Origin of the sequence: Kitasatospora sp. NPDC058243 (genome assembly GCF_042882025.1) — a bacterium.
In the GTDB taxonomy this organism is placed as follows: Bacteria; Actinomycetota; Actinomycetes; order Streptomycetales; family Streptomycetaceae; genus Kitasatospora.
On record NZ_JBHVWW010000069.1, the window covers coordinates 1 to 53,257 of the forward strand.

A 53,257-nucleotide genomic window follows, 5' to 3' on the forward strand; every position below is an offset into this window, starting at 1 on the left:
GGCCTGGAGCTGATCGACCCGCGCTACTACCACCTGGACACCGCGCTGGCCGTGCTGGACGGCGACGAGATCATGTACAACCCGGAGGCCTTCTCGGCCGGCAGCCGTGCCGTCCTGCGCCGGCTGTTCCCCGACGCCCTGCTGGTGGACGGCGCCGACGCGGCGGTGTTCGGCCTCAACGCCGTGAGCGACGGCCTGCACGTGGTGCTGCCGGAGGCGGCCGTCGGCCTGGCCGCGCGGCTGCGCGAGCGCGGATTCCGGCCGATCGGGATGGACCTCAGCGAGCTGCTCAAGGGCGGTGGCAGCGTGAAGTGCTGCACCCTGGAGATCCGCGCGGCGGCCTGAACGGCAGCCTCGACGGGCGGCCTGAGCGGGCGGCAGTGATCACCGGTGCTCGGTTGTAGATCCGCCGTTGAACGCCCCCGGCCAGACTGGTGCCACACCACGACGGAAGCCCTTCCCCACCAGGGAAGCGAGCCAAGGGAGCACCAGAGATGACGCAGCGTCCGGCCACCGCCCCCATCCGCCTCCGCCTGTTCACGGTCGGTCTCGGGGTGGCCGTCGCCCTGGGTGCCGGTCTCTCCGCCACGGCCGCCGTGGCGGAGACGGCCGGCACCGGGACGGCGACGGTGGTGAGCGGCGGCGCAACGCCGACGCCCACCCCCGCCCAGCCCAGCCCCACCGGCACCGTCCACGGCAGCACCGGCGACTGGAACAGCACCGGTTCCTGACTACACCGGTTCCAGACCGCACTGGCTCCAGACCGCACCGGTTCCAGACCGCACCGGTTCCAGACCGCACCGGCTCCTGGCCTCACTGGCTCCAGACCGCACCGGAACAGCGGCAGGATCGATTCTTCAGTAGCTGGTCATCAGCTCGTCAGCGGCCCGGCCCGCAGCTCGTCACCGGAGCGCCCGCCGCCCCCCGGCCACCGCCCCGACGCCCATCCGAGACGGACGGAGCCGCCGGCGTCGACGGAGCCGAAGCGGCAGAAGAGGCCGAAGAGCCCGAAGCAGCCGTAGCGGCCGAAGGGTTCGAACCCTCCCCCTGGGGCAGCAGCCCCGCCACCTCCTCCGCCTCCGGCAGCCCCAGCCGGACGAAGATCCGGTGCGCCTCCCGCAGCCGGCCCCACGCCGCGGCCTCCCGCCCGAGGTCCGCCAGCGTCCGGCCCAGCACCACCAGCGCGTGGCCCTGGTCCCGCTCGGCCCCCAGTTCCTCGCACAGCGTCAGCGCCTGCCCGGCGTGCTCCAGCGCCTCGTCCGTCCGGCCCAGCGAGCGCAGACTGTCCGCCATCCGGTAGCGGGCGTGCGCGGCCCGGGCCCGCAGCCCGGCCGCCGAGGCCACCGCCAGGCACTCGCCGAACCAGGTGACCGCCTCCTCGTGCTGCCCCAGCCCGTGCAGTGCCAGCCCCAGTACGTACAGCGTGTACGCCCGGCCGGGATCGTCGTGCCGGGTCCGCAGCTCGGCGAGCGCCTCGTGGCAGATCGGTACGGCCTCGGCGGCCCGCCCGCTGCGCACCCGGGCCAGCGCGGCGTTCACCGTCGTCACCAGCGCCCCGGAGCGGTGGCCGAGTTCGCGGGCCAGCAGCAGTGCCTCGTCGTAGTGCCCGACGGCCTCGTCGTAGCGGCTGAGGAACTGGCAGACCAGGCCGAGATCGTTCAGCGCCTGGCGCAGGATCACCGTGTCGCCCGCCGAGCGGGAGGCGGCCACCGCCAGCCGGGAGGCCGCCTCGGCCTCCTCCAGGCGGGTGGCGGCCAGGGCGACGTTGCCGCGGAGGAAGTGCGCCCGACCAGCTGCCCGGTGGTCGGTGTGGTGGTCCGCGGCGGTGGCCAGGGCCTCCGCCGTACTGGCGAGCTGGCGGCTGGGCGGGGCGAGGACGAACGGCGTGAGCGCGATCAGCAGGTCGATCGCGGCGCGCAACGCATCCGGTGCCGCGCCGCCGTCGGCCGGGGCCGGCGCGGTGTCGTCCGCGACGGTCCAGCACGCCACCTGGGCGGCGAGCGCGATCGCCCCGGAACCCTCCGCCTCGGCCCAGGCCCGGGCGCCGTCCGGGCCGCCGAGGTCCACGCCCGCGCTGCGGGCCGGCCCGAGCGCACCGGCGGCCGGATCTCCCGGGACGGCGTGCTGGAAGGCCGCGCACGCGGTGGCCAGCAGGTGGTCCAGCAGCCGGTCACGGGCCTCCACGGCCGCGCCCGGGTGGTCCGGGCGCCGCCGGGCGAAGGCGCGCAGCAGGTCGTGGTAGCGGTAGCGGCCGGGGAACGGCGACTCCATCATCGCCACGTCCACCAGGGACTCCAGCAGGTCCTCGGCGTCGTACTCGTCCAGGTCCAGCAGGGCGGCCGCAGCGGGCAGCCCGATGTCGGGGCCGTCCACCGAGGCGGCCAGCCGGAACGCCCGGGCCTGGGCGGGCGTCAACTGGCGGTAGCTCAGTTCGAAGGCGGCCTCCACCGCCAGGTCGCCGATGCGCAGCTCGTCGATCCGCCGCCGTTCGACCGCCAGCCGGCGGCCCAGCGTCTGGACCGTCCAGCTCGGCCGGGCGGCCAGCCGGGCCGCCACGATCCGCACCGCGAGCGGCAGGTGGCCGCAGACGAGCAGCAGCTCCCGGGCGGCCTCCGGCTCGGCGGCCAGCCGCTCGGCGCCGATCGTGCGGCCCAGCAGTTCGAGTGCCTCCGCCGGCTCGAACACGCCGAGGTCGGCCTGGACGGACGAGGGCAGGCCCGAGAGGCGGGTACGGCTGGTGGTGAGCACGGCGCAGCCGACCGCGCCCGGCAGCAGGGGCCTGATCTGCGCGGTGTCGTGGACGTTGTCGAGCACCAGCAGCAGCCGCCGGCCGTCGACCACCGAGCGGAACAGCGCCGAGCGGGCGTCCAGCCCCTCGGGCACCCCGTCGGCCGGCACACCGAGCGCCACCAGGAAGCTGCTGAGCACCGCCTCCGGGTCGGCCGGGGTGGTGTCGGCGCCCCGCAGGTCGACGTAGAGCTGCCCGTCGGGGTAGGAGTCCCGGGCCCGGTGGGCGACGTGCAGGGCCAGCGCGGTCTTGCCGACCCCTCCCATGCCGACCACGGTCGCGATCACCAGCGCCTGCTGGCCCGGGGCGCCGAGGGCCTCGCCCAGCCGCTCGACCTGGACGGTGCGGCCGGTGAAGTCCGCCGCGTCGGGCGGCAGCTGGGCCGGTCTGGGCGCCGTCGTGCTGGTGCCGGCGGGCGCGGCGGGCGCACCCGCCGCCGTGGGGCCGTCCGGCGGATCCTGCGCCTCGGGCCCGGGCCCGGCCGGCTTCACCGGGCCGGGGAGCAGCGCCGCGGCCGGCGCCGGGGCGGCGAGCGACAGGTCGCCCTCCAGGATCCGCCGGTGCAGCTGGTCCAGCTCCGCCCCGGGCTCCACCCCCAGCTCGTCCAGGAACAACTGGCGCACGCCCCGGTACACCGCCAGCGCGTCCGCCTGCCGCCCGGCCTGGTACAGCGCGCGCATCAGCAGCCCGTACGCCCGCTCGTGCAGCGGGTGCTCGGTGGTCAGCGCGGTCAGCTCCGGGATGCACCGGGAGAAGCGGCCCAGCGTCAGATCGAGGGCGATCCGCTCCTCCAGCAGGGTCAGCCGGAGCTCCTGCAACCGTTGGCGCTGCCGCTGCGCGAACGGGCCGGGGATGCCGGCCAGCGGCTCGCCCTGCCACAGCTCCAGCGCCTGGTTCAGCAGGTCACGCGCCTGCTGCGGCTGTCCGGCGGCCGCCGTGCGCTCGGCCTGCGCCGCCAGCTCCTCGCCCTGCGCCGCGTCCACCGAGTGCTTGGGCAGCACCAGCCGGTAGCCGTCCCCGACCGAGGTCAGCACGGTCGGCGCGTCCGGCTCGTCGCCGTGCAGGATCTTGCGCCACCGCCAGGCGTACGTCCGCACCGTCGTCACCGCGGTGCTCGGCGGCTCCTCGCCCCACAGGGCGTCGATCAGGTCCGTGGCGCTCGCGCCGTGCCCCGGCCGGAGCAGCAGCACCGCCAGCATCGCCTGTTGCTGGGGACTGCCGACCTTCAGCACGGTCGTGCCGCGCTGCGCTCTCATCAACCCCAGCACCGAGAACCGGAAATCACTCATTCGTGCACCTGCCCGCTTCATGTGCCCGCCCCCGCCCACGCACGCGTCCGCCCCCCGATTGATGAGTCCCTATCAACCCACGCCAGCCGGTGGGCTGTCGAGAGATCGTCGACCCCGTAGTGATCCGGTGTTGATCGCCCACCGTCACAATCACTGGTGTGGCCCCCCAGCCGTCGGCCCGGTACGACCCGCCGGGCCCGCCACACCCCCCGGGTGCCGCCGCCCGGGCGACCACCACGTTTCTCGGAGGCCGACGCCAGTGAACACCGACCTGCTCTACCGGTTGCTCGACGTCGACCCGGTCGCCGGACCGGTCGAACTGCTCCACCGCGCCCGCGGCGCCCGCGACCTCCCCTACCTGGTGCTCGCCGCGCTCGTCCGGGAGGACGTCCGGATGGGCGAGCACGCCCGCGCCGAACTGCAGCGCGCCCGCGACCGGGCCGACTGTTACGCCCGGCTCGCCCGCGACCTCGCCGACGTTACCGGGGTGCGCCCGATCCGCGACCTCCCGCTGGCCGGCTACTACCCGTCCGACCTGCCCCGGCCGCTGAGCGAGCTCACCCTCGTCAGCCCCACCGAGGCCGCGCTCTGGCAGGCCGTCAGCCGGCTGGTCACCGAGCACCCGGTGGAGTCCGTGGAGGTCACCCTGCTCGGCGAGCGCCCCCGGCACACCTCCGTCACCCTGCGCTGGCCGGCCGAGGACCCGCTGCTCGACCCGTGGTACCAGGTCCGGCTCGGAACCGCCGCGCTCACCGGCGACCTCGCCACCGTCCCGGTCCGGCCCTACCTGGCCGCCGACGACCACGTCGAATGCCTGATCGCCCTCGCGGAGGAGGGGCTCGGCCGCGCCTTCCGGGCAGGTGACGTGATCGACGTGGCCCGCCTGGCCCGGCAGTCCTTCGAAGCCGTCGAGACCGCCGCCGTGGTCGCCGCCTACCGGCTCGCCCCGGAGGCCGTCGCGCTCCTCGACCTCGCCGCCGAACACGTGCCGCTGGGCTCCCTGGGCGGCGTGCGCACCGTCCTGGAAGCCGAGGTCGCCCCCGAACTCCACCGCCGCGAAGCCCTCACCCGCCCGCTCCGACCGCGGCACGGCACCCTGCTGCGCCGCACCGTCATCCGGCACCAGTGGGACGAGGCCCGCCTCCTCCCGGCCGGACCCGCCACCCTGCTGCTCACCCCCGTCGCCGACTTCCTCCTCGCCCCGGAGGGCGTCCGCCCGACGGCCCCCGCCCGCGCCGCCGCCCTCACGGCCCTACGAGCCTGGGACACCACCGCCCCCGCCACCCCGGACGGCACCCCCCGCGCCCGCCTCCCGGAGTCCAAACACGGGTGAACACGACCGCCCTCCGGGCCGCCCGCCTCGACGACGGGTCAGCTCCTCGGGACGAGGGTGTTCTCGTTGGTGCGGCCGTTGGAGTAGTCGTCGACGTTGCGGTCGGTGAAGAAGTCGCCGGTTTCTTCTTCGTAGACGTCGAGGCCGACGCCGGACAGCCGCCCGGCGTGCAGGGTCTCGACGAGGGCGGCGCTGTCGATGAGGCCGCCTGCGGCTGGAGTTGACGAGGATGGCGTCTTCCTTCATCCGGGCCAGGGCGGCGCCGTTGATGAGGTGGTGGGTAGCGGGGAGCAGGGGGGACGTGGAGGCTGATCAGGTCGGGAGCAGCGATGCGCTGCGGCTGTCCGCGTGTGTGGAGTGGAATTCCTCGATCAGGCGCACGAGCTCCATCGGCCGTGGCTCACCTCGGCGTGAGCGGGCATCGGCATCAGAATCCGTCCCTTCGGCGAGCTGACCGGCACGTCACCGCCAATGGTGGCGGTTCCTCCCTCCTTCAAGCCGGTGGCGCGGGGATTGCTCCAAACCCGCGCGATGTCGGGAGCCCCCCAGGGCTGGTACCACCGGGTAGGCCTGCGCCGGGCCGGCAGTTCGAACTGTTGTGAGCCCTCCAGGGCTGATGATCACGCCACCCCGAGGCGGCCTACATCCAGCCACGCATCGCGTTGCTAGCCCTCCAGGGCTGATGACCACGATCCTGCGCGTGCTGTACCTCGAATCCCTCTACCGGTTGCAAGCCCTTCAGGGCTGATGACCACAGGACCCCGCGCCGAAGTCCCGCCGAGTCCTCCTTGTTGCAAGCCCTTCAGGGCTGATGACCACCAGGTAGCCAGCTCCAGCCGTTGCCGGCCGGTCACGTTGCAAGCCCTTCAGGGCTGATGACCACCCGAGGGTAAAGCACCAGGTCGCCAGCTGTACCGAGTGGCCGGGTGGTAACTGTTCTGCAGCGACTGGTCGGTAGTGCATCGTCGCAGGTCAGAGCGTTTTTCCGTGGGCTTGTCTGTGATTGCAGACTGTTCTTGGTCTCGGCCTGGTGTCGCAGGGTGTTGGTACAGCTCCATGGCCCGTGCTGGCTGAACCGCGATGACAGCAGCGAATCTCGAACTTGTAGCACATATAGACGATTATCGGTGCAACTAGTGGAAAACCAGAGGATTTCTTTCCGTGGCCAACTACGCTTCGCCATCGATGCGTTGAGCGAACGCGGTGATCATTTTGGGCTCCTGGAGGGTGCGGTGCGGGTGAGGGTGGATGTCACGCCGGATACGTCGAGTGTGCGATGGGAGGACCTGCACGGGGCGGCGCGTGGTGTGGTGTATCAGTTGCTCGGCGGCCAGGACGAGGTTTTCGCTCAGGCGTTGCACGACGGTGGGTGGCAGGGGAAGTCGTTGAAGCCAGTGGGGGTGGCGGGGCCGCTGTTCGTGGGCGCGCCGCACCGCAAGGGCGTCTACACCACATCGCGTGAGGGGTCGGTGTGGTTCGGGTCGCCGGTGCCGGAGATCGCGTCGGTGCTGGTGCGCGCGCTGGCTTCGTGCGATGAACTCTCCTGGGGGAAAACACGGTTGAGGGTGAGGGGGCTGGCGATGGACATGGACACTGTGTCGCCGGCGGGGGAGGGGCTGGTGGAGCTGGAGACTGTGACGCCGGTGGTGCTGAAGCACGAGAGCCGGAACCTGTTGCCGGGTGACGATCACTACCTTGACCGTCTGCAGCACAACCTGGCGCACAAGGCGGATCTGTTGGGTCTGCCGGCGCCGCGTGGTGTGCGGGTCCTGGAGGCCGGTCCGCGGCGGCGGTTCACCGTTCGAGGGGCGCCGCGGATCGGCGCGCGGGTGCGGGTGGCGATGGAGGCCGACGGCCGGTTCGTGAACGCGGTCCGCTCCTGGGGCCTGGGCCTGGACACGATCCAGGGGTTCGGGTGGGTGAGGTGACCACGCTCATCGCAACCGGCCATCCGTTGCAGCGGGCCGGCGCGTGGGCCGCGGCGGTCATCGCCGGCCGCGACGACCCGGGCCGGGTGAGCGAGGCAGACCTGGAGGCCGTGTCAGCCGCCGTGGTGGCGGACGTGGTTGCGGCGGCAACCACACCCAAGGACACCAGCCGCTACGACTGGTGGAAGGTGCTCTTCGCGCTGTACCCGAACTCGAAGGCCACGCACAGCAAGCGGCCCTCCGACCCGAACGTGCTGAGGCCGGACATCGAAAGGCTCTTCGCCCCGGACGTCCCGGAGGCCGGCCCGACGCGGCCCTGCACGTTCTGCAACACCGGCACGACGGCCGTCTGGGCGAAGTCGAATCTCCCGCTGTTCGACACCAGCAAGTCCCTGAACACCCTGCCGCCCGGCGTCCCCGGCTGGCCGGTCTGCCGGGGGTGCCGGATCGCGATGTGGGCCCTGCCCTACGGCGCCTGGGTCACCGCCGGCTCCGCGACCGTGCTGTCCTGTGAGAACGAGACCGCGCAGCGGGACTTCGCCCGGCGCAACGTGCGGCGCGCCCGCCGCGTGATGCACGCCGGCTTCACCGGCGTGCCGGCGACGGCCCGGCCTGAGACGGTGGTCCTTGCGGCCTTGCGGGACGCGACCGAGGGCCTGTGCGCGACCACGCTGTGGAGCTTCAAGAACGACAACCAGGACCCCTGGTTGCGGGTCACCCGCACCCGCCGCGCCGTACCCGCGTTCCTGGCCACCGTGGACGGCAACGCACCGCTGCGCCGCGGCTGGCATCTGCTGCGCCGTTCCCTGACCCGCTACGACGCCCAGGGCCGGATCGTCGCCGGTGGGGAAGGTGAGGCGGCGCGGCTGTTGTTCGAGGCCGAGGACGGCCGGAGCAGGCCGCTGCTGGGACAGCTGCACCGTCTCCTCGCGGACACCGACGGAGCCTGGAGTGCCGGTGACCGTGAGGCGCTGGTTGGGCTCGCTTTCACCTATGCCGAGGAGGTCTTCGGAATGGAAACGGATCTGGATCCGGTGGCGACGCTGATCGCCGACTGGATCGAGCAGGGCAGCAGCCCGCGCGGGCGGCTGGCGGAGTACCGCAATGCCGCGCTCAACGACTACAAGCTCGGCACGCTCCTGGTCCAGGCCTACACACGTCTTCAACTGGAAGGCAGCAAGACGACGTTGGCCGGACCAGAGCTGTGGAGGCCGCTGATCAGGCGCCAGCCGCGCGCGTGGGAGCAGCGGATGCTGCTGTTCGCGCAGGTGTCGGTGCTGCTGCAGCAGCGCGGTGTCGCGATCGGCGCCAAGGAGGCGGACCCGCGGCAGGAACGCGAGATCGAGGCGCTCGCAGAGCGGCCGGCGTTCGCCGCTGACGGCGAGGACGAGGACGAGTACGACGGCTTTCACGACTACGAGATGGGACAGGCGTAAATGGCTTTCCTGGCAGGCATGATGGTGCTCTCGGTGAACGCGGGCGCACCGAACAACGGGCGGGGCGAGGAGACCATGTCCCGCGTGAAGTTCGCGCGGATCAGGGGCCGCAAGCACCCGTACGTGTCCGCGCAGGCGGCGCGCCGCTGGATCCGGGAGACGATGGTCGAGCGAGGCTCGGTGCCGTCCCCGGTCACCCGGGTCGGCAAGGCCCAGGGCAAGGCCCAGAAGGCGAACACGCAGGCCGACCCCGTCCGATTCGCCGACGACGACCTGTTCGGCTACATGCGGACCGGCGCGAAGAAGGACGACGCGGCGACGACACTGCGCGACAGCCCGTTCATGCTCGGCACCCTGATGTCCGTGGAACCGGTGTTCCCGACCGAGGACTTCGGCGTCATGTCCCGCGGTGACCGAGCCCGTCCTGCACGGACACGAGTTCTACACCGCCGACCTGGCGGCCCCCTTGCTGCTGGACGTCCCGAGGATCGGCACCTTCACCCTGCCGGGGGCCGACGGAGTGGGCCGGCCGAACTACCTCACCCCGGAACAGGCCCTTCAGGTGGCCGAGGCCGCGGCCCTCGGGGCTTCCACCGTCCAGTTCCGCGACCAGCCGGCCGTGCGGCTGCCGCTGGAGGAGCGGCGCAGGCGTGCGGCGCTGCTGCCGGAGGCACTCGCGCACCTGAGCGGCGGCGCGAAGCAGGCCCTGCACTACGGAGACCGGGTTCCCTCGCTGATGGTCCTGGCCCCGTTCAAGGGCGGCATCAACCCGCTGGGCAACGTCATCGACGCCGACCCCGACAACGGGGTGCGGGTGCGCGGGGACGTGCTCCTCAAGGAACTCCAGGCCTGGGCCGGCGAATGGCAGGCTCCGGTGCGCATTGGATGGCGTCCCGGATTCCGCGACCAGGCCCGCGAGGACTTCGAGAAGCAGTGCGCGCGCGAGCTGGCGGACGGCACCATCGTCATCGACCACCCCCGCACGATCCTGCTCGACCTGGCGGCCGACCTGCGCGAGGGAGGCTGGACGGCTGGTTCGATGACCCGGCGCAGGCATGACGCCGGTGCAGAACACGGCCTCACCGGCCACGAGGGGGCCGGTCGAGGCCCTGCGGGTCACGCTCTACGCCCCCGTCGCCTCGTTCAGGGACCCGCTGTTCCCCGGGATCACCCGCATCCTGCCGGTGCCTCCGCCCTCCACCGTCCGCGGCATGCTCGCCGCCGCCACCGGTGCCCCCGCAGAACCGCTCGCTCTGGGAATGGCCGCGTGGGCGGACGGCCACGGTGTCGACACGGAGACCTACCACCCGATCGCCGCCGACGGCAGCAACCCTGCCGCCGGCGGCAGGGTCCGGTCCGGGAAAGGAGGAACGACCGCCAAGGACCGGCCCTTCCTCGCCGGCGTCCACCTGACCGTGTGGATCCCCGCACCGGACGCCACCCGCCTCGCCCAGGCGCTGCGCCGACCGCGCCACGGCCTGCGCCTGGGCCGCTCCCAGGACCTCGTCCACCTGACCGCGACCGACCGCGTGCTCCTCGAGCCCGCCGGTATGGCGATCGTCGGCCACGCGCTCGCCCCGCTCGACGGGCACGACCTGCCCTCCGCCCACACCCACCACCTCGCCGACACCGTCTCCACCGACCGCCTCACCACCACCTGGTCCGACTACCTGTGGTGCGACGATCCCGCCACCACCGCGGCCCCCGTACGCCACGCCTACCGCGAAGCACCCACCGACCCGGCCCTGCACGAGGACACCCAAGCCGTATGGCTCCTGACCCCCTGACCCCACCACGACGGCGCGCCCTCACCGACCTGCGCGCCAAGTCCCTGCCCCGCGAGGACCCGGAACGCCTCACCGCCCACCTGCGCACCGTCCACGACGCCGTGGCCCAACTTGAGGCCCGCATCGCCACCGCCGGCGTCATCGCCACCGAGCCCCTGTTCTGGGCCCAGGTACGTGCCGCGGCCCTCCTGCACGACGCGGGAAAGATCGCAGAGAGCTTCCAGCGACAGCTCGAACCCGGCGGCGAACCGTGGGGAGAACGTCACGAAGTCCTCTCCCTCGCCTACGTCGACCTCCTCACCCCAGCAGCGGCATGGAGCACCCAGGAACGGCTGCTGATCGCCACCCTCGTCGCCGCCCACCACCGCCCACTCCACGCCGCGTCCTCCCTCGGCGGCGGCAAGCCCGCCCTGGCCCGCCTCTACAACGCCGGCACCCGCTGGGACCAGGCGTTCGGCCGCCCGCCCGGCCCCGGCAGCCGGCCGCAGGTGCCGCGCGGCCTGCACCAGGAACTCCTCGCCTGGCTGGCCGGCTTCCTCCGGACCGAACCGGTGCCGCCAGCGCCCGGCGACCCGACGACCGCCGACCGGGCCCGCCTCCTCCTCGACGAAATCCTCACCGCCTGGAGAGAACCCGTCAAAGCCCACACGGGCCTGCTCGCCGTCCTAGCCCAAGGCGCGCTCACCCTCGCCGACCACGCGGGCTCCGCCCACGTGGACCTGCAGACCCACATACCCCTACCCCTCGACTACCTCGCCCGCCTCCCGTACACCCCGCACCGCCACCAGCAGCAGGCCGCCGACACCACCGGGCACCTGGTCCTCATCGCCCCCACCGGCAGCGGCAAGACCGAAGCCGGACTCGCCTGGGCCGCCCGCCAGCTGGCCACCATGCCCGGCCTGCCCCGCCTCGTATGGACCCTGCCCTACCGGGCCTCCCTCAACGCCGCCCGCAACCGCTTCGAACGCACCCTCCAACCGGCCGCCGGCCAGGAGCGGCCCGACATCGGACTCCTCCACGGAGCCCTCGCCCGCACCCTCCTCACCGAAGCCCTCGAAGACGACTGCTGCGGCCCGACAAAGGCAGACGCCCGCAAAGCCCGCGCCCGCGCCAACGCCATGCGCCTGTTCACCCAACGCCTGCGCGTCGCCACCCCCCACCAACTCCTCGGCGCCGCCATCGCCGGACCCACCCACTCCTCTGTCCTCCTCGAACAGGCCAACTCCCTCTTCGTCCTCGACGAACTCCACGCCTACGACCCCGAGACCTTCGGCCGCCTGTGCGCGGCCATGCGCCTGTGGGAACAACTCGGCAGCAGCATCGCCGTCCTGTCCGCCACCCTCGCACCACCCCTGCTCGCCATCGTCGACGAGAGCCTCCACCAGCCCGTCACCTGCCACCGCGCCGCACCCGGAACCGCCCCCATCCGCCACCACCTCGTCGTCGACGACCTGCCCATCACCGACCCCGACAGCCTCGAACGCCTCGAAACATGGCTCGGCGAGGGCCACAGCGTCCTGGTCGTCACCAACACCGTCGCCGCCGCCCAGAACCTGTTCACCGCGCTCGCCGACCACGCCCGCCACACACGGCCCGACGACCCCGATGCGGCACTGCTGCTCCACTCCCGCTTCAAGAACCGGGACCGCGACACCATCGAGACCCGCCTCCTGGCCCGCCACCCCGAACGCCGGCCCGGCGAACCGCGCCACCGCGGCGGCCTCGTCGTCGCCACCCAGACGGTCGAAGTCTCCCTGCAGCTCGACTTCGACAACGCCCCCGTCGAGGCCGTCGCCCAGCGCGCCGGCCGCGTCAACCGCCGAGGCCTGCACCCCGACGGCGCCGTCGAGTTCCGCGTCCACCGCACCGACAGCCACCGCCCCTACGACCCCGGAGCCGTCGACGCCGCCTGGTCGGCCCTCACCACCCTGACCGCCGAAGGCATCACCACCCTCAGCGAACACGACATCGACCGCCTCCTCCAGCTCGCCTACGACACCGACTGGGGCCACGACTGGGAAACGAGGGCCCGGCAGGCCCGCGACGGCTTCACCACCGAGTTCCTCACCTTCACCGACCCCTTCCACGACCGCACCGAACACGCCAAGACCCTCGGCGAACGCTTCGACACCGTCGAAGTCCTCCACCGCGACGACAAAGACGAATACCGCCGCCTCGCCGTCGGCAAGAACGCCGACCCCCTCCTCGCCGCCGGCCTGCTCATCCCCCTGCGCTACGGCCAACTGAAGACCTACAACGCCACCTTCGACCGCGCCCTCGGCATCCACCTCATCGACGGCCAGTACGACCCCGTTCTGGGCCTTCGCCCACCCGCCGAGCCGGAGACCATCCTGTGAAACCCATCCCCGCGAGCCCACTCGACGACGATCAGGGTCTCGGCGGCGTCCACATCAAGTACCTCCGCCACTGCCCGCGCCAACTCTGGCTCTACACCCGCGGTTACCGCCCCGAGGGCCGCAGCGACCTCGTCGCCTTCGGCGAGGTCGTCAACGAGACCACCTTCGCCCGCCGCCGGGACGTCGACCTCGGCGAGGCCCGCATCGACTGGGTCACCGCGGGCGCCGTCGTCCACGAAACCAAGTCCTCCCGCAGGCCCTCACCCGCCCACGACGCCCAAGTCCGCCACTACTGCCTGCTCCTCGAACGCCGAGGCGTCAACGTGCGCGGCGGCATCGTCCACTACCCCCTCATCCGCCGCACCACCGACATCCCCTGGAACGAGGAGGCGCGAGACCAGGCCGAGACCGCCGAGGACGAAGCCCGCGCGGTCATCGCCTCCACCACACCCCCCGACCGCCAGACCCGTGCCGCCTGCCGCGGCTGCTCCTACCTCGACTACTGCTGGGGAACCTGATGCCCGCCGCCGGCCGCACCTACTGGCTCACCGAACCCTGCCGCATCCGCCGCGAAGACAACAGCATCCGCATCGAACGCCCCGACGGCAGCCCCGTCCACATCCCCATCACCGACATCCGCGACCTCGTCACCTTCGACCACGTCGACCTCAATACCTCCGCCCTCTCCCTCCTCAGCCGCCACGGCGTCACCATCCACGTCCTTGACCACTACGGCAACCATGTCGGACACTTCGCACCCGCCGAAGCCATGTCCTCCGCCACTGTCGTCCGCCGACAAGTCGAGATCACCGGCGACCCCGCAGAACGCCTCTCCATCGCACGCGCACTCCTCCTCGCCACCGCCGAGAACCTTCACTGGGCCCTCGACACCGACCAGCTCGACCCAGCACTCAAGACTCTGCGCACCGCCCTGCCCGACTGCCACGACACCGACGAACTCATGGGACAGGAAGGCAACTTCCGCCGTACCGCCTGGGCCGTCCTCGACACCCGCCTCCCCACCTGGCTCCGCCTCAACGGACGCACCCGCCAGCCACCCACCAACGCCGGCAACGCCTTCATCAGCTACCTCAACTCCCTCGTCTACGCCCGAGTCCTCACCGCCCTGCGTAGCACCCCGCTCCACCCCGCCATCGGATTCCTCCACGCCGACACCGACCGCCGCCGCAACACCCTCGCCCTCGACCTCGCCGAACCCTTCAAACCCCTGTTCGCCGAACGGCTACTGCGACGAGCCGCCAGCCAGAAATATCTCAAGCCCAGCGACTTCGAGACCGAGGTCGGCCGCGCCGCACTCAGCACCGACGGCCGCAAGAAGATCGCCGCCCTCGTCCGCGACGAACTCGCGACGACGGTGTACCACCGCACGCTCAAGCGGCAGGTCAGCTACGAGGAGCTCATCCACCTCGAAGCCCTCAAACTCGTCCGGCTCTGCCTGGAGAACACCCCCTACAAGCCCTTCCGGCCCTGGTGGTAGCAGCTGATGTTCGTCATCCTGGTCTACGACACCGCCGCCGAACGCAACCCGAAAGTCCTCAAAACCTGCCGCAAATACCTCGACTGGACCCAGCGCAGCGTCTTCCACGGAGAACTCACCGCAGCCCAGTACCGCGCCCTCACCACCACCCTCAACAGCGTGATCGACCCCACCTACGACAGCATCGTGACCTACACCGCCCGCTCCCCGGACATGATCGACACCGCCACCCTCGGCGCCACCCTGGGCGGCCCCGGCGACATCCTGTGACCAGCACCGCTGCAGTACCGCACAGTCGCCGCACCACCGCCGCCCATGGCAGCACCCATGGATACCCTGACCTGGGGCTTTACCCTCGGGTCGTGATCAGCCCTGGAGGGCTCGCAACCGCTACCGACCGGACCGAGGGGAGGGAACGGACCCCGTCGTGATCAGCCCTGGAGGGCTCGCAACCGCAGCGTCTGCCACAGGATGTCCAGCGCCTGCAGGTCGTGATCAGCCCTGGAGGGCTCGCAACATGTTCTGCACCAGCGTTTGCTCTGCCCCATCAAGGTCGTGATCAGCCCTGGAGGGCTCGCAACGTCGGCGGGAGGAGCACGGTGGTCCCGATTACGGCGCGTCGTGATCAGCCCTGGAGGGCTCGCAACCGGAAGGATGCGGCTCGCTGCTCGGCCTGTTCGGCGGTCGTGATCAGCCCTGGAGGGCTTGCAACAGGATTAGTTGGCCACTGTCCGGGTGCAGTGCGCTCTCGATGGCTTCATGGCAGGTGGACCCAGTTCGGGGACCATGCTTCGAGGCAAGGGGGCGCAGGTTCAAGCTCTCGGCCAGGGTCGGGTGGCGGTTGCCCTCGTGGGCGGCTGGGGATCTTTACTGAGCCTGACCACAACGGCGACCGTGGGTGGCGGTCCCCTGGTGCCCGAGGACCGCAGTAGCTCTTGAGATTGGTTCGGATCAGCAGCTGGGAGAGATCTCACCAGAGGGTAGGAGGAGATTTGGGGACTTGTCGGGGACCACGCGTGGTTCACTATGGCCTCTGAGGGGCCTTTCGGTGAACGAATAGCGCGGGCTGTCTACCGCCTGACGTGCAGCGATGTGTATCGCCGGGCGACTGGAGGTCAGGGGGTCTTTGGCAAGTGGCGGGCGTCCGACATTCCCGGACGCTTCGCTGTCTCGTGATGATCGGTCCGCTGAGTCCAGGGCTGGCGGAGGGCAGTCGAATAGCTCGTCCAGATCGGTCTGCTGCAACCTGAAGCACGGTCCGGCCTCATTCAAGAACCCGTCGACGGTCATTTCCTTGACGGTATGGATCTGGACGAACGCTGTCGGATTGGCTGGGGTTACGGCCTTCGGACAGCAGGGGATCTCGGCTTCTTGTCGGGTCAGCTCCTCGGCACCAGGGTGTTCTCGTTGGTGCGGCCGGCGGTGTAGTCGTCGATGTTGCGGGTGGTGGCGTCGATGATCTGGGTGACGGCGGTGTGGGTGAAGTAGGCCTGGTGGCTGGTGACGAGGACTTGGGGGAAGGTGACGAGGCGGGCGAGGGTGTCGTCGGTGATGCCTTCGATGGAGCGGTCGGTGAAGAAGACGCCGGTTTCTTCTTCGTAGACGTCGAGGCCGACGCCGGAGAGGCGGCCGGCGCGGAGGGTTTCGACGAGGGCGGCGCTGTCGATGAGGCCGCCGCGGCTGGAGTTGACGAGGATGGCGTCGTCCTTCATCCGGGCGAGGGCGGCGGCGTCGATGAGGTGGTGGGTGGCGGGGAGGAGGGGGACGTGCAGGCTGATCAGGTCGGCGCGGGTGATGAGTTCGGGGAGTTCGGTGTAGGTCATGCCGAGGTCGAGGCAGGCGGGGTTGGGGGCGATGTCCCAGCCGAGGAGTTCGGTGCCGAAGCCGGCGGCGATGCGGGTGAAGCATTCGCCGATCTTGCCGGTGCCGATGACGCCGATGGTCATGCCGTGGATGTCGCGGCCGAGGAGGCCGTCGAGGCGGAAGTCGAACTCGCGGGTGCGGGTGGCGGCGCGGGTGAGGCGGCGGTTGACGGCCAGGGCCAGTGTCCAGGCGTGTTCGGCGACGGCGCATGATGCGGTATCGCGTAGTCGTCGCCCGGGAGGGCATGAAGTTCTTGTGAGGAACGCAGACCTTCCCGCCACGGGCCTCGGCGGTGTGTAGACCGTGCTGCCAGGAACAGGGCCCTTTGCCGACGTTGTGCACCAATGCCAGGTACTCGGCAAGCGAGTCGGCGCCGAACTGCCTTGCCAACGCGGCGGATCCGTGCAGATGCCCCTCCAGAGTGCGACGTCGGCCTGATAGGTTTCGGCTGTGAGCCCACAGCGGCGTCACGCCGCTTGCTTGAATCTTCCATATCGATCAGATTTCCCATGACCTCGACCATGCGGCTGCCGGCCGACAGGCAATGGACATGGTTCGGAGCCCGAAGTGCACGGGTGACACACGTTTCACACCGAAGCGAAATGCCCGAATCAAGCGCATCCGTGTCCTTGGAATACCTCATTGCCTGGCGGCGGATCGCCAGTTGTCGCTGGTCAGCTGGCGTGGCGGTCGCCCTTCCGGGCGGCCGAGGATCGCAACCACAAGGCACTGCGTCACGCGGACCGCCTGGTCATGGTGGCGGTCGCTCTTCGGGGCAGCCGAGGATCGCAACGACAAGGCGAAGAAGATCCTCGCGGACCACCGACAGTGTGGCGAGGCAAGCTGGCCCACCTCCCGGAGGCCGCCGCCTGGTACCGCGAACTGCTCGGCCTGGGTACTCCCCCAGGTGCCGGGCCCGGCACGCCCCGGCACCGGGTGAGCCGTCCCGGCCGTCAGCCCCGGGCGCCGGTGCCCGGCGGGGCGCCTTCGGGCGCGCCGCGGATCGACGGACGGGAGGCGACCTCCCATGGGGGAGACCACTACCGGGGAACACGGTGACCGGAACCGTCGGCATCACCGTGAACGCCCCCGGCGCCCTGGTCCAGGCGGCCGGATCGTGCGCCCGGGTTCAGAACAACCTGGCGCAGGCCCGGGCGGGTCGGGCTCCGACCAGCACGGAGCGCTCCCACCCGGCCCGAATGACCCGTTTGACGTCATCCATGCCCGGTACGACGTCAGCAATCGGATTCACCCCCGATCCGGCCTGCCAGCCGTCGATCGCCGTGGCCAGGGTCGCCGAGGTGGTTGCCGCGGCACGGCGCTCCGTGAGCACCGCGGCCGCTTGTGCGGTGAGGAGGGACTGCGAGATCCGCCCCCGGTACTGGCTCATCGCCACACCGATGGCCTCCCGCCGACGGGAGTCCTCCGCGATCCAGCTGCCGGTCACCACCAGGCAGCCTGCCGTGGGAACGACCGAGCCCCCTCGGAAGCGGGCACCGACGCGGTTGCCGACCTCTGCGAGCGGCCCTGCCCCGTGCGACAGGAGCCGGGCGACGAGCTGCACCGTCTCGGCGTCGTCCGGGGCGCCCAGTCGGAGCGGGACACCGACGAACACCCGGCTGTCGGCTCCGGGTACGTCTCCGCTCGGCCCGGGAAGGTCGTCCCCGGGCCGAGTGTGAACCGCGGGACCATCTGCCGGACCGCATGGCATCACGGCGTCGACCAGGGCGAGCCACTCCTCCGCCGGCCTCGGACCGACGATCACCAACCGCTCGGGGAGAGCCGCTGCCCGACGGGCCGCGTGTGCGCGAAGGTCCGTCATCGCTATGGCCGAGCTGGCTCCGATGCGGCACTCGTCGAACCTGGCCGGCCCGGGCCTCCGCGTGGCCAGAGCCGCGAGCTTGTGGCCGGCGAGGAGCAGCGGGTTGCCGAACCACTCCGACAGCTCGACGTCGATCGCGCGGCACTCCCTCATCCGGACGCCCTCGTCGACCTTCCCGGCGGCCAGCAAGCGAGGGGTCTCGGCCAGTGCCCCCACCAGCTCCCGGTCCGCGTCCGACAACACCGTTGCCGAGACGGACATCGTGTCCGCACGGGTTTGTGCCTGGACCACCACCGGGGTGGTCATGAGCCCGCGCAGCGTCGCCAGATAGAGGTGTTCGTACAAATGGGCCACGCCCGGTGCGTGGGAGGGGTCGTGGCCGAACCCGAGCCCGTACGTGGCGATCACTGAGGTTGTCGTCCCGGGTCTGCACACGACGATCGTTCCGCCGGCCAGGCTCGGCAGACGCAGGACATCACCATTCACGAACGGCCTCGCGCACTCTCGCAACGGTCTCTTCGGGGAGTCGGCCGATCACCGCGACAGCGGGAACGGCCGGTTGGACGGGGCCGGCCGGATCCTCCGCCCGGCGGTCGAACGGACCGCTCGACGGATGGACGGCCTCGTAGAGCTCGGCACCGGCCCGCAGACGGTGCAGCTCCTGGGACGGGATCCCGGACCGCCGAAGGCAGCGGAGCATGTCCCGCACGGCCTCGAGGAGCCCGACCGCGTGGTCCGCCACGGTGCTGAGGCCGATGCTGAGGCACGGGACGCCGTGCTCCACGGCGGGCGTCGCCGCGGCCGCATAGTACGGCACCTGACGCTGCGCGAGCACCTGGACGAGGCGGCCGGGTGCGCCCACCCGCCCCAGGTAGGTCGCCGCGATCAGTGCTGACTCCCCGTCGGACGGCTCCGAGGGCCAGGGCATCTGCACACCCATCGCGACCCGGTGGTTGTCACGGGCGCCGTAGTACAGTCCGCCGCGCCAGGTCAGCGTGTCCGAGCTCGTGACCAGGCCCACCCCGCTGGCGAGGAACTCCTCCACCGCGCGAGCGTGTTCGACGATCTGCCGGTCCGTGATCGCTGCCGCCGCGGCCTCACCGGGAAGCGCGTCGACGCAGGCCTCGCCCCAGGCCACCCGGTGAAGCGCGCGTCGGACCAGCCAGCCCCTGTCACCAAGCCGGTGAGCCCTTTCGGCCACGAGCGTGCGACGAAGTGCGCCGAGATCGACGTCCGCCAGCCGCTGGTCCGGCAGGACCCCTGCCGGACCCGTGTGTCTGGTGATCCCGGAGCACCGGTGCCCGACCCGGAAGGTGTCGGTGCCGAAGAGCGCGGCACACGTCAGGGCCGTCAGCCCGGGTGCGTCGGGTGGCTCGGTGGCCACACCCCACGGAATCCATTCCACCGTGGGAGGGACGGGCGGCAGGACGCTCACCCGTCCCAGGGGTACCACGCTAGTCACCTCTGCCACCCGTGCCGTCGCCGCGGTACGGGGCCAACAACAGGGTGGTGACCACGAGGTTCACCACGCCCGCGACCAGCAGCACCGGAGCCGGGTGGGCGGTGAGCTCCCCGGCGAACGGAACGACTATGTACGACACCGTCATGAGCAGGTTGAGCATCGCACGACGGAACGCGAAGATGCGGCCGATGACCTCGTTGGACGTCAACTCCTGGTAGACCACGGTCGACGCACCGGCGATCATCACGTTGCCCGCCCCGCCGAGCAGACCGACCACGACGATGGCGGCCCAGCTCCAGGAAGAGCCGCTGAGCACCAGCGCGGCGGTCGCCACCGTGGACACCGCCGCGCCGGCCCAGATAACGCGGGGCTGCCGGTTGAACCTGCGAACGACCAGGGACGACCCGACGATCCAGCCGATCCCGGCCAGCGTCTGGTACCCGGCCGCCGCGGCGACTCCCGCCGATTGCTTGAAAACGGCCAGGGCTATGACCACTTCGGAGCCCAGGAAGAGGAAGTACGACGCCTCGGCGAGCGCGACCCGTCGCAACCGCGGGCCGATGCCGCTCCAGCGCAGGGGTGCCACCTGCCCCCGCGGTCGGTCGTCGGTGCGGGGCAGGGCAGGGCTCTCGGCTCCGGGCCGCCGAAGCGCCAGCGCGAGGATCCCGGACACGAGGAACGACGCGAGATTGACCCACAGTGCCCCTTCGATACCGACCCCGTCCGCGAGCGCCGCACCGACCAACGGGCCGAGGCTCATGGCGCCGCCGAAGACCACCTCGAACTTCGCGATGACCGGGCGGGCCTGGTCAGCGGGCACCCGCTCCTTGAGCAGCGCCTGCACCGCGGGAACCGAAGCACTGCCGACCGCCTTGAGGAGGGCCGAAGTGACGTAGACGACGGTGAGGTTCTCCGCGCGCACCCCCATGACCAGGACCAGGACCAGCGCCGCGCAGAGGAGCTCGCAGGCGATGAACACCCGGAGCCGGTCGTATCGGTCGACGATGCGACCCGCGAGCGGTGCGCAGAGGACCACGGGAAGGGTGCCGACCGCGAAGGTGACGCCGGTGGCGGTGTAGGAACCGGTCACCGACAGCACCCAGAGCGGCAGCGCGAGGTTCTGCGCGTAGTTCCCCAGCAACGAGCACGCGTTCGCCAGCAGGAGGATCCGCCAGCTCTTCCATGGGCCCAGCGTGCGCTCCTGGGACTCAGCCGCGGGCACCCGGCTCTCAGTGGTCATGATCGGGTCCATCCCAGACGGGCGGCGGCCAGCTGCGGCTTCGTCGCCTGCGCGGCCGGGAGCTCGAAGTGCGAAGAGAACGTTTCGGCCACGTCGGCCAGTACGGCCAGGTCGACTCGGCTCGCCTGGTTCGCTTCCAGTTCCACCACCACGAACGCGTCCACCGGTCGCGACGTCGGATCCCGCAGTTCCACCGCGTCACAACTGACGGCGATGAGCGCTCCGCCCTCGGTGAGCAACGCCGCCTTGGTCCGTCGCTGGGAGAGGTAGCCGAACACGCGCAGGTGCCCCAGCGTGGGAACCCGGCGCGACAGGTACTGTCCCGGCCTGCCGGCGATGACCTCCGCACCCGCCAGGTTCTTGGCGTCCGGCACGTACTCAGTCATCTCCAGCACGTCGCGACGCCCGTCGACCCACTGGACGGTCTCCTTCGCCACCAGCCAGGACGGCCCCCGGTTCGTGTTCACGAGCATCGTCAACGAGCAGTCGGCGCTCGACAGTGACCACCCGGTGTCGTCGAAGCACAGTGTGTGCTGCGAGACGACGGCCTGATCCGAGAGGCGCAGTCCGGACATCCGGACCAACTGGTCGCGCAACGTGTCGTGAGCGGCCGCGTCGGCCGACGAATCCGCTCCCATCACCCATCGGTACTCGTGTTCCACCCCGACCCGGGGTATTCGCAGGACGTGCTCGAGGTTGTTCATGGTGTCGCTTCCACAAGTCGATGGGTGGAACCCGCGTACTCCTGATCGGACAGACCCCCCACGGTGAAGACGTCGATCCGATCACCCGGTACCGAGAAGAGGTTCGTGCACACGTCGCGTACGACGGTTTCTGTCGAGGGCGGCGGACGGAAGTGACCGGACTTGGTGTTCGCCACGATGGCATGGACGTGCGGGGATCCGATCAGGACGATCTCGCCCGCCGTACGGACCCGCAGCCGGTCGGGCACCAGCATGGGGTGGGCGACCGGAACACCGTGGATGTGTGACTTCGCGCGCCCGAATATGAGTTCACGGAAGTTGAACCGGCGTCGCCAGATGAGCAGGCGCCCCAGGTCGTCTATCACGAACATGTGCGGTGCGCCCGTGGCGAAGTCGGACGGCACCTCGGCGTCACGGACGTGCCAGGTCTGTTCGACCGCGGTACGGGCCACCCCGGCGTAACGGTCCTGGAACACGGCACGATCGAACTCGATGACCAGTGGGTCCTCACCCACCACACGAGTGGGATGCTCGTGGCGAACCGTGAGTTCACGTGCGTAGGCCGCGCGGATCTCCGCGGCGGCACGGGCCAGCCGTTCACGCATACCGGGGGCGGGCCCGACGCTTAGGTGAACGTGCCACAGACGGATCAACTCCTCGTACTTGAGGAAGACCACCGCTTGCGAGGAGGGACCGTATCTGACGGCCGCCTGCTCGGCGGCGGCCATTAGCCTGTCGGCCTCGGCGAGATAGTGGTTGTCACCAACCATTGTTCGAGCGCTCCTTGACCGTGAAGGAGGCACCCGGCCCGCGAAGGGCCGGGTGCCGCTTAAGACCTGAACCTCGATCTCAGACCCAGGTCTCGCCGGCCTGCACGGACGTCAGCGCGTCCAGGCCGCCCTCGGTCTCCTCGAGGGACTCGATGACCTCGATGATCTCCACAACCTGCTCCATTGCCGCGTTCCTCCTCTCCGTCTTCTCGCAGTTGACGTTCTGAGGGTGATTCAGGACCAGGTCTCGCCGGCCTGCACGGACGACAGCGCGTCCAGGCCGCCCTCGGTCTCCTCGAGGGACTCGATGACCTCGATGATCTCCACGACCTTCTCCATGTTGACCGCTCCCTTCAGAGCCATGAGAACCAACCGATTACGGACGAACCCCGTGCGGGGTGCTCCCCCCAGGCGCTCCGCCCTCTCGGCCTTGCTGCTTTCAGCTTGGTCTCAGCTTGCATCCGATCGTCATCCACCTTTCATCCGCTGCCTCTGACCTGCGCGGATGCCTTCGACGAGGAGGTGCGGGAGCCGATGAGGTCCCGACAGCGCGGGGTCACTCTGGCCGGTGATCGCCCACCAGGTCTCTGACCAGACGCTCCATGTCGGCCTCACCGGTTGCGTCGTCGTTCTGGCGGTAGACGTCCTGGGCCTTCCGGAACCACTCGGCTGCGAGGGTCCGGTCACCGGAGCCGAGCACCGCGTGCCCGATCCGGGCGAGGGTGTCCGCCTCCGCGGTGCGGAACCCGGACCGCCGCATCAGCACCAGTCCTTCGTGCAGGTGGGTCAAGGCCTCCGCATGGTCCCGCTTGCGGATGAAGAGGGTCCCGATGCTGCTGAGGATCGCGGCTTCGTGGTGCCGCAGGCCGTGCTCCCGGGCCAGCTCCCGTCCGGCCCGCAGCCGTTCCAGGCCGGCGTCGACGTCGTCGAGGGCCATCAGTGCGTCCGCCGTGTTGTTGAGGGCGTGCACGACGAGCGTGGTGTTCTTCGCCGCCTCGGCGAATGCGAGCGCCTGCTCGTGCTCGGCTAGGGCCTCGTGATAGCGCCCCTGCAGCTCGAACACGAAGCCGAGGCCGAGGCGTGAGCCGGCCGCCCCGTTCAGGTGCCCCTCCCGTTCGTAGAGTTCGGTGGCGAGTCGGAGGCGTTCGACGGCGCCGTCGTGGTCGTGGGTGACGGCGAGCGCGCCGCCGAGGGCGTGGTAGAGGTGGGCCCGGTGCAGCGGCAGGTGAATCCTGTGCGCCTCCTTCTCGCACTGCTTCCACGCGTCCACGTCGGCGGACGAGAAGCCGGATCGTACGAAGTAGCTGTGCAGGTGGTAGATCAACTCCACCGCCCGGTCGGTGTCATGACGGACCGCGGCCGCGGTGACGGGCGCCAGGTTCTCCTTCTCCTGATCGATGAACTTGATGGCGTCGAGATCCTTGGCGAACTTCTCGACGAAGGTCTCGACTGGCGGCTCACGGTCGGCGAAGGCGTCGCGGTCCGGCCGCAGCACGCCGCTGGCCATGGCGGCCACCCCCAGGTACCACCCCAGGAGGCGACCGACCGCCTCGGCCGGCCTGTCGTCCCGGGCATGGGCTTCGAGGCGCTCCGCGGCGAACGACCTGACCAGGTCGTGCATGGTCAGGTGGTGGTCGCCCGCCCGGCTGATCAGGTGCAACGCGATCAGCCGGTGAAGGCCGCGCCGTACGGTCGGTGGTGAGGTCGCGGCGATCGTCGCCACGGACGCGGTCCGCAGCCGTCTTCCGGGGTGGACCGCCAGCAGGCGGAAGAGCCGTGCGTCATCCACCGACAGTGCCGCATAGGCGTTCGTCAGTACCGATCGCACGCTGCGCCCGCCACCGTCGATGGTGAACCCGTCGAGCGGCGCGATGTCACGGGAGAGGTCGGCGGCCAGGTCCTCCGGTGTCAGAGCCGGATCCGCCATCATCCGCGCGGCGAGGATGCGCAGGGCCAGCGGCATCCCGTCACACAGGTCGAGCAGGAACTCCAGCGAAGGACCGGAGTCCTCCGGCAGCCCCGCCCTGGCTCTCACGAGGATGGAACGGCTCTCCGTCCGGCTGAGTCCGCCCATGGCCAGCCCGGCTGCCGCGACATGGGTGTAGACGGCCGCGAGACTGCTGCGGCTGGTCACGACCAGTTGTGATCCTCCGCTGGTCGGCACGGCCGGCAGAATCTGATCGATCGAACCGGCATTGTCCAGAACGATCAGCATCTTCTTGTCGGCGATGGTCGAGCGGTACAGCCCGAGCCGCTTCTCCGGATGCCTGGGGATCTTCTGCGGCGGAAGGTTCAGGCTCTCCAGTATGTGTTCGAGTACGCCGTCCGCCGAGACGCTGCTCTTCGCGCTGTGCCCGCGCAGGTCGAGGAAGACATGGCCGTCCGGGAAGGCGTCCCGGACCTGGTGCGCCCACTGCACGGCGAGTGACGTCTTGCCCATGCCCGCCGCGCCGGTGACCACGAGCACCTGGGCCTGTCCGCTGTGCTGCGAGAGCAGCGCCAGGTCCTCCCACCGTCCGACGAAGGAACCGTCCTGCGGCGGGAGTTGGCTCGGCACGGACAGTGAGGGCGTGGAGACGACGGGCGGCCGGGCGGCCGGGACCGTCACAGGCCCGGTCTCGGGCGCCGGCCGAGCAAGCAGGGCCGGATCATTCCGCAGGATCCTCTCGTGGAGCTCCTGCAGGACGGGACCGGGGTCGATGCCCAGCTCGTCGCCCAGACGGACTCGCAGTTGCTGGTAGGTCTGCAGCGCGGCCGTCTGCTGGCCCGTGCGGTACAGCGCCGTCATGTAGTGGCCGGTGAGCCGCTCGCGGAACGGGAACTCCGCGACGAGTGCGGACAGTTCGGTGACCACACGACCGTGCTGACCAACCTCCAGCTCCAGTCGCATGCATTCTTCCCAGGCTGCGGGCCGCTCCTCGTTGATGAGCAGGGAGTTTCGCTGGATCACCTGGCTCTCGATCCCGGCGAAGGCCGGGCCGCGCCACAGTTCCAGAGCCTGCCGGAGTGTTCTGATCGCGCGATGCAGATCCCCAGTCCGGGCGAGGCCTCCGGACTGGGTGACCAGTTTCCGGAAGACATGGAGGTCTATGCTCCCCACTTCGACGTCGAGGGAGTATCCGGCCCTGCCCGTTCGAATGATCTCGTTAGCCTCGGGCACACCGGCGGTCAGCCACGCCTGGCGCAGCTGCGACGCCACGTTCTGAACCTGTCGCTCCGCGGACGCGGGCGGCTCACCGTCCCACAAGGTCTCGGCGAGCGCACTGATGGACACGAGCGTGTTGGGACTCAGTACCAGACGGGCGAGAAATCGTTCGTGGCGAGGGCGAATCGGGGGAAGGAGGCGTGCATGATCCCGCATCTCCATATTCCCGAGCACCTGAAATTCCATTGGTCCTGCCTTCGATGAATGAACCCGACGACGCTGTCACGTAGGAATTCGCTGATCGGGTCCGGCGGTCTCCCGGCGATGGTTCCGATTCCCCACGCCCATCGAAGTCGGCGAAACGCCTACCAGCCGCGTGCCCGCCACTCGGAAAGTGACGGCCGCTCGGCGCCGAGCGTCGTGTCCCGGCCGTGTCCGGGGTAAATCCACGTCTCATCCGGCAGTTCATCGAAGATCTTGCTCTCGACGTCTTCGAACAGCGTGGTGAAGGCTTCGAGGTCGCCGAAGGTGTTCCCCACCCCGCCGGGGAACAGCGAGTCACCGGTGAACAGGTGCGGATGGCCGCCGGGGTCGTTGTACAGCAGGGCGACACTCCCGGGAGTGTGGCCGGTCAGCCGGATCACCCTCAGTTCGAACCCGCCGCACGTGATGACGTCGCCGTCGTGCAGCGGCACGTCGGTGGGCACGGTGATCCCCGCCACGTCGGGCGCTCCTGCATGGGTTGTGGCGCCGGTGGCGGCGACCACCGCGGGAAGTCCGTGTTCCCAGTGGTCCCAGTGCTGATGCGTGGTGACGACGGCGGTCAGGCGGCGGTCGCAGAAATCGAGAAGAACCTCCGGTTCATTTGCTGCGTCGATCATCAGTTGCTGCCCGGTCGAACGGCACTTCAACAGATAACAGTTGTTGTCACCAGGGCCAACCGAGATCTTGCTGATGATCAGCTCGGAAAGCTCACGAACTCCAGGGGCGGTACCCGAGTATGGCGTCATCCGTTGATCATAGACGATCAAGGAAGAAAAACCAGCTCCATTTTCCGGCCCGCCGCTACGGCGAAGAATAGGTGGGAATTGGCTCCAGGTTCGCAAAGAGGGTGAAATCGGTGCGTTCGCATTCGGACCCCGGTATCTCGGGGCAGAACCGCAGCGGACGGGGCCGTCCGACGGGGAGCCGTCCTTCCTCGCTCCCGTCCTCGATACGAACGGCGCGCGTCGGTCCACGGTCCGGCCCCGGACGCTCATTCGGCCCCGATGGCCGTCAGGATCCCGGTGAGGGCCGTGTGCCTGACGGGCGTTACGCCCGCGGGGCGGCCGGGACGAGGGTGTTCTCGTTGGTGCGGCCGTTGGCGTAGTCGTCGATGTTGCGGGTGGTGGCGTCGATGATCTGGGTGACGGCGGTGTGGGTGAAGTAGGCCTGGTGGCTGGTGACGAGGACTTGGGGGAAGGTGACGAGGCGGGCGAGGGTGTCGTCGGTGATGCCTTCGATGGAGCGGTCGGTGAAGAAGACGCCGGTTTCTTCTTCGTAGACGTCGAGGCCGACGCCGGAGAGGCGGCCGGTGCGCAGGGTTTCGACGAGGGCGGCGCTGTCGATGAGGCCGCCGCGGCTGGAGTTGACGAGGATGGCGTCGTCCTTCATCCGGGCGAGGGCGGCGGCGTCGATGAGGTGGTGGGTGGCGGGGAGGAGGGGGACGTGCAGGCTGATCAGGTCGGCGCGGGTGATGAGTTCGGGGAGTTCGGTGTAGGTCATGCCGAGGTCGAGGCAGGCGGGGTTCTGGGCGATGTCCCAGCCGAGCAGGTCGGTGCCGAAGCCGGCGGCGATGCGGGTGAAGCATTCGCCGATCTTGCCGGTGCCGATGACGCCGATGGTCATCCCGTGGATGTCGCGGCCGAGGAGGCCGTCGAGGCGGAAGTCGAACTCGCGGGTGCGGGTGGCGGCGCGGGTGAGGCGGCGGTTGACGGCCAGGGCGAGGGCCCACGCGTGTTCGGCGACCGAGTACGGGCTGTAATGGGAGACCCGGGCGACGGTGAGGCCGAGGTCGGCGGCGGCGTCGAGGTCGATGTTGTTGAAGCCGGTGGAGCGTTGGGCGATCAGTTTGGTGCCGCCGGCGGCGAGGACGGCGAGGGTCTCGGCGTCGAGGACGGCGTTGACGCTGCTGCTGACGGCCGGATAGCCGGCGGCGAGCGGGGCGGTGTCGCGGTTGAGGAACATGCTCAGGCAGCGCAGCCCGTGCCGGCCGGCGAAGGCCTGTTCCAGCAGCGGCCGTTCGTCGGCCTGCACCCCGTACGCGAGGATCTCCATCGGTTGCCTTTCCGCGAGTGGTCCGCTCCACGGGCCACGCTAGCGGGGCCGTCGCGGGGGCGCCCGTCGGACGCACGAGGGCCCGGACCGGTGGCGGTCCGGGCCCTCGACGGGGCGGGGGAGGTCAGATGACCGTCTCCGCCTCCAGGTAGCGCTCCTGCGGGACGGTCTTCAGCTCGGCGACCGCCTCGGCGATCGGCACCAGGTTGATGTTGGTGCCCTGCAGCGCGGTGATGTGCCCGAACGCGCCCTTGTGGACGGCCTCGACGGCGTGCCAGCCGAAGCGGGTGGCGAGCACCCGGTCGTACGCGGTAGGGGTGCCGCCGCGCTGGGTGTGGCCGAGGATCACCGGGCGGGCCTCCTTGCCGAGGCGGTGCTCCAGCTCGCGGGAGAGCTGGGTGGCGATGCCGGTGAACCGCTCGTGGCCGTAGATGTCCTTGGTGCCCTCTTCCCAGTGCATGGTGCCGGGCTCGGGCTTGGCGCCTTCGGCGCAGACCACGATGGCGAACTTCTTCTGCCGGTCGAAGCGTTCGCGGACGACGGCGGTCAGCTTGTCGATGTGGAACGGCCGCTCCGGGACGACGATGGCGTGCGCGCCGGCGGCCATGCCCGCGTTGAGCGCGATCCAGCCGGTGTGGCGGCCCATGACCTCGACGACCATGACCCGCTGGTGGGATTCGGCGGTGGTCTTCAGCCGGTCCAGCGCCTCGGTGGCGACCGAGACGGCGGTGTCGAAGCCGAAGGTGACGTCGGTGGAGGCGATGTCGTTGTCGATGGTCTTCGGGACCCCGACCACCGGCAGTCCGGCGTCGCTCATCAGCTTGGCGGCCTTGAGGGTGCCCTCGCCGCCGATCGGGATCACCGCGTCGATGCCGAGGTCCGCGCACAGTCGCTTGGCGCGCTCGACGCCGTCGCGCAGGTGGCTGGGCTGGACCCGGGACGAGCCGAGGATCGTGCCGCCCTGGGCCAGGATGCCGCTCACCGAGTCGAGGGTGAGCGGCCGGTGGACGCCCTCCAGGAGACCGCGCCAGCCGTCCTGGAAACCGATGATCTCGTCGCCGTGGTCGACCACCCCCCGGTGGACCACGGAACGGATCACCGCGTTCAGGCCGGGGCAGTCACCGCCGCTGGTCAGCACTCCGATACGCATTAGCTTTGCAACTCCCGAGCAGAACCGAGGAACGGCCGGACTACAGGCTGGGACGACGAGCCGTCACCGTAGCGGGGCGCTCCCACGCCGGAGTGGCGGGGAGGTGGCCGCGGGGTGAAGGACCGGCCGATCCGGACAGAACGCCCGAAAACGGCCGCGAAGTCGAGCATACGGCCCCTGGTCCGGCCGGGCAGGAGCCGACGCGGGAGCGGCGCCGTCGGCGCCCCCGCGCGGAAGTGCAGCCTGCTGCCGAGGAGGGTGTGCAGTAGGCAGCCCCATTGTGGTACGTCCGGGGCCGCCCCTGAACCGGGTGACCGCATCGCGGGCACCCGGGCTCCGGGGCGGGCGGACGTACTACGCGGGGCGCGTCGTGGCGGCGATGCGCTCGGCGCGCAGCGCGTCGTACCAGGTGGTGTCGGCCGGCGGCAGGGCGTTGACGTCCAGCGCCAGCTTGATCAGCATGTCGGCCACGGCGGGGTTGCGGGCCAGCACCGGGCCGTGCAGGTAGGTGCCGAACACGGTGTCCCGCCAGGCGCCCTCGGTGCCGTCGCCGGTGCCGTTGCCCCGGCCGGCGACCACGGTGGCCAGCGGCTGGACGCCCTGGCCGAGGTGGGTGACGCCCTGGTGGTTCTCGAAGCCGGTCAGCTGCGGCAGGCCGAGGCGCGGGTCGACGTCGGCGAGGACGTCGCCGACGCAGCGGGCGCCGTCGCCGCGGGTGGTCCAGACGTCGAGCAGGCCGAGGCCCGGCTCGCGCTCGCCGAGGTCGTTGACGAACTCGTGGCCCATGATCTGGAAGCCCGCGCAGACGCCGAAGATGATCGCGCCGTTCTCGGAGGCCCGGATCAGGCCGCTGTCGTTGCGCAGCCGCTCGGCGGCGAGCCGCTGCGGACGGTCCTCGCCGCCGCCGATCAGGTAGATGTCGCCGCTGGTGGGGACGGACTGGTCGGAGCGGACGTCGATCCGGGTCACGTTGAGATGGCGCTGGCGGGCCCGGCGCTCCACGACCAGGGCGTTGCCGCGGTCGCCGTAGGTGCTGAGCAGGTCCGGGTAGACCCAGACCACGCGCAGGCTGCTCTCACTCATCCTCGAAGGCCTTCCGTCACGATCAGATGGGGCTGCAGGCGCGGCATCAGCCGGCCACGACCTTCCGCAGCTGCTGGAAGGCGGTGTAGTTGGCGATGGCCTCGATCCGGCCGGGCGGGGCCATCCGGACGGCCTGCTCCAGCGTGTCCACCACGTGGAACTGCAGTCCGGCGACCTCCAGGCGGACGGCCAGGTCCAGCTTGCGCTGCCCCATCACGAACACCGGGTGCCCGGCGAGGCGCTCGTAGTCGACGTCCCACAGCCAGGAGGTGTCCGTGCCGTCGGCGTCGAGCGCGTTGACGGAGAGGATCACCGGCGCGGGCGGGCCGTCGATCAGCGAGAAGGTCTCCAGCCAGCCGGCCGGGTTCTTGGCCAGCAGCAGCCGGATGTCCCGGCCCTGGTACTGGACCACGTCGTAGCGGCCGGCGACGGCCGAGACCGAGCGCATCCGCTCCAGCGCGACCTGCGGGGAGACGCCGAACACGGCGGCGACGGCGGCCGAGCTGGTGGCGTTGGCCAGGTTGGCCCGGCCGGGCAGCTGGAGCTGGATCGGCCAGGCGCCGCGCTGCGGGTCGATCACGTGGGTGCCCTGGAGCGCCCAGTGCGGATTGGGGCGCCGGAAGCCGCACTCCTGGCAGAACCAGTCGTCGCCGGGGCGCTGCATCACACCGCCGCAGGCGGGGCAGGACCAGGCGTCCTCCTTCCAGGCCTGCCCGGCGGCCACCCAGACCACCTTCTTGCAGGAGGAGGCGGCCCAGGTCACCAGCGGGTCGTCGGCGTTGGCGATGACCACGGCCTCGGTGTCCTGAAGGCCCTCGCGCCACTTCTCGGCCATCATCCGGGTCTCGGCGGCGCGGTCGAGCTGGTCGCGGGAGAGGTTGAGCAGGGCGATCGCCTTGGGGCGGGTGTCGCGGGCGACGCCCGCCAGGTACTTCTCGTCGACCTCGATCACGCCGAAGCGGGCGTCCGAGCCGCCGGCCAGGGCGGAGGTGATGCCGGCCGGCATGTTGGCGCCCAGGGCGTTGGAGACCACCGGGCCGGCGGCGCGCAGCGCCTCGGCGATCAGGCGGGTCGTGGTGGTCTTGCCGTTGGTGGCGCTGACCAGGACGACGTCGAGGTGGTCGGCGAGGGTGGCGAGCAGGTCGGGGTCGAGCCTCAGGGCGACCTTGCCGCCGATCACCGAGCCGCTTCCGCGTCCGGCCTTGCGGGACACGGCGGCAGCGACCCGACCGGCCGTGACCGCGATCTTGGCGCGGGCCGGCAGCGAGGCGTCGCGTGCGCCTGTGGGCTCCGATTCGGTGCCTGCCATGCTCAGTGGTTCCTCCTTGCTGCGGCACCACCCGGGTCCGGATTAACGGGCCGTCGGGCGGCGGGGACGGGGCCAGCCTACCGACTCCGCCGCCCGGCTCGACGATCCGGACCCCAGGCAGCCTGCTGCGACGCGGCCGGAGGCGCCGCTTCGGGCGCCCTGACGGATCGTCGGGGAAGGCGGTGTACGGAGGGGGCCTTCGTCGCTTGGGACGCTCTCCGGGCTCTCGGGGTTCCCGGGTGAGGATGTGGTGAAGAAAAGATCAGCGGCCCGGACGGACGCAGGAGGCCGGCTCGTCCGCGGCCAGCGTGGCGGTGATCACCAGGGTGCCGTCCTCGGCCTGGAAGTCCAGCGGCGCGGCCAGCCGGCGCATCGCGGTGATCAGCCCGGTGTTGGAGGCGTGGGTCACCGCGTACACCGTCGTCACACCGGCCGCCCGGGCCGCCGCCGACAGCTGCCGCAGCAGGGCCGGACCGAGTCCGCGCCGCTGCCAGGCGTCCTCGACCAGCACCGCCAGCTCCGCCTCGTCGTCGTCCCACATCAGGTGCCCGAGGGCGACGATCCGCCCGTCGGCGGCCGTCGCGGCGAGGCTGTGGCCGTGCCGGGCGTCCAGCAGGTGGTCCAGGTAGCGGCCGGCGTCGCGGACCGGCCCGTGGTAGCGCAGCCGCAGCGAGGCGGGGGAGCAGCGGAGGTGCATCGCCAGGGCCGCGGCCCGGTCGGCCGGTCCGGCGGGGCGCAGCGTCAGCGCCGTCCCGTCCGCCAGCGTCAGGCGGGACGGCGCCGCCCGGTCCGGCTCCGTCACGGCTCGCGGCCGGTCGACCGGGGGGTGCGGGCGGGCGGGCCGCAACGGGCCCCCGGTGAGCGCGGGCAGCCGGGCGGCCTGGCCCTCGGGCGCCGCGCACCTGCGGTCGGACCTGCGGAAAGGCCGGTGCCAGAGCCGTTCGGGGCGAGTGCGTGATGCCGTCATGCCGCCGACGCTACCGACGCCGCGCTTCCGGCCGGTTACGTGATCGTGAACGCAGGAATGACCTGGTCGGTTCCGGAGCGTGACGAGCGTGGCCATGTTCCGGGGGCTCGACGGGGCTCGACCGGCCCCGACCGGGCTCGACCGGGCTCGGGCACCAGGGTGGCCGACGGGCCTGGGGTGCTCGCCCGGCCCCGAACGGATCATTGACCTGAACACGCTCACGGATGGCGCAGAATCCGGGAACGGACGAGCCCCTTCGGATAGGGATGGCTCGGCTTTCCGCCGATCCCACCTCCCCCGAAGGGGCCCACATGTCCTTCCCCTCGTCCCTCCTGAAGAAGTCCGCCCTCGTGCGGCGGTCCGTACTGGGCGCGGTGTGCTGCGCACTGCTGCTGGCCGCGCCGATCGCCCTCGCCCAGCCGGCGGCCGCCGCGGACGGGCCCAAGACGCCCCAGGAGGCCGCCGCCTGCAAGGCTGTCGTCTCCACGCTGCTCGGCGGCTTCGGGTCGATGCTCGCGAACTCGGCGTGCGTCGTCCAGCCGAGCGACAGCTGAGCGACAACTGAGCGGTGGCCGGGCGACGGCCGAGTGACGGCCGAGCGACCCGGCGGGCCGGGGCCACCCGAGGGACCGCCTCAGGCCCCGGCCACCGCTGCCACATGGGCGGCCGTATCTCACGGCTGCGGTTGAGCGGTCAGGGGTGGGACGGGTCGTCGGGGAGGGTGAGGGTGGCGAGGGCGCCGCCGTCGGGGTGGTTGGTGAAGGTGAGGTCGGCGCCGATGACCCGGGCGTGGCCGGTGGCGATGGTGAGGCCGAGGCCGTGGCCGCGTCCGCGTTCGGGGGCGTTGGTGCGGAAGCGCTGGGGGCCGCGGGCGAGGAGGTCGTCGGGGTAGCCGGGGCCGTGGTCGCGGACGGTGATCCGGTGGCCGTCGACGTGCAGCCGGATCGGCGCGGTGCCGTGCCGGTGAGCGTTGAGCAGCAGGTTGCCGAGGATGCGGTCGAGGCGGCGCAGGTCGGTGCGGACCTGGCGGTCGGCGGCCGCGTCCACGTCCACGTCGACCTCCAGGCCGGTGAGCGTGACGGTGCGGCGCACCGCGCGCTCCAGCGGGACGGGGGCGAAGTCCGGGATCTCGGCGTCGGCGTCGAGGCGGGAGACCTCCAGCAGGTCCTCGACCAGCGAGCGCAGGGCCTGCACCCGGTTCTGGACGAGTTGGGTGGGGCGGCCGGGCGGGAGCAGTTCGGCCGCGGTGACCAGGCCGGTGAGCGGGGTGCGCAGTTCGTGGGCGACGTCCGCCGTGAAGCGCTGCTCGTCCTCCAGCCGCTGGTGCAGGGTGCGGGACATCAGGTCGACGGCGGCGGCGAGGTCGGCGACCTCGTCCTTCCCGTCGACGAGCTCGCCGATCCGGGTGTCCGTCCGGCCGGCGGCGATGCCCCGGGCGGCCGTCGCCGCGGTGCGCAGTCGGCGGCTGATCCGGTCGGCGACGAGCACGCCGGCCAGGACCGTGGTGAAGACCGCGGCGACGACGGTGATCAGGATGATCCGGTCGAGGTCGGCGATCGCCTGCCGGTCCTGGGTGAAGTCCACCCGGACGGAGAGCACCCCGGTCTGGACCGGTCGGGCCGCCCACATCGACTCGCCCTGCGGACCGCCGGCGAGCAGCGAGCCCTCGCGGCCGTCGGCCGCGAGCGTCCGCAGCCCCTGGGGCAGCGCCGGGTCGTCCAGGGCGAACCGGTCGGTGACCTCGCCGCGCTTGTAGGTGTCCACGGCCGAGCCGAGCGCGGCGAGTGCGGCGGCGCGGGCCTGGTCCACGTGCTGACGGATCATCGCCTGGTGGACCAGCAGGCCGACGGCCACCGCCACCAGGACGGCGATGGCGGCGACGGCGGTGGCGATCTGACGGCGCAGGGTCATGCCGGACGCCTCAGCTTGTAGCCGAACCCGCGGACGGTCTCGATCCGGCCGGAGCCGATCTTGGCGCGCAGCCGCTGCACGTGGACGTCCACCACCCGGGTGTCGGCGCCCCAGTCGTAGTCCCAGACGCGTTCCAGCAGGGTGGAGCGCTCCAGCACGATGCCGGGCGCGGCGGTGAACTCCAGCAGCAGCCGCAGCTCGGTGGGGGTGAGCGGGACGAGGTGGCCGTCGACGCGCACCTCCATGCTGTCGGTGTCCACCTGCATGCCGTCGAAGCTGCGCAGCGCGGAGGAAGGGGCGTCCGCAGGCACGGCGGCGGTGGGAACGGCGACGGCAGACGCTGCGACGGGGACGGCGGGGTCCACCGGCTCCTCGGGCAGCGCGGGTTCGGCCGGGACCACCCGCACCCGGCGCAGCACGGTGCGGATCCGGGCGACCAGCACGGCGCTCTCGAAGGGCTTGACGACGTAGTCGTCCGCCCCGGCCTCCAGACCGGACACCACGTCGACCGGGTCGGTGCGCGCCGACATCATCAGGATCGGCAGCTGGCTCTCCTCCCGGATCCGGCGGCAGAGTCCGACCCCGTCGAGGAGCGGCAGCATGACGTCCAGCAGGAGGAGGTCGGGGCGCACGGCGTGGAAGGCCTCCAGGCCCTCCAGGCCGTCGGCGGCCGTGGTGACCGGGAAGCCGTAGCGCTCCAGGGCCATCCGGGTGGCCTCCCGGATCACCTCGTCGTCCTCGACGAGCAGGATGTGCGGGTGGGCGGGCGCGGCTGCGGGGGTCATGGCTTCGCTTCCGAGGGAGCCGAGGGCGGGCGGATGGGGATCGGGACGGCCGTTTTCGGGGAGGAGACGCCCGCGCCGGCTTCGGGCAGGGAGGGCTGCGGCTGGGCGGATGGGCGGCCGCTGCGCTGGGCGACGGCGGGGCCGGCGGAGGGCGTGCTGGTGGGCGTCTGTGCGGCGCCGTTCGTGGCTCCGCCGGCCGGGCCGGCGATCGGGCCGGCGATCGGGCCGGTGTCCTCGACCTTCCGCTCCAGCAGGCCGAGCCGGACGCCGTCCCACTGGTAGTGGCTGCTGGTCCGGACGAACGCGCCGGTCGGCTCGTAGAGCCACAGGTCGGATCCCACGGTCGCGGCGCTGAACCCCTTCAGCACCTCGACCTGGAGGATGGGCAGCAGCCGGTCGTCGGCCAGCAGGTAGACGTGCAGGACCACGGGCCCGGGGGTGGCGACGGAGACGACCAGTTCCTCCCGCCCGTCGCCGGTGAGGTCACGGAACTCGGGGCTGCGGACGTCGCAGGCGGGGCAGGAGTCCAGGGCGCGCCGCTCCTCCGGGCCCACCGTGGAGTCCTTGGCGAGGACGGTGCGGACGTCGACCGTCCTGATGTCGTGCCCGGGGACGGTCACGTCCGGGACGGGTTGCGGCGCGGCCTGGGTGGCGGCCCCGGCGCCGGTGGCGGGAGGGCGCGGCGGCGGGGAGGCCGCCAGGTCGGGCCAGAGCGGCTGGGCCACCAGCGGCGGCGCCACCGGCTGGGTGGCGCCGTGGTCCTGGAGCCCGCCGGGGGTGGCACGGCCGAGGGCCAGGGCCGCGAGCGTCACGAGGACGGCCAGGGCGGCGAGGGCCGCCACCGGCACGGCGACGGGCCGGCGGCGGGGTGGGGATGCTGCTGCCACGGTCGGTGCTCGTCCTCCTGGTCTGCGGCGATGTGCCGGTTCGTCCCCGCTCCGGCCTCGGTGGTAGGTCGCGTGGACGGCGGTCGGTGGTTCCCGTCCCGCCGTCCCGGCCGCCGCGCCGGTTCGACAGTCGAAACGACCCGACGGCCGGGACGACCGGGACGGCGCGGTGGCTTCAGCCGGTCGCGCCGCCCGGACCGGCCAGGTCCGCCAGGACGATGATGTTGTCCGTCCAGTGCCCGTCCGAGCCGATCCGCCCGCCGCAGGTGATGAGCCTGAGAGCGGGTTCGGGAGTGTCACCGTAGACCGTTTCGGTCGGGAAGCGGTCCTTGGCGGCCTGGAGCAGCGAGCGGACCTTGAAGTCCACGGTGCTGCCGTCCGCGCGCCGCACCTGGATCAGGTCGCCCGGCCGCAGCTTCGGTACGCCGTGGAAGACCGCCGGGCCGTGCGCGGTGTCGTAGTGCCCGATGAGGACGGCGGGGCCGGCCTCCCCGGGCGTCGGCCCGTTGCGGTACCAGCCGACCTCGTCGGCCCGGTCGGCGGCCGGCACTTCGACCGTCCCGTCGGGATTCAGCCCGAGGCCGGTCACCGGGGCGTCCACCCCGGCGGCCGGGACCAGCAGCCGGGGGGTAGCCAAAACGGAGAGGGGTCTAGGCACGCCCGCCGTGCCCCTTGCGGCCCCGGCCGCCGGGGTGGTCCCCGTGGTTCCGGGGCCTCCCGAGGGCGCGGCCGCCGGGTTGTCGGTACTGCCGTGCACCGAGGGCTCGACCCGCACCACCGGGGTGTGCCGGCCGGACAACGCCACGGTGGTGCCCAGCACCAGGCAGGCGAGGCCCGCCGCACCGAACGCCGTCCGGCGCAGTGTGCCCGGGCCGGGGGAGGCCTTGCGGCGCCGCCGGTTGCGGCCACCGCGCGGGAGGCCGTGGCGGGCCGGCCCGTCGGCGCCGGGCGTCCTGTCGGGCTGCCCGCCGCCCGCCGGGGCCCCGGTACCCACCGGGCCCCCGGCGCCGCCTCCCCGCCCGGTCAAGGGCGGGGGAACGGCGCCGGGGTGCCCGGCGGACTCGGGGCCGGTGTCAGCCGCGCGCACCGGAGCGGCGGCGCAGCATCGCGAAGCCCAGCGCACCGGCGCCGACGGCCGCGACGGCCCCGCCACCGGCCAGCATCAGGCCGTTGCTGTCGGTCTCGCCGGATCCGTCGCCGGCCTGGGCCGCGCCCTTGGGCACCTCACGGACCTGGGCCTTGCCGTCACTGGAGACCCCGGCGCCACCGGCGGCCGGCTGCACGGCGGGCCCGGTACCGGCGGAGGGCGTCGCCGTGGGGGTGGCACCCGCGACCGAGGGGGCGCCCGGGGCGGCCGGGGCGGGCTTGGCCGGGCTGGGCGTCGAGGTGGGGGTGGCCGACACGCCGGCACCCGCAGCAGGCGCGGCGGACGGGGTCCCGTCGGCGAAGGCCTGTCCGCCGGTGACGACGGTCAGCAGCGCGCCCCCGGTCAGGGCGCAGACGGCCAGCACGCGGCGGGCGGGGGAGCGGTGGGTACGGCTCCTGCTCATACGGTGTTCTCCTTCGTCATGGACGCCTCCCGGCCGGGGCGGCCGGTGCGTCGTCCATGACGGTAGGAGGCCCGTGTCGCGGTCCCCGGCCGGTCGTGTCACGGCCGCCCATCGGCTGCGTAACGAACCCCGGGGGCCCGTTGCGGCCGGGGTGGTGGCGGCGGTGCCCGTGCGGTGGGAGGCCGTCCGGTTGACGCCCCGTCGGGTCGTGGGGGTAACCCCCCTCCCGGTCCGGGGGGCCGCTCCATGGCCCGGGGTCGCGGGCCCGGACACACTGGCAGCGGTTCGAACAGCGTGGTGGTAGGCCCCCGTTCCGGGGTGATGGGCGCCGTGAGCAGAGCGCCGGCCGACCGCGCGACGCCGCACCGCGCACGTGATGCCGTCCCACCTCCAGCCGATCGGGGTCCACCGATGACCAGTACCGCCGCCCACGCCGCGACCGCCCCCGCCCCCGACCCGACGAGCAGGAGGGGAGGGCGCTTCCGCTGGACCGTCGTCCTGCTGACCTCGCTCGCGATCGTCGGGTACGCCGTGGGGACGTACGCCCAGGCCGACCTGCCCATCGCCGCGTCGAAGGGCGGCCTGCCCGCCACCTACGCCGAGCGCCCGATGGCCGTCCAAGTCACCTTCTACGTCCACATCGTGACGGCCGCGCTCGCGCTGTTGGTCGGTCCGTTCCAGTTCTCCACCGCGCTGCGCCGGCGGTCCCCCGCCGTCCACCGCTGGACGGGCCGCGTCTACGTCTTCGGGGTCGCGGTGGGATCCCTGGCCGCGTTCGTCATGGCGTTCTTCAACTCGGTCGCCTTCAACGGCTTCTTCGGCTTCGGCGGCCTCGCCCTGCTCTGGGCCTGGACCACCTGGCGCGGCTACCGCGCCGTCCGTGACCGCGACCTGCCGAGCCACCGCGCCTGGATGATCCGCAGCTTCGCCCTCACCTACGCCGCCGTCACCCTCCGGTCCTGGCTCGGCGTCCTCATCCTCCTCCAGACGCTCACCGCCCAGGGGCACGTCGACGGCCAGCGCTTCTTCGACAACGCCTACGCCGCCGTCCCGTTCCTCTGCTGGCTGCCCAACCTGATAGTCGCCGAATTCCTCATCCGCCGCCGGGGCCTGCCCGCCTACCGTGTCACTCCGGCCGGCCCGCAGTCCTGAGCCGGAGGCGGCGGGAAGGCTCGCGGGAGGGTCGTCAAACCCCCTCCTGCGTAGCGGAGTTGCGGAACCCGCCGCGTCGCCGCGTCGCCGTCGCAGTCAGCCGATGCGGGTGGGGGTGTCGAGGAGGGGGTGGCCGGTGGTGGTGAGGAGGGTGGTGAGGTCGGTGGGGGTGAGGGTGTGGGGGGCGCGGAGGTAGAGCTCGTCGACGGTGGTGCCGGGGAGGGGGTGGGGCTGGCGGGAGAGGATGGCGACGTGCTGGTCGGCCAGGGCGGTGTGGACGCGGGCCAGGCCGTCGGGGGTGCTGCGGGCGGCGGTGCGGACGCGCCACAGGGTGGTCGGGGGTGCGGGGGAGTGGGGGTGGTGGCGCTGGGACCACCAGGTGTGGAAGAGGGCGGTGGCGAGGAGGGCGAGGGCGGCGGCGGCGAGGACCACCGGGCCGTCGGGGCCGCGGACGACGATCTTGGCGACCAGGTCGGCCGCGGTGACCGAGACGAAGACGGCGGCGAGTTCGACGCTGTCGCGGCGCCAGCGGTGGGTGCCGGCGCCGCGTCGTCGGGCCCGGGGGAGGGTGGGCGTCGGCTGCATGGCCGGGTGCTCCGTGTGCTCCGTCTGCTCCATGACAGCACCCTGCCCGACGGGTGTTTCCTGTCCACGAACCCGCCGTGACCTGGTGGTTAAGGTCGCCGGGCCCGCGTTACGGTTGCAGGTCCGCGGCCGCCGCCTTGACCTCGGCGAGCAGGAGCTCCAGGTCGGCCTCGGTGGTGGCGGCGTTGAGCAGGCAGGCCCGGAGCATCTCGTGGTCGCCGAGACGGGCTCCGGTGACGAAGACCCGGCCGCGCCGCTGGACGGCGGAGGGGAGTTCGCGGTTGAGGGCGTCGACGGCGGCCTCGTCGTGCCCGGGGGTGCGGTGGCGGAAGGCGACGATGGAGGTCTGTACCTCGGCCAGCAGCTCCAACTCCCCGTCGGCCTCGATCAGTTCGCCGAGGCGGCGGGCGAGGGCGGTGCAGCGGGCGATGTCCCGGGCGATGCCGTCGCGGCCCTTGTGGGCGATGGTGGCCCAGACCTTGAGCGCGCGGAACGGGCGGGTCTGCTCGGTGCCGTACTCGGAGAACCAGCCGAGCGCGCCGGCCGCCTCGTCGCGCAGGTAGGAGGGGACGAGGCTGAAGGTGGCGCGCAGTTCCTCGGTGTCGCGCACCAGCGCGCAGCCGCAGTCGACGGGCACGCCCAGCCACTTGTGCGGGTCGAGGGCGAGGGAGTCGGCGCGCTCCAGGCCGGCGTAGCGGTGGGCGATGGCCGGGTCGAGCCTGCCGAAGGCCCCGTACGCGCCGTCGACGTGCAGCCACAGGCGCTGTTCGGCGCAGAGGTCGGCGATCGGGCCGAAGTCGTCGACGGCTCCGGTGCCGACGGTGCCGGCCGAGGCGACGACCAGGAAGGGCAGCAGTCCGGCGGCCCGGTCGCGTTCGACGGCGGCCCGCAGTTCGGCGGGGTCGAGGCGGCCGTCCGGCCCGGTGGCGACGGTGCGCAGGTGCCGGCTGCCGAGGCCGAGGAGTTCGGCGGCCTTGCGGACGCAGGAGTGGGTCTCGCCGGTGACGTAGCCGACCAGTGGCGGCAGGCCGGCCAGGCCGTCCTCGCGGACGTCCCAGCCGGCCCGGCGGGCGGCGCGGTTGCGGGCGGCGGCCAGGCACACGATGGTCGCCATCGAGGTGCCGGAGGTGAGCAGGCCGCCGCCGGCCGGGTGCGGGAAGCCGACGAGCTCGGCGATCCAGCGGACCACGGCGCGTTCCAGGTGGACGTCGGCGTGGTCGCCGCCGGCCGAGCTGGGGTTCATGGCGGAGGCGGCGAGGGTGGCGAGGACTCCGGCGGGTGCGGGGGCGGAGTTGACCCAGCCGAAGAAGCGGGGGTGGCCGTTGCCCATCGGGTGGGGGAGGACGTCCTGCCCGATGGCGGTGAGGAGGTCGGCGAGCGGGCGGCCGTCGGCGGGCAGCGGGGCGTCGAGCAGGGCCCGGCGGGCGGTGTCGTCCATCGGCTGCCAGACCGGGCGCCCGGGCAGTTCGGCGAGGTAGTCGGAGACGAGGTCGGCGGCGGTGTGCGCGGCGGCGCGGAAGTCCTCGGTGGTCATGATGGCGGCTCTCCAGGGGCGGGGGAGGCGCGGCGTCCTCGGCGCACCCTGATCGTTCGGTCCGGTGGACCGGTCGGCCGATCCTACGGACAGGGCCCGCGCCGTGCGGCGCGGGCCCTCCAGGTGAGACGGGGTGGTCGGTCCCGGTGGGACCGGCGGGTCAGTCGAGCGAGCTGGACAGGCCGCTGGCGGAGCGGCAGTAGCCCTGCATCTCCTTGTTGGTGATCTTGGCGCAGAGCCGGCCGGCCGCGCCGTCGTCCGTGTAGTTCACCGTGTAGTAGCTGACCAGGCCCTCGGCACAGGCCTTGCGCTGCCAGCCGTCGGCGGCGGTGCCGCACTGCTGGGCGGCCCAGTCCTCGCGGTCGAGGTTGTACTTCATCGTCCGCGAGCCGACGCCGCGGCTGCAGTCGGTCGCCCCGCCGCTGGCCTTGCCGCTGAGGCACCACTTGAGGGCGTCGGCGTAGACCTCGGGGTGGTTCGGGTAGTCGTGCGAGGAGAGGTAGAAGGTCGGGGCGTAGAAGAAGCACGCGGACTGGAACAGGCCCGGCTGGTCCTTGCACGGGTACAGCGGGTCCTGGGCGAGCTTGTCGGCGGGCAGGTTCGCCTTGGCCTTCTCGTCCTCCTCGTCCGGGCCGAAGAGCTGCATGAACAGCCCTTCGGAACAGCGGATCTTGTTCTGGTCGCTGGGGAACTTGCTGCACAGCTCGCGCGCCTTGGGGACGTCCTGCTTGGCGACGAACATGGTGCCGTGGCCGACGCCGTGGATGCACGGGCCGGTGTTCTTGGGCGCGCAGAGCTTGAGCAGGTCCACCTCGGGCTGGGCGGAGGCGTTGAGCATCTCCTCGACCGCGCCGTGCAGGTAGCCGGCCGCGCAGGTCTCGTGCGGGAAGGAGATGACCTTCTGGAAGTCGGCGTTGAAGCGCTTGACCGCCGCGTGGCCGAGCTCGTGCGCGATCGGGTGGCAGAAGCGCACGGTGTACGGCTTCTCCTTGGTGATCTTGTCGAGGTCGGCGAGCGCGACGCCGGGGTCGGTGGCGTCCATCTCGGCCATCAGCTTGTTGCGCAGCGTCGAGCGGGTCCACACCGCCGGGTCGCCGGTCGGGGTGGCGCTCGCGGCCGCCGGCGCGACACCGGGTGCGGCGGCGCCGGTGCCCGCGGTGACGGCCGGGGCCGTCGCCGCGACGCCGGGCGCGGGCGACCAGTCGGTGACGGCCACCGACCCGAGGCCCAGGACGCCCAGGAGCAGGGCGGTGAGAATCGCGAATACCCGCGGTTGCATGAGGTGATCCCCCGGCGGATCGAGGTGGACGGTTCGCTCCCATCCTGACGGCACGCCGGCGGGAATCCGCGTTTTCGCCCGCCATTCGGGAGGTGTCGGCGACGCTACCGCACCGTCCGACGCCCGGGCGCGGCGGGTTGGTTCCGGATGATCACCCCGGGATCCGTCACCCGGATCAATCACCCGAACGGCGCAGCGGCCCGCCGTCGCAGCCGCCGCGCCGCCCGGGGTGGCGGCCGTCAGATGTCCAGCGTCACCTGGTAGTCCGTCAGCCAGGTGTGCAGTTCGAGCGCGAGGTCGACGGCCAGCCGGACGGACTGCGGGTCGGTGTCCGGATCGAGCGCGTCGGCGAGGCGCCGCCGGTCGAGCAGGGCGAGCGCCGGGGACTTCTGCTCGGCGGCGAGCCGGGCGAGCTCGGCCCGCAGCAGCGCCGGGTAGTGCGGGTCCTCGGTGACCGGGTACGGGCTCTTCACCCGGTCGGCGACGGCGTCCGGCAGCACGTCCCGGACGGCGGCGCGCAGCAGGCTCTTCTCCCGGCCGTCGAAGTGCTTCATCGCCCACGGCGTGTTGAAGACGTACTGGACCAGCCGGTGGTCGCAGAACGGCACCCGCACCTCCAGGCCGTTGGCCATGCTCATCCGGTCCTTGCGGTCGAGCAGGATGCAGACGAAGCGGGTCAGGTGGAGGTACGAGATCTCGCGCATCCGCCGTTCCAGCGGATCGGCGTCCGGCAGGTGCGGGACTTCGGCGAGTGCCTCGCGGTAGCGGGCCTTCCGGTAGCCCGCCAGGTCGAGTTCGGCGAGCAGGCCGGCGTCGAGCAGGTGTTCGCGCGGGCCGGCGCCCTGGCCGCCGAGGCCGGTCAGCGAGACCGCCCAGGGGAAGTCGTCGGCGGCGACGGCCTTCGGGTCGTGGAACCAGCGGTAGCCGCCGAACAGCTCGTCCGCGGACTCGCCCGACAGGGCGACGGTGGACTGGCGGCGCACGCCCTGGAAGAGCAGCAGCAGCGAGATGTCCATGTCGCCGAAGCCGCCGGGCAGGTCGCGGGCGCGCAGGACGGCGTCCCGCTGGGCGAGGTCGGTGAGCGCGGCGGCGTCCAGCTCGATCACGTTGTGGTCGGCGCCGACGTGCTCGGCCAGCATCCGGGCGTACGGGCCGTCCAGGGTCGGCCGGACCTCGCTGGCGTGGAAGTTCTCGCTCTGGCCGGCGAAGTCGACGGCGAAGGAGCGCACCGGGCCGGCGCCCTCGGCCCGCAGGACCCGGGCGGCGAGGGCGGTGACGGCGCTGGAGTCCAGGCCGCCGGAGAGCAGCGAGCAGAGCGGGACGTCCGAATCGAGCTGGCGGTGGACGATGTCGTCCAGCAGGGCCCGGACGGTGGCGACGGTGGCCTCCAGGGTGTCGGTGTGCTCGCGCGCCTCCAGCGCCCAGTAGCGGCGCACCGACACGCCCTCGCGGCGGACCCGGACGACGTGCCCGGGCCGGACCTCGACGATGCCCCGGTAGGGGGTGATGCCCGGGGTGCGGGTGAAGGCGAGCAGTTCGCGCAGCCCGTCCAGGTCGACCACCGGGTGGACCGAGGGGTGGGCCAGGATGGCCTTCACCTCGGAGCCGAAGACCACGCCGTCGGGGGTCGGGTGGTAGTGCAGCGGCTTGACGCCCATCCGGTCGCGGACCAGCAGCAGTTCCTCGCTTCGGGCGTCCCAGATCGCGAAGGCGAACATCCCGTTGAGGCGTTCGGCCAGGCCCTCGCCCCACTCCAGGTAGGCGTGCAGCACGACCTCGGTGTCGCTGCGGGTGCGGAAGCGGTGTCCGGCCGCCTTCAGTTCGGCGCGCAGCTCGCGGTGGTTGTAGACCTCGCCGCTGTAGGTGAGCGCGGCCAGCAGCCGGCCGTCGTGCTCGACGGTCATCGGCTGGACGCCGCCCTCCAGGTCGATCACCGCGAGGCGGCGGTGGCCGAGGCCGGCGTGTCGCTCCAGGTGGACGCCGCCGGCGTCCGGGCCGCGGCAGATCTGGGTGGCCGTCATGGCGTCGAGGACGGCCCGTTCGGCGGTGAGGTCACGATTGAAGGCGACCCATCCGGTGATCCCGCACATCAGCAAGCCTCCGGTTCTTCCGCTACGTATGCGGAAAATGACGCTACGTGTCGGAGGGGTGTGGCTACAAGGGTGCGTCGGGAAGGGGTCGGGAGGGGCTGGGGATGACCATGTGACTGGTTGGTTGAGCTGAAAGTCGTAAAGTCTGCCCGAATTCGGGCAAGATTCTTGGCCCCGGCGGGCGGCGCGGCCTAGGCTCCTCACTCGTGCCGAGCTCACCCCACCCTCACGACGACCTCCTCGCCCACCTCACCCGGACCAGCCCGCTCGGGCCCCGGGAGGCGGCGCGGGTCGTGGCGGAGGTGCTGGCGTACTTCTCCGAGAGCACCGAGGAGTACGTCCGCCGCCGCCACGGCGAGCTCCAGGCACGCGGACTGACCAACGAACGGATCTTCACCCGGCTCGCCGAGGAACTCCCCGCCCGCCGGGTCGCGGCACCCGAGCTCTCGGCCCGCCAGCTGCGCCGGATCGTCTACGGCTGAGCGCTGCCGGGGCGGGGCACTGGCGGATCCACGGCACCGGCGCATTCGCGGCACTTACGGCACTTGCAGCACTTACGGCATTCACGGCATTCACGAAGAGGAGACCACGCATGTGCGGAATCGTGGCCTACATCGGCCCCAAGGACGCGACCCCCTTCCTGCTGGAGGGCCTGGCCCGGCTGGAGTACCGCGGCTACGACTCGGCCGGCGTGGCCGTCACCGGGCGCACCGGCGGGCTCAAGGTCCGCAAGGTCAAGGGCCGGGTCGCCGACCTGGCCGCCGCCGTCCCGGCCCGGTTCAAGGGCGGCACCGGCATCGGCCACACCCGCTGGGCGACCCACGGCGTGCCCAGTGACGCCAACGCCCACCCGCACCTGGACGGTGCCGAGCGGATCGCCGTCGTCCACAACGGCATCATCGAGAACGCCGACGAACTGCGCGCCAAGCTCACCGCCGACGGCGTCGTGTTCCGCTCCGAGACCGACAGCGAGGTGCTCTCCCACCTGATCGCCGCGCACGTCGGCGAGGGCGTCGAGCTGGAGGACGCGGTGCGCGCCGCCCTCGGCCGGGTGGTCGGCACCTACGGCATCGCGGTGCTCGACGCCGAGCAGCCGGACCGGATCGTGGCCGCCCGCAACGGCAGCCCGATAGTGCTCGGCCTCGGCGAGAAGGAGATGTTCGTCGCCTCCGACGTGTCCGCCCTCGTCCGCTACACCCGCCAGGTCGTCCACCTGGAGGACGGCGAGCTGGCCACCGTCCGCGCCGACGGCTTCCGCACCTTCACCACCGACGCCCGCACCACCCACCACCAGCCGTCCACCGTGGACTGGGAGATCGACTCCTACGACACCGGCGGCTACGAGCACTTCCTGCTCAAGGAGATCCACGAGCAGCCCGGCTCGGTCGAGCGCACGCTCAGCGGCCGGCTCGACGAGCGCTTCTCCACCGCGCACCTCGGCGGCCTCAACCTGGACGCCCGGGAGCTGCGCGAGATCCGCCGGGTGAAGATCCTCGGCTGCGGATCCGCCTACTACGCCGGCGAGATGGGCGCCCAGCTGATCGAGGAGCTCTCCCGCATCCCCGCGCACAGCGAGCCCGCCTCCGAGTTCCGCTACCGCAACCCGGTGATCGAGGCGGACACGCTCTACATCGCGGTCAGCCAGTCCGGCGAGACCTACGACACGCTGGCCGCCGTCCAGGAGATCAAGCGCAAGGGCGGCCGGGTGCTCGGCGTCGTCAACACCGTGGGCAGCGCCATCGCCCGCGAGTGCGACGGCGGCATCTACCTGCACGCCGGTCCGGAGATCTCGGTCGCCTCCACCAAGGCCTTCACCTCCACCGTGGTCGCCTTCGCGCTGCTCGCCCTGCACTTCGGCCGCATCCACGACCTCTCGCCCGCCGACGGCCGCCGGATCGTCGCGGCCCTGAAGGCGCTGCCGGACCAGATCCGCGAGGTGCTCGCGCAGACCGAGGCCATCGCCGAACTCGCCGCCGAGTACGCCGGATCGGCGGGCATGATGTTCATCGGCCGGGTCCGCGGCTACCCGGTCGCCCGGGAGGGCGCGCAGAAGCTCAAGGAGATCTCCTACGTGCACGCCGAGGCCTACCCGGCGAGCGAGCTCAAGCACGGCCCGCTGGCGCTGATCAGCCCCGAACTGCCCACCGTCGCACTCGTCCCGGACGACGAACTGCTCGACAAGAACCTCACCACCCTCGGTGAGATCAAGGCCCGCTCCGGCCGCGTGATCGCCATCGCGCACCGCCGCCCCGAGGACAAGCTCGCCGACCACTGCGTCCTCGTCCCCAAGAGCGAGCCCGAGCTCGACCCGCTGCTGCTCAACATTCCGCTCCAACTCCTCGCCTACCACGCCTCCGTGGCCCTCGGTCGCGACGTCGACAAGCCGCGCAACCTGGCGAAGAGCGTGACGGTGGAGTAGGGCGCCCCGAAGATGTGACGGCCTGGCGGGTGGGACGGCCTTCCTGCTGATCAGCAGCTCAACAGCTCGGCAGATCAGGAGATCAGGAGATCAGAAGGAAGGCGTCCCACTCCTCGGCGGCATCGCCGGTGCCCGCCGAGGATGCCTGTGCGGCGGTACGGGCGTGGGCGTGCAGGGCGAGGGCCGCGCCGGCCGTCCCCTCCAGGAGGCCGGGCGGGTCGCCGGCGCCGAGTGCCGTGTCGAGCCGGCCCGCGACGGTGGCGGCGAGTGCGGGCAGGAGGGCGGTCAGTTCGGCGGAGCCGGAGTCCTCGGCCATCCGCTGGGTGATCCGCAGCAGGCCGCCGGTGCCGTGGCAGAGCCCGGGGCCCTGGAGGTTCCAGCCGGCGGGGTCGCGCAGCGTGTCGGTCAGCGCCGCGACGGCGGTGGTCCGCCAGTCGGAGCGGCCGCGGGCCGCGCCCGCCAGGAAGAGTGCGCGGGCCGCACCGGGGGTTCCGTAGCACCAGGCCGCCCGCGTCGGCTGGTCGGCCGGCAGCCGGCCGGCCTCCTCGTCCTCGACGCGCACGGTCATCGGCCAGGAACCGCCCCTACCGGGCCGACCCCCAGCGGCGTCGGGGCCCGTGGGCGCCGGCTCGGTCGGGGCGGGCCTGGCCGGGTCGACCGGGGCGCCCTGATCGACCGGGCTGAGCGGGCCGGGGATCCGCCGGGCGGCGAGCCAGCTCGCCAGCGCCTCGATCGCCTCGTCCTGTCCGGGCACCTGCACACCGCGCAGCCTGGCCAGTGCCAGGAGGGCGAGCGGGCCCGGGACCCCATGTGCCAGGCCCAGGTTGAGGTGCCCCCGGGGGAACCCGGGATCCGCGCCGGGCAGTCCCGGTCCACCGGCGGTCCACCAGCGCGGCAGCACGTCGCCGGTGGGCTCGGCCAGCGCGACCAGCGCGGTGAGCAGGTCGGCCAGCGCCGGGCCGGCCGGCTCCAGCGCGAGCAGCAGCCGGCCCAGGCCCGCCGCGCCCGAGACGGTGTCGAAGGTGTGGGCGCGCAGGCCCGTGCCGGCGGCCAGATCGGCGCGCAGGTCGGCGACGCGCCCGGCCGCGGCCTGCCGGACCCGGGGCGTCAGCCCGTCGAGCAGCGTGCGGTACTCGCCGGGGCGCCGCGCCATGGTGCGGGCGGCGAAGGCGATCGCGGCGGCGCCGGAGAAGAGTCCGCCGCCCCGCATCGCCCCGGGGGCTTTCACGGCGGCTGCGAGGTGCCCGTGGGCGGTGCGGCGCAGCGCGGCGTCGTCCTCGCGGTCGGCCAGTACGGCGAGCGCGAGCGCGGCGCCGCTGCGGCCGGCCCCGAGCGCGTGCGCCGCTGCGGGCGGCGCGGACGCCGAGGGCGTTGTGGCGTCGGCGGCGGGTTCTTCGAGCGCACCGGGCCTGCTGAGCAACTCGGCCACCGCGCGGATCGGATCCGTCGTGTTCATCGCGCCTCCCGCGGGCTGGAGCGGCGGGCCCGGTGGGCCTCGACGGCGCCCCTGGCCAGTGCGTAGGCGCGGCGTTCGGCCTCGCGGTCGATCCCGATCAGCCGGTTGTGGCCCATGTGCAGCAGCGAGGCCAGCACCGGGTCGGCCGACGACGGCTCCACCCGGCTCGCGTACCGCGCGAGTGCGACGGCCCGCTGCCGCCAGGCGTCGGCCAGCGCGGGGTCGGCGGGCAGCAGGCCGCCCGCCGGGGCGGCCGGCCCGTCGGGGCCGATCGCCCGCAACGCGGCGGCACGCTGGGCCCGGAACGCCTGGTGGTGGCGCTCCGACTTCGGATACACCCCCGCCAGCCAGGCCCCGACCGAGGGCACGCCGGGGACGGTCGGTGGTACGGCCTGCCGGCCGGCGGGGAGGCTGGTGGGCAGGCCGGCGGGCAGGTCGGTGCGGCTCTCGGGCCCGCCGTCAGGAACGCGGTCTCCCGCCGACTGGCCCCCCGACTGCCCCGCCGACTGCCCCGCGCGGCCGGCCAGGAAGGCCTGCGCGGTGCCGGCGAGGTTCACGGCGGCGAGCAGGTCCCGGGAGAGCGAGCGCTCCGCCCGGGCCAGTCGCAGTGCCGCCAGCGCGACCAGGCTGTCGGCCTGGAAGACCCGCTCGGCGTCGGCGAGCACTTCGGCGCCGCCGTAGCGGTCGGTCTCCGGCGCGTAGCCCTCCAGGCGCAGGTCGGCGGCGAGCCCGGCCCGGTGCAGCTCCCGTACCCAGTCGTGCACGGTGGGCAGCAGTTGGGCGGCGAGGACCGGCGGCGCACCGTGGAAACGCAGCCGCAGGTGCGGCGCGGAGTCCTGGTAGCGGACGAAGAACCAGCGGTCCACGTCGGCGGGCAGGGCGTCGAGCAGCCGGGGCAGGTGCTCGACCAGGATCTCCTCCTGGCGTGCCTCGGTGGCCGCCAGTCGGGCGAACAGCCAGGATCCGCCGGGGAGTTCGACGGTCCGGGCGCGTCGGGCGGGCAGTGGGCGGCGTGGTCCGGCCGTCGCCGGCCCGGTCGTGCTGCGGCGCAGCGGGACCACCAGTTCGGCGGTCCGCGCACCATCCGGTCCGCACAGCCAGCCGCCGTCGCCGGCCGGGTTGGGTTCCTCCTGGAGCACGGTGGGCTCGGCGGACCGCGCCTGGCTGTGCAACAGCCGCCGGTGCCACGGGAGGTCGAGGTCCAGGCTGATCCGCTGGTCGCCGCTGATCAGGCGGACGGCGGCCGGCACTCCCCACCGTCGGCGCCAGCGGGCCAGGCCCTCGTCCCACTGCTCGAACGGGGCGGAGGCCGCCGGGACGGGCGCGGTCAGCCGCCAGGTGGCCGGGGCCAGCACCACCCGGCCCCGGCGGACCCGCGGCAGCACGGGCGCGCTGCTCGCCGCCCCCCAGTCCCAGGGCTGCCAGGGCCGTTGCCCGGTCAGCGTCACCTCCTGGAGGAAGCGGGCCGCGTTGGGCGCACCGCTGCGCAGGTTGAGCACGTGATGGGTGGCGACGCGGACCTCCCGGCCTAGACGGCGGGAGTACACCGCGAGCCGGTCGGGGTCGGCCAGCACGACCAGGTCGTCCAGCGGCAGTACGGAGGGGCCGCCCGGGTCGGCGAAGGCGCTGACCACCACCCGGTGGTCGAGCCAGCGCGGGGTCAGGGCGATGTTGGCATGGCGTGCGCGGTACGGGGTGAACTCCAGGTGCGCTTCGAGTGCGCCGTCGTCGCCGGATCCGGTGGGCCCGGCGGACCGCACGGACCCGGCGGCCTCGGCCAGCAGCGCCCCGCCGGCCGCGGCGGGGTCACCCGCCGACCGGCCCGGGTCGGTCCCGGTGTCGGCAGCCGGGTCGGGGTCGCTGCCCGCGCCCGCGAGCAGGGTGGCGAAGCGGCCGAAGCTGGCTCCGGCGCGGTCGCTGCCGGCGACGGGGGAGAGCACGAGCCGGAAGTCCCCGGCGTCCAGCGCCTCCAGGGAGTCCGCCGCCAGTTCGGCGTACAGCTCCAGGGAGGCGGGCGGGGTGTCGGCGGCGCCGCCCGCCTCGTCGCGCGGCGGGGTCAGCCGGGCCAGCAGGTCGTCGTCCAGGAGCACTTCGGGCAGCGTGCCGTCCGGTGCCCGGTCGGCGAGGGCGCCCGCCGCCAGTTCGGCCAGCAACCGGTCGCGGGCCGCGTCGGCGTCGGTGCGGGCCCGGGTGGGCTGGGGGTTGGCCGTGCCGCGGGGGCCGGCCGGGCGCCGGTAGCCGGCCGGCGGCCCCAGGCCGGTGTCGGGGTCGAGCAGTTCGGCCAGCGGGACGGGGCTGTCCGTGCCGTACCGCTCGACGAACTCCGCGTGGTACGAACGCAGGTGTTCGGGCGCGGGGGTCTGCGGCGACAGGCGCCAGAGGAGCGCGGCGGTCCGCTCCAGCTCGGTGCGGACCTGGTCCGGCAGGACCACCTCGGCGTCCAGGGCGAGATCCGCGTGGAGCGGGCGGTCGGCCGGGGCGAGCCGGGTCATCCGGGCCCGGAGCTCGCGCAGCAGGTCGGTGGCCTGTCCGCCGGGCAGGGCGGCCGCCTGCGTCAACGCGGTGCGGACGGCCGTCAGTTCGGGGTGCACCGGGTGGTCGGCGGGGATCCGGTCGAGCACATGGCCGAGCAGGTCGGTGCTGTCCGGCGGAGGCGTCAGGTCGGTGAGCAGGAACCCCTGGCCGACCAGCGAGCGGACCAGGGCCGCGACGGCCTCGGCCGGGGCCGTGGGGAAGTCGGCGGTCAGCGCGGCCAGCAGGTCGGCGTGCCGGACCGGCTCGGCGGCGGTCCGGATCGCGGCCCGGACGACGGCGGTGGCCCGTACGGTCCGTTCGGCGACCGGCTCCACCTCGGTACCGGCACCGGCGCTGGCACCGGCGGCGGGCCGACGCTCGGGCAGGTACGGCAGCACCAGGCGGCCGCCGCGCAGCCGGGCCTGCTGGTCGACGGCCAGCCGCAGGCCGGGCAGCACCGCCGGGTCGGTCCGCAGCCGGTCGAGCAGCGGGAGCAGCCAGCCCAGGTCGGGCCGCAGGGCGCGGTGGTCGGCCCCGCCCCAGCGGACCTTGGCCGCCGCGCCGAAGCGCGCCGGCACCACCGCGGCCATCAGCCCGAACGGCGTCGGCCGGGTGGCCATCCGCAGCCGGTAGCGGCTGACCGCCTCGGCCGCCCGGCGCAGCGCGGCCGGGCGGGGCACGGCGCCTGCGGCGACCTGGTCGAGCAGGTCGGCCAGGGAGGGGCTGGAGAGCTCGATCGCCTCGCGCAGGGCCGGGTCGGCGGCGGCCTCGGCGAGGTGTGCCAGGAGCGCGGTGTCGGCGGACCCCGACGCGGGGTGCGCGGGGTCGGCCGGGACGGTGTGACGGTGCGAGCGCGGCAGCGCGGGTGTCCGCAGCAGGACCGGGCCGGTCGCGGTGAAGAGTCCGTCCTGGGGCGCTCCGTGCGTCTCGACCACTGTGCTCCTCGTGCCTCGGTGTCTCGTGCCACACGCCTCGTGCCGATGCCGCCACGCGGTTCGCACTCCTGACGGCGGGTCGGGTCGTGTCTACCCCGGCGATCGAAAACTGTCCACCATCGATCGAACTGTTTCGATTTTTGGCTGAGTTAATCCATTCATCCGTGCAGAACCATTGCTGGGCCCATGCAGGAGTGCCTAACGTCCGCTGCAGCCCGCCGCGGTCAACCGTGGCACTGACGAAAGGAGGCCCTCATGGCCGACGACATGCTGGAGCTGTTCGACCTTGACGTGCAGGACCTGGTCTCGACCGAGCTCGGCGAGCAGGAGGAGTCCGCGTTCAGCATCTCCTGTGAGGGGTCCTGCACCCGTCCGTGGTGCATCTAGTCCGGTAGCAGTACCGGCACTACGGGGCGCGGTTGCCCGGACCAGACGGTCCGGGCGACCGCGCCCTCGTGCGTCCGGGCCCCGCCCGGTCTCGGCCCGGCTCAGCCGCCGGCGGCCAGCGGTCCGTGACCCGGCACCGCCCGACCGTCGTCCGCCACCGGTGCGGGCAGCGGCCCCCGGGCCAGCCGCAGCAGCTCCTGCGGGGTCAGTTCGGCCAGCCGGGCGCGGCCCAGTCGCAGCACCTCCGTGGCCGTGTCCAGCAGTTCCGCCGGTGTCGCCGGGCGCTCCGGCAGCCCGTCCGCCCAGCCGCCGCCGGCCAGCCACTCGCCGACGGCGCCGCGCAGCTGCCCCGTGCCCGCCTCCCGGATCGTGAACGAGAGGTGCACCGACAGGCCCTGGTGGCCCGTCGCGGTGTGCGGTGCCCCGCGCGGCACGTACAGCACCTCACCCGGTTCGAGCACCGAGTTGAGCGCCACCGCACCGGGTTCGGGGGCCAGCCCCGGGCGCCAGCGCCCGTCGGCGGGAGCCTCGTGGACCGTCCACTCCTTCTTCCCCGCGAGCTGGACGACCAGCACGTCCGCGTCGTCCCGGTGCACGTCCAGCCCGCGCCGGCCGGCGCCCGTCGCGAAGCAGAACGCCTCGGTCCGGCGGCCCAGTTCGACCGCGATGTCGGTGGCCAGCGCGCGCACCGGCGCGTGCCACTGGTCCAGCTGCGGCAGCAGCAGCGTGGCGCCTTCGGCCAGCAGGGCGGCGATCCGGTCAGGATCGGCGAAGCCCTCCTCCCGGCGCCCGGCGACCACCCGGGCCGTGCAGAACTCCGCGGGCGGGACGACCTCACCCGCCCGGACCATCTCGACGTAGGGCACCCGCAGCAGTCCGCCGCGCAGCGCCTCGTCCAACTCGCCCGGCCGGGGCAGCCCCGCCGGCCAGCCCGCGGTGCGGAACACCTGCGGCCGGCGTTCCTCCAGCGCCTTGGCGAACGTCGCCGCGTCGCCCACCAATTCGGTCAGAACTCGTCCCATCGTCCATCCCTCCGTCCAGCGGCCCACCACCGGTCGACCGTCGCATAACCTACGGATGAACATCTGAGTCCGGTTCAGCGAGAATCCGCCAACCAGCCCGGGATCGGCCAGCTTCGCGCCGCGGGGCGGCAATCGCGATGCGCCGTGGCGGCCCGCCCCGGGCGGACGGGTCGAGGGGTGAAGCGGGCGAGCGGCGCCGACACCGTCCCCCGGTCGGCGCGTCCCGACCCCCAGGTCGGGCGGTCGACGGCGGCGGCCGCGACCCGTTCCCGCGGCAGCCCGCCCGCCCTCCGGCGCGACGGGCGGCGGCGCTCGGCCCCCGGCCGCCCCGCACCGCACCGAGGGCGCCGGCGAGCCGTTCCGGGCGTCTGTGACGAGCGTCACACCCCGGGGTCCGGTCGGCCGGGGGGGGGGGGGAGGAGGGGAAGGGGGGTGGAGCAGGGAGGGGAGGGGGGAGAGGGAAGCAGGAAAGGCGGAAGAGAAGAGACGGGTGTACAACAATTA

General features: G+C 72.5%; 41 protein-coding genes, 3 pseudogenes and 1 CRISPR repeat array. Of the genes and pseudogenes, 16 read left to right on the top strand and 28 right to left on the bottom strand.

Annotation, left to right across the window (positions count from 1 at the left end):
* Together ACFVX9_RS32445 and ACFVX9_RS32450 are read left to right on the top strand one after the other, a co-directional pair.
* On the top strand, positions 1-345 hold a 345-nt coding region (locus tag ACFVX9_RS32445; protein ID WP_387985029.1), incomplete at its 5' end, for a dimethylarginine dimethylaminohydrolase family protein.
* Between the two features lie 149 nt (positions 346-494).
* Positions 495-731, top strand: a complete 237-nt coding sequence (locus tag ACFVX9_RS32450; protein ID WP_063350324.1) for a hypothetical protein — start codon at positions 495-497, stop codon at positions 729-731.
* Positions 732-879: 148 nt separating this feature from the next.
* Here ACFVX9_RS32450 and ACFVX9_RS32455 read toward each other — a convergent pair whose 3' ends face one another.
* Positions 880-4,077, bottom strand: a complete 3,198-nt coding sequence (locus ACFVX9_RS32455; RefSeq protein ID WP_387985032.1) for a BTAD domain-containing putative transcriptional regulator — start codon at positions 4,075-4,077, stop codon at positions 880-882.
* A 259-nt stretch (positions 4,078-4,336) separates the two neighbouring features.
* Here ACFVX9_RS32455 and ACFVX9_RS32460 point away from each other — a divergent pair, with 259 nt between their 5' ends.
* Positions 4,337-5,410, top strand: a complete 1,074-nt coding sequence (locus ACFVX9_RS32460; protein WP_387985035.1) for a hypothetical protein — start codon at positions 4,337-4,339, stop codon at positions 5,408-5,410.
* A 38-nt stretch (positions 5,411-5,448) separates the two neighbouring features.
* Here ACFVX9_RS32460 and ACFVX9_RS32465 read toward each other — a convergent pair.
* Positions 5,449-5,738 (bottom strand): annotated as a pseudogene (locus tag ACFVX9_RS32465) (NAD(P)-dependent oxidoreductase); the annotation flags it as partial.
* Positions 5,739-6,537: 799 nt separating this feature from the next.
* On the opposite strand from ACFVX9_RS32465, the gene cas6 reads away from it, so the two are divergent.
* The 8 genes and pseudogenes from cas6 (at position 6,538) to cas2 (ending at position 14,686) form a co-directional block, all read left to right on the top strand.
* Positions 6,538-7,338: a CRISPR-associated endoribonuclease Cas6 gene (gene cas6 / locus ACFVX9_RS32470; protein ID WP_387985037.1), complete on the top strand. Its 801-nt coding sequence runs from the start codon at positions 6,538-6,540 to the stop codon at positions 7,336-7,338.
* Positions 7,335-8,774, top strand: coding sequence for a hypothetical protein (locus ACFVX9_RS32475; protein WP_387985040.1), 1,440 nt, complete (start codon positions 7,335-7,337; stop codon positions 8,772-8,774). Before cas6 ends, ACFVX9_RS32475 begins: the two co-directional genes overlap by 4 nt.
* A gap of 75 nt (positions 8,775-8,849) precedes the next feature.
* A pseudogene (gene cas7i, locus ACFVX9_RS32480) lies at positions 8,850-9,696 on the top strand (type I-B CRISPR-associated protein Cas7/Cst2/DevR); the annotation flags it as partial.
* Between the two features lie 133 nt (positions 9,697-9,829).
* Entirely contained in the window at positions 9,830-10,561 is a 732-nt protein-coding gene (gene cas5, locus ACFVX9_RS32485; RefSeq protein ID WP_387985106.1) for a CRISPR-associated protein Cas5, read from the top strand.
* Positions 10,543-12,918 carry a CRISPR-associated helicase Cas3' gene (cas3, locus tag ACFVX9_RS32490; RefSeq protein WP_387985109.1) on the top strand — a complete coding sequence of 792 codons (2,376 nt, stop codon included), beginning with the start codon at positions 10,543-10,545 and terminating at the stop codon, positions 12,916-12,918. Before cas5 ends, cas3 begins: the two co-directional genes overlap by 19 nt.
* Positions 12,915-13,436: a CRISPR-associated protein Cas4 gene (locus tag ACFVX9_RS32495; RefSeq protein WP_387985043.1), complete on the top strand. Its 522-nt coding sequence runs from the start codon at positions 12,915-12,917 to the stop codon at positions 13,434-13,436. Before cas3 ends, ACFVX9_RS32495 begins: the two co-directional genes overlap by 4 nt.
* A complete protein-coding gene (gene cas1b / locus ACFVX9_RS32500; protein WP_387985046.1) occupies positions 13,436-14,416 on the top strand; it encodes a type I-B CRISPR-associated endonuclease Cas1b in 981 nt (326 codons plus the stop codon). The genes ACFVX9_RS32495 and cas1b overlap by 1 nt, the downstream gene beginning before the upstream one ends.
* 6 nt (positions 14,417-14,422) lie before the next feature.
* Positions 14,423-14,686 carry a CRISPR-associated endonuclease Cas2 gene (cas2, locus tag ACFVX9_RS32505; RefSeq protein WP_387985049.1) on the top strand — a complete coding sequence of 88 codons (264 nt, stop codon included), beginning with the start codon at positions 14,423-14,425 and terminating at the stop codon, positions 14,684-14,686.
* A gap of 89 nt (positions 14,687-14,775) precedes the next feature.
* Positions 14,776-15,128: direct repeats of the CRISPR family, unit length 29 nt; unit sequence GTCGTGATCAGCCCTGGAGGGCTCGCAAC.
* Between the two features lie 667 nt (positions 15,129-15,795).
* Here cas2 and ACFVX9_RS32510 read toward each other — a convergent pair.
* From ACFVX9_RS32510 to ACFVX9_RS32575, 14 genes and pseudogenes are all read right to left on the bottom strand, one after another.
* Positions 15,796-16,485: pseudogene (locus ACFVX9_RS32510) on the bottom strand (NAD(P)-dependent oxidoreductase); the annotation flags it as partial.
* Between the two features lie 923 nt (positions 16,486-17,408).
* Positions 17,409-18,509, bottom strand: a complete 1,101-nt coding sequence (locus tag ACFVX9_RS32515; protein ID WP_387985052.1) for an insulinase family protein — start codon at positions 18,507-18,509, stop codon at positions 17,409-17,411.
* 67 nt (positions 18,510-18,576) lie between these two features.
* Positions 18,577-19,536 carry an insulinase family protein gene (locus ACFVX9_RS32520; RefSeq protein WP_387985055.1) on the bottom strand — a complete coding sequence of 320 codons (960 nt, stop codon included), beginning with the start codon at positions 19,534-19,536 and terminating at the stop codon, positions 18,577-18,579.
* A gap of 19 nt (positions 19,537-19,555) precedes the next feature.
* Positions 19,556-20,815: an MFS transporter gene (locus ACFVX9_RS32525; RefSeq protein ID WP_387985058.1), complete on the bottom strand. Its 1,260-nt coding sequence runs from the start codon at positions 20,813-20,815 to the stop codon at positions 19,556-19,558.
* Positions 20,800-21,507 (bottom strand): hypothetical protein, encoded by a 708-nt coding sequence (locus tag ACFVX9_RS32530; RefSeq protein ID WP_387985061.1) that lies wholly within the window; start codon positions 21,505-21,507, stop codon positions 20,800-20,802. The genes ACFVX9_RS32525 and ACFVX9_RS32530 overlap by 16 nt, the downstream gene beginning before the upstream one ends.
* Complete coding sequence (locus ACFVX9_RS32535; protein WP_387985064.1) at positions 21,504-22,277, bottom strand: hypothetical protein; 774 nt, start codon at positions 22,275-22,277, stop codon at positions 21,504-21,506. Before ACFVX9_RS32535 ends, ACFVX9_RS32530 begins: the two co-directional genes overlap by 4 nt.
* A 234-nt stretch (positions 22,278-22,511) precedes the next feature.
* Positions 22,512-22,640: a hypothetical protein gene (locus ACFVX9_RS32540; RefSeq protein ID WP_387985066.1), complete on the bottom strand. Its 129-nt coding sequence runs from the start codon at positions 22,638-22,640 to the stop codon at positions 22,512-22,514.
* A gap of 193 nt (positions 22,641-22,833) precedes the next feature.
* Positions 22,834-25,668: a BTAD domain-containing putative transcriptional regulator gene (locus tag ACFVX9_RS32545; protein WP_387985069.1), complete on the bottom strand. Its 2,835-nt coding sequence runs from the start codon at positions 25,666-25,668 to the stop codon at positions 22,834-22,836.
* 119 nt (positions 25,669-25,787) lie between these two features.
* Positions 25,788-26,432 (bottom strand): MBL fold metallo-hydrolase, encoded by a 645-nt coding sequence (locus ACFVX9_RS32550; RefSeq protein WP_387985072.1) that lies wholly within the window; start codon positions 26,430-26,432, stop codon positions 25,788-25,790.
* Positions 26,433-26,733: 301 nt separating this feature from the next.
* The gene (locus ACFVX9_RS32555; protein ID WP_387985075.1) at positions 26,734-27,738 is read right to left on the bottom strand and encodes a 2-hydroxyacid dehydrogenase; all 1,005 of its coding nucleotides are present in this window, start codon (positions 27,736-27,738) and stop codon (positions 26,734-26,736) included.
* 124 nt (positions 27,739-27,862) lie between these two features.
* Positions 27,863-28,888 (bottom strand): 6-phosphofructokinase, encoded by a 1,026-nt coding sequence (locus ACFVX9_RS32560; RefSeq protein WP_063350327.1) that lies wholly within the window; start codon positions 28,886-28,888, stop codon positions 27,863-27,865.
* A gap of 354 nt (positions 28,889-29,242) precedes the next feature.
* Positions 29,243-29,971, bottom strand: a complete 729-nt coding sequence (locus tag ACFVX9_RS32565) for a type 1 glutamine amidotransferase (protein ID WP_063350328.1) — start codon at positions 29,969-29,971, stop codon at positions 29,243-29,245.
* A gap of 46 nt (positions 29,972-30,017) precedes the next feature.
* The gene (locus ACFVX9_RS32570; RefSeq protein ID WP_063350329.1) at positions 30,018-31,280 is read right to left on the bottom strand and encodes a MurT ligase domain-containing protein; all 1,263 of its coding nucleotides are present in this window, start codon (positions 31,278-31,280) and stop codon (positions 30,018-30,020) included.
* A 262-nt stretch (positions 31,281-31,542) separates the two neighbouring features.
* Positions 31,543-32,247, bottom strand: coding sequence for a GNAT family N-acetyltransferase (locus tag ACFVX9_RS32575; protein WP_387985079.1), 705 nt, complete (start codon positions 32,245-32,247; stop codon positions 31,543-31,545).
* A 311-nt stretch (positions 32,248-32,558) separates the two neighbouring features.
* Between ACFVX9_RS32575 and ACFVX9_RS32580 the strand changes: the two genes are divergently transcribed.
* A complete protein-coding gene (locus ACFVX9_RS32580) occupies positions 32,559-32,801 on the top strand; it encodes a hypothetical protein (protein ID WP_063350331.1) in 243 nt (80 codons plus the stop codon).
* A gap of 139 nt (positions 32,802-32,940) precedes the next feature.
* On the opposite strand, the gene ACFVX9_RS32585 is transcribed toward ACFVX9_RS32580, so the two are convergent.
* The 5 genes from ACFVX9_RS32585 to ACFVX9_RS32605 form a co-directional block, all read right to left on the bottom strand.
* Positions 32,941-34,158, bottom strand: coding sequence for a sensor histidine kinase (locus tag ACFVX9_RS32585; RefSeq protein WP_380483985.1), 1,218 nt, complete (start codon positions 34,156-34,158; stop codon positions 32,941-32,943).
* Positions 34,155-34,943: a two-component system response regulator CseB gene (cseB, locus tag ACFVX9_RS32590; RefSeq protein WP_380380582.1), complete on the bottom strand. Its 789-nt coding sequence runs from the start codon at positions 34,941-34,943 to the stop codon at positions 34,155-34,157. The genes ACFVX9_RS32585 and cseB overlap by 4 nt, the downstream gene beginning before the upstream one ends.
* Positions 34,940-35,830 carry a hypothetical protein gene (locus ACFVX9_RS32595; RefSeq protein ID WP_380483987.1) on the bottom strand — a complete coding sequence of 297 codons (891 nt, stop codon included), beginning with the start codon at positions 35,828-35,830 and terminating at the stop codon, positions 34,940-34,942. Before ACFVX9_RS32595 ends, cseB begins: the two co-directional genes overlap by 4 nt.
* Before the next feature lie 175 nt (positions 35,831-36,005).
* A complete protein-coding gene (locus ACFVX9_RS32600) occupies positions 36,006-36,824 on the bottom strand; it encodes a class F sortase (RefSeq protein WP_387985084.1) in 819 nt (272 codons plus the stop codon).
* Positions 36,825-36,903: 79 nt separating this feature from the next.
* Positions 36,904-37,380: a hypothetical protein gene (locus ACFVX9_RS32605; protein ID WP_063350335.1), complete on the bottom strand. Its 477-nt coding sequence runs from the start codon at positions 37,378-37,380 to the stop codon at positions 36,904-36,906.
* A 411-nt stretch (positions 37,381-37,791) separates the two neighbouring features.
* Between ACFVX9_RS32605 and ACFVX9_RS32610 the strand changes: the two genes are divergently transcribed.
* Complete coding sequence (locus ACFVX9_RS32610; protein ID WP_380380157.1) at positions 37,792-38,532, top strand: DUF2306 domain-containing protein; 741 nt, start codon at positions 37,792-37,794, stop codon at positions 38,530-38,532.
* A gap of 96 nt (positions 38,533-38,628) precedes the next feature.
* On the opposite strand, the gene ACFVX9_RS32615 is transcribed toward ACFVX9_RS32610, so the two are convergent.
* The 4 genes from ACFVX9_RS32615 to asnB all read right to left on the bottom strand — a co-directional run bounded on the left by ACFVX9_RS32615 (position 38,629) and on the right by asnB (position 44,020).
* Positions 38,629-39,150: a hypothetical protein gene (locus ACFVX9_RS32615; RefSeq protein ID WP_387985088.1), complete on the bottom strand. Its 522-nt coding sequence runs from the start codon at positions 39,148-39,150 to the stop codon at positions 38,629-38,631.
* Positions 39,151-39,226: 76 nt separating this feature from the next.
* Positions 39,227-40,651, bottom strand: a complete 1,425-nt coding sequence (locus tag ACFVX9_RS32620) for a pyridoxal phosphate-dependent decarboxylase family protein (RefSeq protein WP_387985090.1) — start codon at positions 40,649-40,651, stop codon at positions 39,227-39,229.
* A 160-nt stretch (positions 40,652-40,811) separates the two neighbouring features.
* Entirely contained in the window at positions 40,812-41,930 is a 1,119-nt protein-coding gene (locus ACFVX9_RS32625; RefSeq protein ID WP_380380151.1) for a hypothetical protein, read from the bottom strand.
* Positions 41,931-42,169: 239 nt separating this feature from the next.
* Positions 42,170-44,020, bottom strand: coding sequence for an asparagine synthase (glutamine-hydrolyzing) (gene asnB, locus ACFVX9_RS32630; protein ID WP_363370787.1), 1,851 nt, complete (start codon positions 44,018-44,020; stop codon positions 42,170-42,172).
* A gap of 206 nt (positions 44,021-44,226) precedes the next feature.
* On the opposite strand from asnB, the gene ACFVX9_RS32635 reads away from it, so the two are divergent.
* Complete coding sequence (locus ACFVX9_RS32635; protein ID WP_063350341.1) at positions 44,227-44,502, top strand: hypothetical protein; 276 nt, start codon at positions 44,227-44,229, stop codon at positions 44,500-44,502.
* Positions 44,503-44,612: 110 nt separating this feature from the next.
* A complete protein-coding gene (glmS, locus tag ACFVX9_RS32640; protein WP_063350342.1) occupies positions 44,613-46,439 on the top strand; it encodes a glutamine--fructose-6-phosphate transaminase (isomerizing) in 1,827 nt (608 codons plus the stop codon).
* A gap of 82 nt (positions 46,440-46,521) precedes the next feature.
* Here glmS and ACFVX9_RS32645 read toward each other — a convergent pair whose 3' ends face one another.
* A complete protein-coding gene (locus tag ACFVX9_RS32645) occupies positions 46,522-47,895 on the bottom strand; it encodes a lanthionine synthetase LanC family protein (RefSeq protein WP_387985096.1) in 1,374 nt (457 codons plus the stop codon).
* A complete protein-coding gene (locus tag ACFVX9_RS32650) occupies positions 47,892-51,344 on the bottom strand; it encodes a lantibiotic dehydratase (RefSeq protein WP_387985099.1) in 3,453 nt (1,150 codons plus the stop codon). Before ACFVX9_RS32650 ends, ACFVX9_RS32645 begins: the two co-directional genes overlap by 4 nt.
* A 255-nt stretch (positions 51,345-51,599) precedes the next feature.
* On the opposite strand from ACFVX9_RS32650, the gene ACFVX9_RS32655 reads away from it, so the two are divergent.
* Positions 51,600-51,731 (top strand): hypothetical protein, encoded by a 132-nt coding sequence (locus ACFVX9_RS32655; RefSeq protein WP_279634947.1) that lies wholly within the window; start codon positions 51,600-51,602, stop codon positions 51,729-51,731.
* Positions 51,732-51,832: 101 nt separating this feature from the next.
* On the opposite strand, the gene ACFVX9_RS32660 is transcribed toward ACFVX9_RS32655, so the two are convergent.
* Positions 51,833-52,753: a JmjC domain-containing protein gene (locus ACFVX9_RS32660; protein WP_387985103.1), complete on the bottom strand. Its 921-nt coding sequence runs from the start codon at positions 52,751-52,753 to the stop codon at positions 51,833-51,835.
* Between the last annotated feature and the right edge of the window lie 504 nt (positions 52,754-53,257).

Excerpts from the sequence above, each read along its gene's own strand:
- cas3 (WP_387985109.1), top strand. The coding sequence starts at position 10,543 with ATGGCTCCTGACCCCCTGACCCCACCACGACGGCGCGCCCTCACCGAC.
- ACFVX9_RS32645 (WP_387985096.1), bottom strand. The coding sequence starts at position 47,895 with ATGAACACGACGGATCCGATCCGCGCGGTGGCCGAGTTGCTCAGCAGG.
- ACFVX9_RS32450 (WP_063350324.1), top strand. The coding sequence starts at position 495 with ATGACGCAGCGTCCGGCCACCGCCCCCATCCGCCTCCGCCTGTTCACG.
- ACFVX9_RS32530 (WP_387985061.1), bottom strand. The coding sequence starts at position 21,507 with ATGAACAACCTCGAGCACGTCCTGCGAATACCCCGGGTCGGGGTGGAA.
- ACFVX9_RS32625 (WP_380380151.1), bottom strand. The coding sequence starts at position 41,930 with ATGCAACCGCGGGTATTCGCGATTCTCACCGCCCTGCTCCTGGGCGTC.
- ACFVX9_RS32525 (WP_387985058.1), bottom strand. The coding sequence starts at position 20,815 with ATGGACCCGATCATGACCACTGAGAGCCGGGTGCCCGCGGCTGAGTCC.
- asnB (WP_363370787.1), bottom strand. The coding sequence starts at position 44,020 with ATGTGCGGGATCACCGGATGGGTCGCCTTCAATCGTGACCTCACCGCC.
- ACFVX9_RS32550 (WP_387985072.1), bottom strand. The coding sequence starts at position 26,432 with ATGACGCCATACTCGGGTACCGCCCCTGGAGTTCGTGAGCTTTCCGAG.
- ACFVX9_RS32615 (WP_387985088.1), bottom strand. The coding sequence starts at position 39,150 with ATGGAGCAGACGGAGCACACGGAGCACCCGGCCATGCAGCCGACGCCC.
- ACFVX9_RS32620 (WP_387985090.1), bottom strand. The coding sequence starts at position 40,651 with ATGACCACCGAGGACTTCCGCGCCGCCGCGCACACCGCCGCCGACCTC.
- ACFVX9_RS32560 (WP_063350327.1), bottom strand. The coding sequence starts at position 28,888 with ATGCGTATCGGAGTGCTGACCAGCGGCGGTGACTGCCCCGGCCTGAAC.
- ACFVX9_RS32545 (WP_387985069.1), bottom strand. The coding sequence starts at position 25,668 with ATGGAATTTCAGGTGCTCGGGAATATGGAGATGCGGGATCATGCACGC.
- ACFVX9_RS32655 (WP_279634947.1), top strand. The coding sequence starts at position 51,600 with ATGGCCGACGACATGCTGGAGCTGTTCGACCTTGACGTGCAGGACCTG.
- ACFVX9_RS32535 (WP_387985064.1), bottom strand. The coding sequence starts at position 22,277 with ATGGTTGGTGACAACCACTATCTCGCCGAGGCCGACAGGCTAATGGCC.
- ACFVX9_RS32605 (WP_063350335.1), bottom strand. The coding sequence starts at position 37,380 with ATGAGCAGGAGCCGTACCCACCGCTCCCCCGCCCGCCGCGTGCTGGCC.
- ACFVX9_RS32585 (WP_380483985.1), bottom strand. The coding sequence starts at position 34,158 with ATGACCCTGCGCCGTCAGATCGCCACCGCCGTCGCCGCCATCGCCGTC.
- ACFVX9_RS32565 (WP_063350328.1), bottom strand. The coding sequence starts at position 29,971 with ATGAGTGAGAGCAGCCTGCGCGTGGTCTGGGTCTACCCGGACCTGCTC.
- ACFVX9_RS32580 (WP_063350331.1), top strand. The coding sequence starts at position 32,559 with ATGTCCTTCCCCTCGTCCCTCCTGAAGAAGTCCGCCCTCGTGCGGCGG.
- cas5 (WP_387985106.1), top strand. The coding sequence starts at position 9,830 with ATGACGCCGGTGCAGAACACGGCCTCACCGGCCACGAGGGGGCCGGTC.
- cas2 (WP_387985049.1), top strand. The coding sequence starts at position 14,423 with ATGTTCGTCATCCTGGTCTACGACACCGCCGCCGAACGCAACCCGAAA.
- cseB (WP_380380582.1), bottom strand. The coding sequence starts at position 34,943 with ATGACCCCCGCAGCCGCGCCCGCCCACCCGCACATCCTGCTCGTCGAG.
- glmS (WP_063350342.1), top strand. The coding sequence starts at position 44,613 with ATGTGCGGAATCGTGGCCTACATCGGCCCCAAGGACGCGACCCCCTTC.
- ACFVX9_RS32555 (WP_387985075.1), bottom strand. The coding sequence starts at position 27,738 with ATGGAGATCCTCGCGTACGGGGTGCAGGCCGACGAACGGCCGCTGCTG.
- ACFVX9_RS32570 (WP_063350329.1), bottom strand. The coding sequence starts at position 31,280 with ATGGCAGGCACCGAATCGGAGCCCACAGGCGCACGCGACGCCTCGCTG.
- ACFVX9_RS32455 (WP_387985032.1), bottom strand. The coding sequence starts at position 4,077 with ATGAGTGATTTCCGGTTCTCGGTGCTGGGGTTGATGAGAGCGCAGCGC.
- ACFVX9_RS32540 (WP_387985066.1), bottom strand. The coding sequence starts at position 22,640 with ATGGCTCTGAAGGGAGCGGTCAACATGGAGAAGGTCGTGGAGATCATC.
- ACFVX9_RS32610 (WP_380380157.1), top strand. The coding sequence starts at position 37,792 with ATGACCAGTACCGCCGCCCACGCCGCGACCGCCCCCGCCCCCGACCCG.
- cas1b (WP_387985046.1), top strand. The coding sequence starts at position 13,436 with ATGCCCGCCGCCGGCCGCACCTACTGGCTCACCGAACCCTGCCGCATC.
- ACFVX9_RS32575 (WP_387985079.1), bottom strand. The coding sequence starts at position 32,247 with ATGACGGCATCACGCACTCGCCCCGAACGGCTCTGGCACCGGCCTTTC.
- ACFVX9_RS32660 (WP_387985103.1), bottom strand. The coding sequence starts at position 52,753 with ATGGGACGAGTTCTGACCGAATTGGTGGGCGACGCGGCGACGTTCGCC.